Raw genomic sequence first — 56,625 nt, 5'->3', positions numbered from 1 at the left:
CCACCTCGCCACGCTATCACGGGGGCTGCGCGCGGAGGCGGGCGCACCCACGCGGGCTCGTGACGATCGATCGTGTGGCGCCGCGCTCGGTCGCGAGATCTGGCATGCTGGGGGTCCTGGAGGCGCGATCATGCGACGGCTCATGCTTGGTTGTCTGGTGTTCGGTGGCTGCCTGGTGAAGGACAACCCGGCGTGGGAGGACAGCGGCGCCGAGGCGAGCGCGGGCTCGACGGGTGTGAGCGGCGGAGCGAGCGGCACCTCGGTGACGCTGCCGACCACGAGCGGGGGTGAGGACAGCGGTGGAGCGACGGCTTCGCAGGGTGAGTCGACGACCGCGGCCGGGACCACGACCACGGCGGGCGGCGAGGCGACGGGGACCGGCGCGACGGACAGCGGTGGCAGCACGGGGCAGCTAGCGATGCAGTGTACGAAATCGGAGCGCCTGGCGGTCAAGCTGGACGCGGAGGCGTTCGAGGACGCGGGGGTGGTGCCGAGCTCGATGGGCTCGCCGTGTGCGGGCTGGGGCGCCGGGACGGCGCCGGACTGCGGGGCGCTCAACTTCGGGGCGACCGGCTTCTTTCGCCTGGTCAACGACACGGAGAAGGGCAAGAACGCGGCGCTGCTGCGCTTCAACGGCGAGAAGGTCGCGGCGTTCGTGCAGGACGCCGGCGTCGACGCGGCCGATCTGCTCGCGGCGCGGCTCGAGCTGGTGGTGTACGAGCCGCTGACCGAGCCGGCGCAGGACAGCACGCTGGAGATCGGGATGCTGCTGGGGGATGACGCGACCTGGGACGTGGGGATGAAGGACGGGCAGCTCGCGACGGAGCAGGAGTCGAACGCGCTGTGTCGGACGATCGAGGGCGGTCAGTGCGTGGCCTGGTCGCAGGGCGACGCGGTGAGCGGGAGCTCGTCGGTCGGCATCATGCTGGTCACCAAGGCGGCGGTGGCGATGACCGATCTCGACGGCAAGGAGGGTCAGTACCACGCGCAGCTGGTGAGCGAGCCGCTGGCCAAGGAGCTGGCGCAGGCCTTCGCGGAGGGGCTGGGGCCGAGCCTCGTGGTGTCGCTGAGCACGACGCGGGGGCTGGCCGAGGGGGTGATCGGGATCAAGCTCGAGGAGTCGGAGTATCCCGACGCGGCGCTCTACTTCGAGGTGTGCACCGAGTGGTCGAGCTGAGCGGGGCGGGGCTGCAGGCTGCGTGGCGCGAGGTGTGCGAGGTGTGCACCGAGTGGTCGAGCTGAGCCGCGCTGCGCTGCGGCGCCGCGTATGAGGTGGGCGCTCAGGCGCGGCGGCGGCGGATTGTGAGCAGGAGGAGGGCGGCGAGGGCGAGGGGCGGGCGCGGCTGCGGGTCGTTGCGGCAGCCGCAGCCGTCGTCGTCGAGGGCGTTGGCGCTGTCGTTGCTGCTGTCGACGCCGCCGTCATCGGCGTCGAGGGTGACGCTGTTGTTCGCGCCGCTGTCGGTCGGGAGGGGGGTGGTGTCGCTGTCGTCGCTGGTGGCGGTGGTGGCGGCGGTGGTGGTGCTCGCGGCGCTGTCACCGGTCTCGGCGCACAGGGGCCTGGTCGACCTGCCAGACGGGAACGGGGTGTTGTCGACGCCGGTGAGGCGGATGTTGTCGATGTCCCAGCCGTGGGCGCCGGCGGCGGCGTCGGTGCCGACGCGGAAGCGCAGCACGATGGATTCGCCGGCGAGGTTCATGCCGAGGTTCAGCGACTCCGGGCTGGCGCTTGGGGAAGCCGGGGTCTCGCCGACGTAGGCGGAGCGGCCGTTCAGCGGGTTGGCCTCGCTGACGATGACGCCCTTGTAGTCGGTGACGGCGGCGAGTGTGGAGATATCGACCCACCTTGGAATCGCCGCGGCGAACCTCGATGACGCCGCCGTCCCAGTAGGTGCCCATGCTGGTCTCGAAGCTGTAGGCGGTGGTCGAAGGCGATGATCAGGGGCTCGTCGGCGGAGACCTGGATGGTGGGGGAGAGGAGGGGGTGTCGGTGGGGCGGCCGACGTCGTCGGCGTGCCAGAAGAAGCCGCCCTCGGGGCCGGAGCTGCGGCGCCACACGGCCTCGGCGTTGCCGCCGTCGGTGGTCCAGACGCTCGGCGTGACCTCGAGATCGTCGTCGCGGGAGGCCATGGGTTTGAGGTCAGCGTGGATGAATGTGTCGAGCGGAACGTCGAGGAACTCGACGCAGCCGCCGGGGGTGACGAGGCGCAGGGTGAGGGTGAGGGGGCGATACTCCTGGATCGCGGCGATGCTGATCGGCAGCTCGAGGACGGTGGAGCTCAGGGCCTCGAGCGCCGGGGCGACCAGCGAGGGGCCGTCGGGGAACACCAGCGCGGGGTCGGGCTGGTGGACCTCGACGATCGCGCCGGCGGGCAGGAGCTCGGCGCCGGCGTTGTAGAGCGTCAGCTCGACGCGGCCGAGCTCGCCGCCGTCGATGATGCCGTCGTCGTCGCAGGAGGCGAGGCTGTCGTCGACCTTGGCCGCGAGGATGACGCCATTGGCGCGGACCTGGAAGTCCTCCTTGACGCCGACGAGGTCGACGGAATTCTTGGGCGGGGAGACGGCGCAGCTGCCGGCGCCGCGGCGGGCGAAGGCCTGGGCGACGGTGTTGAAGTCGGCGGGGTCGATCGCGCGGGCGGCCATCAGCAGGGCGTCGCGCTGCTCGAGGTAGGTGGGGCTCGGGGCGCGAGCATCATGCCGGGGACGATGATGTCGGCCATGCGGCGGCGGACGCCGGCGAAGTCGAGGTCGCCCTGCTCGGCGTGGGCCTTGTGGAGGGCGATGTAAACCTCCCACATCATCGTGGCCCAGATCTCACCGGCGTTGTGGACCTCGCTGTTGGAGGCGCCGGAGGGCTCGATCGGCGGGCCCATCGGCAGCTCCTCGCCGTCGGCGATGTGGCGGAAGGTGAGCGGGTTCCTGGCGAAGTCGACGGTGTGGGGGAGGCGGCGGATGCCGAAGTAGCCGGTGGGGTCGAATGCGGCGTAGAGGCTGGCGGCGTAGGTGGCGTCGAGGTCGTCGCCGTCGCGCAGGGTGGTGAAGAGGGCGTTGAAGTCGCCCCAGCCCTCGCTCTCGGCGCCGCAGGCGGTGCTGCCGCAGTCGACGAGGCGATGGTGGAGATAATGCCCCCACTCATGGGCGACGATCATATTGTCGATGGTGCCGTCGCGCTCGACGCTGGATTCGCCGACCATATGTGCGGTCTGCGGGTTCTTCTTGAGGGCGGCCTTGAGGGCGACGCCGGAGGCCATGGCGGTGCCGAAGCTGGGGATCGTGGGGTCCTCGGTGTCGGCGTCGTTGCCGGGGTTCAGGACATTCTCGGCCTCGACGTTATCGGCGATGACGGCCCCGACGGCGCCGGCGGCCTGGGCGAAGTTCACCTTGGTCTCGAAGGTGCAGTTGCCGCGATCGATGAGGGCGATCTTGCCGACGAGGTTGTTGGTGGGGGCCTCGCAGCCGTCGCTCGGGCTCTTGCCGCCGCCGTCGTCGAGCAGGACCATCGCGGCGCTGACGTCGAAGTCGGGCGGGCCGAACTGGGCGATCGCCACCTCGAAGTCCTTGCCGAGGGGCTCGAGCTCGAGGAGGGCGACCTTGGTGACGCCGCTCCACAGGTACATCTGCATGGTCGGCGGGGCGCCGTCCATCGGGGTCGACATGTTGGCGTTGTTGCGGGCGCCAGCGAGGGCGGCGTCCTGGGCCTCGGCGCGGAGCGAGTCGCCCTCGACGCCGCCGCGGCCGAAGTTGCTGTCCTGGGCGACGCCGGTGGCCTCGTTGAAGCCGGAGTCGTACCAGAAGTCGTGTTGCCAATTGTTGACGTAGAAGAGCTGCGTGATCGCGGCCATCGACTGGGCCTTGGAGTCGAGCGGCGGGAGGGGGAGGTCGTAGACGCGGTCGAACACGCCGGGGGCGGTGACGCTGGGGCGGAAGTCGAGGTCGGCGAGGCCGTTGGGGGCGTCGTGATCGACGTAGGCGTCGACGTTGTTGCCGTGGGTCACCTTGGCGCCGGGCGGGAGCCAGGGGTCGGCGAGGCCGTCGGGGTTGGTGTTGAAGCCCTCGACGGTGATCAGGCGGGGGACGGTCGCGTCGATGGGGCCCTGGTCGGGCTTGCCGGTGGGGTGCGGGTTCCAGTCGGCGAGCGGGCCGTCGCTGGGCCGGAGGTCGCCGGTCTCGTCGGCCCACACGCGGTACTTGAAGGCGTCGCTGGCGGTGGCGCTGCGGCGCATGAGCTGGCGGCGCGGCGTCGGCGGCGACGACGTATTGCGGGACCTCGAGCTGGCCGCGGGTGTCGAGCTGGAGCTCGATGAGGTGGGCGGGGACGAGGGCGTCGCCGACCGGGAAGTAGACCGGCTTGCTGCGGGCGGGCGTGGCCTGGCCGGGGAGGGTGAAGCGCGACCAGCCGCGCAGGTCGGCGAGGCGGGGCGTGGCGCCGGCGATGTCGTGGCCGGGGAGCAGGGTGTGCAGCGCGGTGGCGGCGTCGAGGATGAATGGCCTCGCCGAGTCGGCGTGGGCGGCGGGGTGCGGGGTGCCGGAGATGGCGAGGGGTCGGCGCTGGCGGTCGAGCAAGATCTTCACGTCGGCGTGGAGGAGCTCGACCTCGCCGACGCGCGGACGCAGGGCGACGACGATGCCGCCGCGGCCGAGGTCGTGGGTGAAGAGGTGGCGGGCGCCGGCCACGACGGCGCGCGAGATGCCGTAGGCGTCGCGGTGACGCTCGAGGTGCAGGCGGGCGATGGCCTCGCTCGAGAGGAAGGTGGGCGGGGTCGCGGTGGTCGGGGACCACAGCAGCGAGGGAGCGCCGCGGCCGGGGTCGTGGGCGGCGACGATCACGGGGCCTCGGGTGGGGCGTGGGGTCGCCGCGGTGGCGAGCCAGGCGTCGTGCGGGGTGCGCTGGCCGGCGAGCTGCGGCGCCTGGGGTGCCTGGGGTGCCTGGGGTGCCTGGGGTGGGAGTTGCGGGTGTTGGCGGGCCTGGACGGCGCTGGTCGGGGCGACCCAGAGGAGGCCGAGGAGAGCGAGGAGGGACGACGCGGCGAGGCGGGGGCGCAGGCGGACCACGCGTCATCGTAGGCGGCGACGCGCGCGGAAGTCCATCCGTCGCCGACGTGTGCCAGCGCGGAGGCGCGGGAACGTGCTGAGGAGGTCAGCGCAGGTAGTCGGGGGTGTCGCGGGGGACGCCGAGCTCGCGGCTGAGGCCGGCGAGCTCGGCGAGCTCGCCGAGGTCCTCGAGCAGGCGCATCTCGTTGTGGTAGCGGCGGTCGGGGTCCTTCTGGTGGAGGCGGGCGACGACGTCGTGGAGCAGCAGGGGGGCGTCGACGCCGAGGGCCTCGAGCGAGGTGGGCTGGTCCGAGAGGATGTGGTGGACGCCGGCGTAGAAGTTGGTGAAGTCGAAGGCGGGGTGGCCGGCGAGCATCTCGTAGAGGACGCTGCCGAGCGAGAACTGGTCGGCGCGGTAGTCGATGCGGGCGCCGCGGAAGCTCTCGGGGGCGAGGTAGCGGGGCGAGCCGACGAAGGTGCCGGGGACGGTGAGCTCGGAGTTGGCGAGCTTGGCGATGCCGAAGTCGAGGATCTTGGCGATGTCGCCGGGGAGGACGAGCACGTTGCCGGGCTTCACGTCGCGGTGGATGACCTGATTGCGGTGGGCGAACTCGAGGGCGTCGGCGAGCTGGAAGGCGATGCCGACGCTGCGCTGCCAGGGCATGCGGCCCGCGGCGATGATCGTGCCGAGCGGGGTCCCGGCGAGGTACTCCATGGCGAGGTAGACGGGGGCGTCGGCGGCGGCGGAGTAGTCGAAGACGGTGACGATGTTGGGGTGGTGGAGCATGCCGGCGGCCTGGGCCTCGCAGGCGAAGCGGCGCAGCAGCTCGTCGCGGCCGGCGGGGTCGGCCTCGTTGGCGACGACCTTGACGGCGACGGTGCGGCGCAGCGAGGGGTCGAAGCACTTGTAGATCGTGCCCATGCCGCCGGCCCCGAGCTTGCCGAGGACCTCGTAGCGGCCGATCGTGGTCGGCAGGCTCTCGTCCACGCGGGCGGGCTGGGCCTCGCTCGCGGCCTCGCGCGGTGGCCTGCTGTGGTGGCCGAGCACCGCGGTCGTCTCGCCGGCGTGGGTCTCGGCGGCGCGGTCGCGTCGGGCCTGCATGACGGCGCGCAGCTCGGCGAGCAGGACCTCGAGGTCGGGCGGCTTGATGAGGTAGTTGAGGGCGCCGAGGCGCATGGCCTCGACGGCGCGCGCGACCTGGCCGTCGGCCGAGAGCATGAGGACGTCGGGCGTGAGCTGCTCGCTTCGGATCGCGGCGATCAGCTCGAGGCCGCTGAGGCGGGGCATGTTGAGGTCGGTGAGGACGAGGTCGAAGGGGCGCGCCCGCAGCAGGACCAGGGCCTCGGCGCCGTCGGCCGCGGTGTCGACGTGAAAGCCGAACCCGACGAGGAAGTCGCGCAGCATCACGCGCGTGTCCTCGTGGTCGTCGACGATGAGGATCACGCCGGTGTCTCGTCCACGCTCGACCATCGGTCCATTCATCGCAGCTCGCGGCCGGGGCGGGGTGATTCGCCGGATCGTGGGCGCGGGGGGGCGGCGTGGCGGGGGGCGGCGGCTCGTCCAGGGTTGTTGCGCAACCTACGCCAGTCGCGGGGCCATTCGAGGGCCATTCGAGGACTAGTCGAGGACGCCGCGGCCGACCTCGATCGGGACCGGCGGGGTGAGCTCGTAGCGGAAGCCGCGTTCGTCGCGGCGGATGGTCCAGCGCCGACCGTGACGGCGGACGCGGCGGATGTAGTGCTCCTCGGCGGCGCCGTGGACGACGTAGCTGTGGTTGCGCAGGAGGAAGTTGGCGAGGCGCAGGACGTGGTGGTTGTAGAGGCGGTGGCAGCCGTGACTGTCGCCGACGAGGATCGATCGGTAGCTGACCGAGCCGTGGGTGCGGATGCCGTGGTCGAGCATGTGGGTGCCGTCGCGGAGGATCACGGGCTGGTGGTGGATCAGCATCACGAGGCCGTAGGCGGAGCGATAGCCGGGGCCGATCAGGTCCTCCTTCACCGCCCAGTGGCCGTCGCGGCGGCCGACGAGGTCGTCGTCGGGGGTGCCGTCGGGGGCGAACCACACCGGCGCGACGACGAGGTCACGCCACACGCGGGGGCCGGTGTCCGACGGCTTGTGCTTTTTTACGACGCGGCCGTTGGCGAGCTTCTCGGCCTTCCATCCGCCGACGGTGGTCGGCCAGCGGACCAGCGCGAGCTCGCCGTCGCCGGCCTGCGCGTAGAGGGTGAGGGTCGCGCGATCGTCGGCGCCGTGGCGATCGATGACGGCCCGCAGGGGCAGCGTGCGGCTGTGGTAGGCGGGCGGCGGCGGCAGGGCGACGGCGACGGTGTGGGCGTCGGCGGCGAGGATGCTGCGCAGGCCGTCGCGGGTGGTGGCGAAGTCCAGCCATCCGAGGGCACGCGCGGCGGCTTCGGTGGCGGGTGAGATCGAGTCGGGGGCGCCGTTGCTGAGCGGGGGATCGTCGCCCTGGTAGCGCAGGTCGGCGGGGTCGAGCTGACGACCGAGGACGGTACCCCAGGCGTTGCGGGCCGAGCCGTCCTCGATCAGGCCGGCCGCGTCGGCGACGCGCTGACGCAGGAGCCGGAGCGCGAGGCGGAAGTCGAGCTCGCGGCTGCCGGCGATCAGGGCGTCGCGGGTGTCGGCGTCGAGCTCTCCGTGGGCGACGATCCAGTGGCGACGCTGATAGGCGGCGAGCGCCTGGCGGGTCGCGCCGTCGACGATGCCGCTGGCGCGCTGCAGGAGGCCGTCGCAGACGAGGTGGGCCTGCAGCGCGGCGATCGCCCCGAGGCGGATCGCGTCGCGCTCGGCGTCGGCGACCAGGCGCGCGTAGGCGGGGCTCTGCGCGGCGAGCTCGGCGGGGTCGGCGAGGCCGCGCCTGGCGATCACCGCCGCGATGTAGGCCAGGCGGCGCGCCTGCGTCTTGCGGCGCGCCTGCGCCTCGCTCGGGTCCTCGCGTCGCAGCGGCACGCGGACGGCACGCAGCGGGTCGTCGTCGATCGCGTCGTGGCAGCTGTGGCGTGTCGTGCCGTCCATCGCCGCGAGGACGACGCGCGGGCTCGGGGTGATGCCGTAGAGCTCGAGGTCGTGGTCGCTCGCGGCGAGGGTGTCGTCGCCGAAGCGCTGGTCGGCGAGCGCGATGAAGGTGTCGCGGTAGCTCGGCGGGGCCACGCCGGCCGCGATCGCGGCGCCGTCGAAGGAGTAGGGGGCCCAGCTGTCGCCGAGGTCGAGCGTCGTCATGTGGGCGGCGCGGAGCTCGTCGGGGCAGCGCTCGCCGATCGTTCGTCCGCCGCGATAGACGGGGGCCTTGTGCTCACAGGTCGGCGCCGCGACGGTGGTCGGCGGTGCCAGGGCGAGCAGCAGGGTGGCGATCGACGCGAACACGGGGGGGGCGGAGCAAGCGGTGTGCCGCGAGGAATGCTAGCGGAGTTCGGCGGGCGGCGTGGGCCAGCGTGCAGCCGCTGCGGGGCGGCGCAAACCCGGCGCGTGGGCCCACGTCGAGGTACTAGCGCGATCGGGCGGGGGCGAGAAAGGTGGTGGCGAGGGCGAGCAGGGCGGGCAGGGCCTGCACGACGAGGATCGAGGGCTTGGCCGTGAGCCCGCCGAACACGCCGGCGACGACCACGCAGGCGAGGAAGAAGCGGGCGCTGGCGCGGCCGTGCGCGGCGTCGCCGAGCATCAGCGACCACAGCAGGCCGGCGCTGAGGAAGCCGTTGTAGAGGCCCTGATTCATCGCCAGCACCGCGGACTGGGCCGCGAAGGCGGGGGTGGTGCCGAAGCGGGCCATGACCGGCTCGCTCTGCCACAGGAACATCTCGAGCACGAGGAAGACGAGGTGCAGGAGGGCGACGAGGACGATGAGGGCCTTGCTGAGCTTGGACATGGGGGAGGATGACGGTGTCAGAGGGCGGTCGGCGTGTCCATGTTCGCAGGGGTCGCGGTCCGGAAGGTTCGCAGCGTCCGCGGGTTCGCGGTGTGGCTCAGCGCGGCTCGAGGAACAGCTCGGCGAGCATGCAGCGGGCGCTGCCGCCTCCGACGGCCTCGATCGTGGGGATGGCGACGGGCAGGAGGGTGGTGTGGCGCTCGAGCTGCTGCACCTGGGTCGGAGCGAGGGCGGCGAGGGCGGTCTGCGAGAGCACGCAGACGGGGGCGCCGCGGTGGTCGATGAGCTGCAACATGTTGCCGGCGAAGCGATCGATCTGCGGTGGGGTCAGCTCGATGAGCTCGCCGCCGGCCTCGAGCTGCGCGCGCAGGTCGGCACGAGCGGGGGCGGCGACGAGATCGAGGCCGCAGGCGGCGAAGCCGTGGCCGACGCAGAGCACGACGTTGGTGTGATAGATCGGCTGGCCGGCGGCGTCGTGGGCGGCGAACAGGACCGGCGTGTAGCCCTCGCGCGTGGCCCAGGCGCGCAGCAGATCGGGGTCTGTGCGCGAGGACTCGCAGGCGTAGGCGAGGCGGCGGCGGGCGTCGAGGACGAGGCTGCCGGTGCCCTCGAGGTAGCGGCCGTGCGCGGCGTGGTGGGTCCAGTCGACGATCTCGGTGACGCGGTGGCGGCGGGCGAGCTCGTCGACGAGCGCCGGGTCGACCTCGGCGCGGCGGCTGGCGGCGGCCATCGGGTAGAGGTGCACGCGGCCGCCGGGGTGGGTGGAGATCCAGTTGTTGGGGAACACGGCGTCGGGCCGGGGCGGGCCGGGGCGCTCGTCCCAGACCCACGGCGAGAGGCCGGCGCGGACCAGGACCTCGACCATGGCGTCGAACTCGCGGCGGGCGGCGGCGGCGAGCTCCTCTCGATGGCCGCCGACGGCCCGGGCGAAGCCGTTGCTGGCGGCGGTCTCGGGGTTCCAGCCGAAGGCCGCGGGTCGGATCATGAGCACGCGATCGGTGAATGCGGTGGCGAGGTCGGCGGGCACGCGGGGGCCGAGATACCACTGTTCTCGTGGCGCGATGACCCGCGGATCGCAGGCATCGTCGCCGGCATTTCGCGGCGATCGTGGCGCTATCCGGGGACCTTCGGGGGAAACCGCGCGCGAGATTGGAGGATTCACCGCTTTACAACGGGTGGGGCAGGTCGGTTACAGTCGCGGTCCGCGAGGGGCACACGTTCATGGCAACCAGACGGATCGTTGCATCGCCACCAGCAGCACCCGCAAGGCCCGCAGCGGCCGCGCCATCCGCAGCGCCTGCGAAGTCCGCGGCGCCCGCAGCGGCTTCGACCGCGACTCCGACTACGACCGCGACTCCGACTGCGGCCGGGGCCGCGCCGAAGAAGGTCAGCCTGTCGTCGCTGTTCAGCGAGCTCGACAAGGTCACCGGCGACGGGCGGATGGACAAGGTCAAGGTGATGCTGCGGGCGGAGCGGTTCCAGCTGTTTAGCGAGGTCAATGACGAGCGCGTGACCGGGGTCGTGAAGAGCCAGAATAACCCGTCGCTGTTCTATGCGTGCAGCATGGACGCGAAGGGGCGGTATATGTGCTGCACGCAGAACCTGTTCCCCTGCGGTGGGCTGCGGGGCAAGCCGTGCAAGCACCTGCTGGTGCTGCTGGTCGGGCTCGCCCAGGGGGCCCAGCTGGACCCTGCCACGGCGCTGCAGTGGGCGCGGGCGACCCGCGGCAAGAAGGCCGCGCTCGACAAGGATTCGATGAGCGCCACCTTCATCCGCTACAAGGGCGCCGAGGCCGGTGAGGTCGACTGGCGCCCGACCGAGACGATCCCCGAGGATTACTACGCGATCTAGTTTTGGGGGCAGGGTTGGCCGAGGTCGAAGAGATCGCCAGCACCCTCGAGAACCTCCGCGGCCGGATGGTCGAGCTGGTCGTGCGCGGGCTCGCCTCGGTCGCGCCGGGCGACCTCTCGCCGCTGGAGCTGCTCACCGACAGCTATGAGCGGCAGGGGCTGGTGCACATCACGTCGCGGCTGCGGGCGATGCTACGGGCGATCACGAGTGACACCCGCGGCGCCCCGGTGGCCCTGCTCTCGGCCTACACGAGCCTGCACGTGTTCGAGCGGGTGCTCAGCCTCGAGGCGGCCGCGAGCGCGTGGGCGCAGGCGATCGCGGCCGGGGACGAGGATGAGGACGAGGCCGAGGCCGTCGCCGCGAGCCCGGGGGCGGTGAACACGGAGCTCACAAGTTTGCCGGCGCCGGAGCAGAAGAAGCTGGCGGCGCTGCTCGAGGAGCTCGCGCGGGCGATCGAGGATCTCGTGCGCACCGGGCTGACCAGCGCGACCGAGGCGACGCGGCAGAAGCTCGACGTCTCGTTCAAGGAGGCCTCGCGCATGAAGCTGCTGCGGCTCGGGGCGACGCTGCGCTACGTCAACGAGGAGGTGGGCCGCTTCCTCGCGCACAGCGAGGCGTTCTCGGCGAAGCGCTTCGTGTTCTTCACGCACCGGGCGTGGCTGCTGGCGCGCGGGCTCGCGGAGGCGCTGGCGGCGAAGAACGATCGCGTGCTCGCCCGGCTGTCGGGCACCGGCGCCCGCGATCCGCTGCCGGTCCGGTCGATCGATGTGGTCACGCTGGGTGTGTTCGCGCGGACCGTGCAAAATACCTGCACTTTTGAGTTTCGTCTGCGCGTGGTCAAGGCCGAGGATCCCGCGCTGGTCGGCCGATCTCTGGTGTTTGGCCTGGTGTTCGGGCGAAAGTCCGCGGATATCACGGCCGAGGCGTTTCTCCACCTGCCGCAGCCGCAGAAGTATCACCCGAAGATCTTCAGCGAGCGGATGGTGCTGACGGTGACGGGCGCCGCGATCGCTCTGGATGAGCGCGGCGGGGGTCGGCTGCTGCTCGGGCCCAAGGGGACGGTGACGCAGCAGGGCAAGCTGGCGGGCGGCTGGGAGCCGTACCTCGAGTGGCAGATGGGACCGGCGCTGGCGCGCGCGCGGGCCCTGGTGCCATCCCCCCTCGACCTGCCCAACGAGCTGCAGGAGGAGGTCGTGCTGGCCGACTGGAGCTGCAAGGAGGACAAGGCGCGGGCGACCCCGGAGCGCCGGATCTTCGCGGTAACAGCGGCCGGGCTCGAGCTCGACGCGGTGGTCTCGACCGGCGCCGACGGCAAGACCCTGGCGGGTCACCTCGAGGCCCACGCGAAGCGCAAGCCGAGCGCCGCGAAGCCGCCAGCGCCGCTCTACGGGCTCGTCCACTACGAGCTCGGTCGCCTGGTGTTGACGCCGCTGGCGACGCTCGGGCCGGACGGCCCGCTCCACCTGATGCTATCGAACGAGAAGATCAACCTGTCCGCGCTCCTCGGCAGCCTCCAACTCTAGCGAATCGAACCCCGCCATGGCCAAAGCGAAGACCCCCAGCGCCGCCGACCCGAGCAGCGCGCCGAACGTAGCCCCGGTCCCCGCGCCGGCATCACCGTCGGAGTCGGAGCTCCTGCGCGAGCCGGCCGAGCTCAAGTATCGCCGCGAGCTCGAGGCGCTGCGCCAGAACGAGGCCGACCAGGCGCCGGCGGCGTGGCAGCTGTCGCCGCGCTCGGTGCTCACTTACATCACGGGGGCCAAGAAGCCGCTCAAGGCGAAGATCGACGGCAAGGAGGTCGAGGTCGCGATCACGCGCAAGTTCTTCGGCGACGACTCGATCGTCGAGCGATCGATCGTGACCCTCGCGAGCGAGCGGGCGCTGCTGCTGGTCGGCGACCCGGGGACGGGCAAGAGCTGGCTGTCCGAGCACCTCGCGGCGGCGATCTCGGGGACCTCGCTGCTGACGATCCAGGGCACGGCGGGCACCACGGAGGAGCAGATCAAATACTCGTGGAACATCGCCCGGATCATCGCCGAGGGGCCGAAGCCGGAGAACATGATCCAGAGCCCGTGCATGCTGGCGATGCGGGCGGGCAAGATCTTCCGCTTCGAGGAGATCACGCGCTGCGTCGGCGACGTGCAGGACGCCCTGGTCTCGATCTGCTCGGACAAGACGATCGCGGTGCCCGAGCTGCCCGACGACCCGATGGTGTTCGCGCGGCCCGGCTTCAATATCATCGCCACCGCCAACGCGCGCGACCAGGGCGTCAATGAGCTGTCGGCGGCGCTCAAGCGCCGCTTCAACTACATCCATATCCCGGTGGTCTCGGACCAGAAGACCGAGGTGGAGATCGTCCGCACCCGCTCGGCCGAGCTGCTCGAGCGCTACAAGATCCCCGGGCGCATCGAGGAGCCGGTGCTCAAGCTGTTGACGACGGTGTTCCGCGAGATGCGCCAGGGCGCCACGGGGGAGGGCCTGAGCGTGCAGAAGCCGACGACGACGCTGTCGACGGCGGAGGCGATCGGCGTGGCCCTCGACGCGGCGATCCACAGCCGCTACTTCGGGACCGGCACCGTCGGCCCCGAGGACATCGCCCGCAATCTCATCGGCTCGATCGTCAAGGAGGACCTCGCGGACCTCAAGGTGCTCAAGGAGTATATGAGCCTGGTCGCCAAGAAGCGGGCCGCCAGCGACCCCGCCTGGAAGCTGTTCCACGACGCCGCAGTCAAGGTCCTGTCCGCCTGAGCGAGCCGATGCAGGACATTCTCGCCGACCGTCCGGGCCTCGACGCGAACGCGGTGGAGCAGCGCGCCCGCGCGGTGCTCGCGGAGCCGCTGTACTGGTTCCCGGTCCGCCACCACTCGCCGAGCGCGGCCCGCTTCCTCGCCGAGGCGCTGCGTGCCCGTCGGCCGCGGGTGATCTTCATCGAGGGCCCGGCCGAGGCGACGGAGATGGTGCAGCACATCGCTGACGCGAAGACCAAGCCGCCGATCGCGATCTATTCGTCGTATCGTGATGACGACAATGTGCTGGGCCTCGCCGGGATCGCCAGCTCGGCGCCGGACGTGCCGGCGAAGTGGGGCGTGTGGTATCCGCTGCTGCCGTACTCGCCCGAATATGTGGCGATCCGGGTCGCGAAAGAGATCGGCGCGCAAGTGGTGTTCATCGACCTGCCGCATCACGGGCTGATCGCGCCGCACGTGGCGGGCGAGGAGGAGGCGGAGGAGGAAGAAGAGGAAGGTGAGGAGGACGACGAGGTGGCGCCGGCGGAGCAGGCGAGCTGGGAGAACCTCGCGGTCGAGAGCGACTTTTACCGGAGCCTGGCCGAGACGGCGGGCTACCGCTCGTGGGCCGAGTGCTGGGACGCGCTGTTCGAGGTCGGTGGACGGCACGCGGACGCCGAGGAGTTTCGCCGCGACCTGACCTACTTCTGCGCCGCGGTGCGGGCGACGACCAGCGACGAGCGCATGCTGCGGGACGGGACCTTCGCGCGCGAGGACCACATGTGGCGGGCGATCGCCACCACGCTGGCGGAGCAGAAGCTGCGGCCCGAGGACGCGGTGGTGGTGTGCGGCGGGTTTCACCTGTTCATGCGCCGGGAGCTGGTGCCGGCGCAGGTGCTGCCAAAGGGCACGGTGTACGCGACGGTCGCGCCGTACTCGTATTATCGGACCAGCGAGCGCTCGGGCTACGGCGCCGGCAACCGCGCGCCGAAGTACTATGAATCGATTTATCAGCACACGCAGGGGCCGGTGGCGGTCGTCGCCGACGCGCCGATCCGGGCGATGGTCGATCATGTGGTGGCCGTGCTGGCGCGCGGCCGGCGGGCGGGCGAGCTGCTGTCGTCGGCGGACGCGATCAGCATCACCCAGCACGCGCGCATGCTGGCCAGCCTGCGCGGGCACAAGGCGCCGACCCTCGACGACGTGCGCGACGGGATCGTGTCGTGCTGCTGCAAGGGCCGGCCCGAGGAGGAGGGGCGCTACCTGCTAGCGGCGATGAGCGAGGTGGAGATCGGCAGCGCGGTCGGGCGGGTGACGCCGGCGCTCGGGCGGCTGCCGCTGGTGTTCGACTTCTACCGAACGATCGACGAGCTCGACCTCGGCGAGACGATGGGCAAGGAGAAGAAGACGAAGATCGCGCTCGACCTGCGCCAGGAGGCGGACGAGCGGCGCTCGGTGTTCTTCCACCGGCTCGCGGAGCTCGGGGTGTCGTTCGCGGCGATCGTCGAGGGCGGGGCGACGAACACGCTGTTTCGCGAGGTGTGGAAGGTCGAGTGGTCGCCGAAGGTCGAGACCCAGCTGATCGAGAACAATCTCTATGGCGATACCATGGAGGCCGCGGCGACCGCGAAGATCGACGAGGAGCTGGCGCGCGAGCAGGACGACGCGGCCAGCGTGTGCGAGCGGCTGCTGCGGGCGACCAACATGGATCTGCCGGGGCTGGTGCTGCGGATCGAGGAGACGGCCGGGCACGCGATCGACGCTGACGCGCGCCTGGTCTCGCTGGCGCGGGCGCTGACCCACCTGACGGTCCTGCGGCGTCAGGCGGCGCGCAAGAAGATCCGCGAGGACGTGGTGAAGGATCTGGAGGGCCGCTGCTTCGCGCGGGCGTGCTTTGCGATCCCGGAGGTCGCCAACGTCCCGGTCGAGGATCACGAGGAGGTGCTGGCGGCCCTCAAGAGCGTGGCCGAGGCGCTGCTCGGGGACAGCGGCGTGGGCTTCGACAGCGTGTTGTTTGTCGAGAATGTGCGCTCGGCTTACGCGGAGTCGGCGTCGCCGTATCTGCGCGGGGCGATGTGCGGGCTGTTGACCGAGACGCGGGCGCAGCCGGCGGAGGTGCTGTCGCAGGAGATCCTGAAGTTCGCGCAGTCGCGACCAGAGGTGATGCTGACCTGCGGCGAGTTCCTCGACGGCGTGATGGCGACCAGCCGCACGGCGATCATGCTCGGCGCGCAGTCGCTGGTGGAGGCCTTCGACGTGCTTCTGCGGGCGGCGTCGTGGGAGCAGTTTCTCATCATGTTGCCGCGCACGCGCAAGGCCTTCGAGCGCCTGCACGACCGCTCGCGGGTCGCCTTCGCGGACCGGGTCGCCGAGCTGTACGGGCTGCAGGAGGGCGAGGGCGACAAGCTGGCGCAGCTCGACACCTCGGCGGGGGCGGCCGCGTGGATGGCCCGCATCGACGCGCGTGTCGCCGAGCTGATGAAGGAGTGGGACTTTTGACGAACGCGAACAAGACGACGCTGGCGGGGCTCGATCCGGCGGCGCAGTCGCTGGTCGGGCGCTGGCGCCTGGTGCTCGGCAAGGACGCCGAGGCGGCGGGCGTGTGCCTCGCGGGCGGTGCCGGCGGGGAGGACCAGCAGGGGGCGGAGCAGACCCTCGAGTTCGTGTACGGCGAGGCCCGCGGCGCCGGCTCGGCGGGCTCGGCGTTGTCGGTGCCGAAGTGGATCGACCGGGTCAACGAGCTGTTCCCGAAGCAGGCCCGCGAGGTGCTCGAGCGCGAGATGATCCAGCGGCGGGGCATCTCCGAGATCCTCGATCAGCCGGACCTGCTCGACCGCATCGAGCCGAACGTCGAGCTGGTCAAGACCCTGCTGACCCACAAGGACCTGCTGACGCCGAAGACGCGGGTGCTCGCGCGCAAGGTGATCGACAAGGTCGTGGAGGAGCTGCGCAAGAAGCTGGAGATCCGGGTCCAGCAGGCGATCACGGGCGCGCTGCGCAAGGACCGGCACTCGCCGCGCCGGGTGTTCCGCAACCTCGACCTGCGCACGACGCTGCGGCGAAACCTGCGCAACTGGAACGACGAGCGGCGCAAGCTGTTCGTCGACCGGATCTTCTTCTACGCGGCCGAGAAGAACAAGCGACCGTGGCACGTGATCGTGTGCGTCGATCAATCCGGGTCGATGCTCGAGTCGGCGATCTTCTCGGCGGTGATGGCCTCGATCTTCGCCGAGCTCCCGGGCGTGAAGACCTCGCTGGTGCTGTTCGATACGCAGGTCGTCGACCTCACGGACAGGGTCGGCGCGCCGGTCGACGTGCTGCTGAGCGTGCAGCTCGGCGGCGGCACCGATATCACCCGCGCGCTCGAGTACTGCTCGGGCCTGGTCCGCGAGCCGGCGCGCACGATCGTGGTGCTCATCACGGATTTCTATGAGGGGCGCCCGGAGGCCGACCTGGTCCGCGTCGTCGCCCGCCTCGCCGGCGCCGACGTGCGGATGATCGGCCTCGGCGCGCTCGGCTACGACGCGCAGCCGCAGTACAACCGCCAGACCGCGAAGAAGCTGCGAAAGGTCGGCATGGACATCCTGTCGTGCACGCCGGAGAAGCTGGCCGAGTGCATGGGGCAGATCATCCGCGGCTGAGCGGCGTGCGCAATTGCCCTGGATCGCGGCTTGACAGGCGGTGCCGGTGGCGGTGCGCTAGCGGGGTGCCCGTGACTCCCCAGCGCATCTCGTTCATGGCGGCGATCGTCGCGGTCGCGGCCTGCTTCGTCGACGCCGGGAGCAGCGGGTCCGGGCCGACCAGCGCGAGCGGTGAGACGGGCACGAGCGGCGCGAGCACGGGGGCCGACGCGACGACGGGCACGAGCACGGGCGAGGCGCCGACGACGGGCGGCGCGGGGACCAGCAGCACGGGTGGGCCGGCGACGACGGGCAGCGTCGACCCGACGACCGGCGTCGCTGGGTGCATGGACGACGGGGGGTGCGGGGACGCGGAGTCGTGCGTGATGGGCAGCTGCGTGCCGCTGCCCACGTCGTGCAAGCAGATCCACGCCCAGGAGCCCGAGGCGAAGAGCGGCGGCTACAAGGTGGACCTCGATGGGCCCGGCGGGCTCGCGCCGGTCAAGGCGTTCTGCGACATGCTCGCCGACGGCGGCGGCTGGACGATCTTCTACGCGGCGACGGGCGGCGACGGCGAGGAGCCGATGGTCAGCGATATCGCCGTGGCCGGTGATCCACTCGTGTTCGCGGCGTACAACCTGGACCGGGCGAGCAAGGTCGCGCTGGCGGCGGCGGCGAGCGAGACCCTGTTCGTGCGCACGGGCGGGATCTGGCTCAAGGCAGACGCGCCGGCCTTCGACGCGACGCTGACCGCGCCGGCGAGCTTCGCCAAGGTCGCGGTGCAGCTGACCAGCAGCGACGGCGAGACGACCCCCGCGTTCCTCGGCTGGGCCAACTACAACCATTCGCAGGGCGGCGACTTCGGGCTGTCGGGGGCGCCCGACGGCCCGTCGTGCGACAGCAGCGTCATTGACATGGGCTTCTCCATGATCAAGAGCGACTACTGGATGCTCAACTGCGATTGCTACTGGCAATATCTGTACAGTTATTCGAGCAACGCCGCCGACGGCGACGCGGGCTATGATGTGAATCACGCGCTGGGCGCGTGGTCGCAGACGCAGCTCTGCGACAAGGCCGAGGGCGGGAAGCTGGTGTTCTACGCGGCGATGCGCTGACGAGGCGTGAGCTCAGGGCTCGCGCGCGAGGGCCAAGGCGGTGCGCAGCGCTGGAGGGCGTCGGGTTTGGGGGCCGGCCGGCTAGTTGCTGCACACGTCGTTGTACACCACGGCGGCGTCGACGCAGTCGCCAGGCTCGCCCTGGAAGATGGCGTTGGAGATCGCGGGGCACTCGAGCGTGACGACGCAGTCGAGGTAGTCGATCGCGGCCTCTCGGCAGGCGCCCATATCCTCCGCGAAGTTGTTGATGCAGCTTTGCGTACAGAGGTCGACGCTGTCGAGGGGCCAGGGGATGTCGCACTCGCCGAGGGCCTTCACGCACAGCGTATGACACGCCTCCGGGAGGGTGGCGCTGCCGCCGGTGGTCGCGTCTGTCGTGCTCGTCGTGTCGGCGGAGGTCGTCCCGGTGGCGTCCGTCGTGGTGGCGTCCGGGGCGGTCGTGCTGCCGCTGGTCGTCTCGGTCGTCTCCGCCTGGGGGTCGTCGGCGGTCGTCGAGTTCGAGTCGTCGGTCGAGGGCGTCGAGGTGGCGGCGGTGGTGGTCGGCGCAGTGGAGTCTTCGGTCGAGGTGTCGGTCGCGTCCTCCGATGTCGTCGGCGCGTCCTCGTCCGCGGGGCACGCGAGCAGGAGGGCCGCGGTCAAGAGCCAGGGGGCGCGCACTCGTCGGACGTCCTGATTCAAGACGCCCGGCCGCAATTTCTCGAGGTTCGGCATGGTAGTTCTCCGGGGAAGACGCACCCAAAGGCCGTCGTTGCTGTAGTCAGGAGGCCGGAGATTTCAATTCACCGGCGGCGACGAATTCTTCGAACGCGTGCGGAGGGGCATCGGGCGGCTGGGGTGCTACGTTCGCACCGAGAACGCCGCCGTGAAGTTCAACCGGGTCGACTCGTACGTGTGGCGTCGTCTCAGGAGCTTCACGGGGTCTTGGTCCACAGATCCCCGTAGCTGAGCGTCGTCCAGCGATTCTCGATCACCGCGTCGCTGCTACAGCGCGGGATCACCTGACCGTTCGCACACACATGATCGACGATCAGCAGCGCCCCCGTATCCCGCATCTTCCGCAGACACTTCGCCCGCCCCCCGACCTGCCACACCGCCTCGGTCGTGAAGATCACGGGCGCGGCGTCGAAGTCGTTGATAGCCCAGCGATCCCGCATCGTCACCGGATTGCCGACGTTGGTGTGCGGCACCCCGTCGGCGCAGTAATCGGCGCGCACCATCCGCGTCGCCGTCGTGAACGCTGGCAGCGGCACGCTCGCCTCCGACGGGCTGTCCGGCGCATATCCCCACAGCGCGGCCTTGCCGACCGCCCCAGAGATGCACCCGAAATACACCGTGTTTGGCCGCGCGCTGATGTTCCCGAGTTTGTGGTCGACCACGATATCTCCGTAGATCACCGTCCGCGCCCCACCCACCGCGTCCTCCTCGCAGGTCGTGTGCCACACGTCGCCGTCGAACCACTCAAAGGTGTAGACCAGCCGCTCCGGGTCGAGCTTGCGCAGCTCGTTGATCGAGCCCGGGTCCCACAGCCCGGCCACGTCCGAGGTCACGACCGTCGTCAGCCGCGCCGTCACGCTGTCCCCCTCGACGTCGAAGGTCCACTGCGAGCCGATGAAGGCGCCGCCCTCGACGAGGCTCCCGCCCACCAGCGCCATCAGCGTGCCGTGATCGACGTCGAGGCTGCCCGCGTCGATCGAGGTGTATTGCCCGCCACCCTCATCGATCTGGACGTCCACCAGCACGACCCCGGCGAGGGCCTGCCCCTGGGTGTCGACCGCCGCGACCTCCGAGGTGAAGATCTTGGGCGTGTTGAAGACCGGGCCGCCCTGGCCCGCGCTGTCGCGAAATTCCAGCTCCCCGGGATCGTCCGGGATGGACCCGTCGCAGGCGGCAGTGAGGGCGGCAGTGAGGGCGAGGGTGATCGTGGCGGGGCGAAATCGGCAAGGCATGGTCGGCATCTCCGTCGAGGGTCTCGCAACTTCCCGTAGAACGACCCGCCGCTTCAATTCACCAGGCCCGCTTTTTTTTTCGCCGCCCGGATCTGCGCGACCGACGATGTCCAGGCGGACCCCACACCGCTACCATGGCCCCGTGGACGGCGACCACGACCTCCTCCGCGCCTGGCAGGCCGGCGACGACCGGGCGGGTGAGCAGCTGTTTCGCCGCCACTACCAGCTGATCCTCCGCTTCTTCCACAACAAGGCCGGCACGAGCGCCCACGACCTGGTCCAGCGCACCTTCCTCGCCTGCCTCGAGGCCCGCGACCGCATCCGCGGCGACGCCTCGTTCCGGGCGTTCCTCTGCGGCGTCGCCCGCAACGTCCTCTTCGACCACTACCGCCTCGCCCGTCGCGACCGCGACCACCTCGACTTCGGCTCGGTCTCCGTCGAGGACCTGCGCCCGACCCCGGGCACGCTCCTCGCCCACGCCCGCGAGGTCGATCTCCTGCTCCGCGCCCTCCGCACGCTCCCCCTCGAGGGCCAGATCATCCTCGAGATGTACTACTGGGAGGGCATGCGCGCGCACGAGATCGGCGACGCGCTCGAGATGCCCGAGCCCACCGTCCGCACCAAGATCCGCCGCGCACGCCTGCGCCTCGAGCAGATCATCCAGGCCAGCACGGCCCCGCCCGCGATCCGCGAGAGCACGATCGAGGGCCTCGCGACCTGGGCCCAGAGGATCCGCGATGGGATCGGCACCTGAACCCGGTGCCCCGGCGCCCCCCGACGTGGCGGATGAATTGATCACCCCGCCCGCTCTACCTGTGCAGGGCGAGGACACGACCATGGCCAGACCCAACAACGGCGCCGCGCGGCCGATCGCCGCGTCGCTCGAGCTCGGCAGCGCCGGCACGCTCCCGGGCGACGACGCCGACACCCAGCGCGACACCCTCCTGCGCGCCGACCAGGACCCCCCGCTCGCCTTCCCCGACCTCGACGACGAGCACGAACGCCGCATGGAGGACCTGCTCGCCGCGCGCCTGTTCCCCGGCCAGGCCGCAGCGACGCGGATCGGCCGCTACACGCTCCTCGACCGCATCGGCCAGGGCGGCATGGGCATCGTCTACGCCGCCTACGACCCCGAACTCGACCGCCGGGTCGCGATCAAGCTGCTCACCGCCTCCCCCGGCCAGGCCGAGGCCCGCCTGCTCCGCGAGGCCCAGGCGATGGCCCGGGTCGCCCACGCCAACGTCGTCGCCGTCATCGAGGTCGGCCAGCATCGCGGCCAGACCTTCGTCGTCATGGAGCACATCCGCGGCATCAGCCTCGAGCGCTGGCCCGAACGCCGACCCCACTGGCGCGCGACCCTCCGCATCTACATCGAGGCCGGCCGCGGCCTCGCCGCGGCCCACCGCGCCGGCGTCATCCACCGCGACTTCAAACCCCACAACGTCATGCTCGTCGAGGGCGGCGTCGACGACGGCCGCGTCAAGGTCCTCGACTTCGGCCTCGCCCGCGCCGCCCTCCCGGACCCGCACCGCGCCACCATCGCCAACACCCCGACCGGCGCCCTCGCCCAGCCCCTGACTCGCACCGGCGCCCTCATGGGCACGCCCGCGTACATGGCCCCCGAGCAGCTGGCCGGCGAACCCGTCGACGAGCGCAGCGATCAATTCAGCTTCGCCGTGTCGCTCTACGAGGCCCTCCACGGCCAGCTCCCCTTCGCCGGCGACTCCCTGCCCGCGCTCGCCGACGCCGTGCTCGCCGGCATCGTCCGCCCGCCGCCATCGGCTTCCGACGTGCCCGCCTGGGTGCAGCGCCTGGTCCTCCGCGGCCTCGCCCGCCAACCCAGCGACCGCTTCGCGTCCATGACCGACCTGTGCGACGCCCTCGAGCGCGACCCCGCCGCCCGTCGCCGCAACCTCGGCCTCGCCGCGGCCCTCAGCGCCGTCGTCGGCGGCGGCACCTGGGCCCTCGCGCAGCACAGCGGAGCCTCCCCGTGCAGCGGCCCCGCCTTCGCCCTGACCGACGTGTGGAACGACGCCCGCGCCGCCGCCGTCACCACCGCCTTCGCCACCACCGGCCTCCCCTACGCCGCCGACACCGCCCGCCGCCTGACCCCGCTCCTCGGCGACTACGCCGGCGCCTGGTCGACGATGCGACGCGACACCTGCGAGGCCCACCGCAGCGGCGAACAGTCCGCGGCGCTGCTCGACCTGCGCATGGCCTGCCTCGATCGCCGACGCGCCAGCTTCGTCGCCCTCACCGAGCTCCTCGTTCACCCCGACGCCGGCATCATCGAGCGCGCCGTCGAGGCCGCCCTCACCCTGCCTTCCCTCACCGGCTGCAGCGACGTCGCCACCTTCACCGCCGAGACCCCGCCCCCCGACGACCCCTCGACCGCGACCGCCGTCGCGACCCTGCGGACCACCCTCGCCGAGATCGCCACCCTCGCCAGCACCGGCCGCCTCGGCCCCGCCGCCTCGGCCGCGCAGCAGACCCTCGCCCGCGCCGAGACCCTCGGCTTTCATCCGCTGATCGCCGAGTCCGCGCTCGCCCGCGGAACCATCGCCCTCGAGCAGGGCCGCGGCGAGGAGGCCGACGCCGCCCTCTCCCTCGCCGTGCGCAGCGGCATCGCGGGCCGTGCCGACCGCACTGCCGCCGAGGCCCTGATCCGCCGCCACTTCGTCCGCGGCGCCCTCCTCGGCCAGCTTGAGCGCAGCGCCGCCGAGGACGACCTCATCGCCGCCCACGCGGCTCGCTTCCCCCGCGACGGCGCGCTGCGCTGGCTCGCCGCCATCAACCGCGGCGCCGTCGCCTACCGCGGCCACGACTTCGATCGCGCCCGCAACTTCTACCGCGACGCCCTCGCCGTCACCGCGGGCCCGACCCGCGACGCCCTCACCGTCACCCCGGATCCGACCGCGGGCCCGACCCCCCGCGACCTCGCCGTCACCACGGGCCCGACCCCCCTCGACCTCGCCCGCACCCGCATCAACCTCGGCCTGCTCGAGTACGACGCCCGCGACTTCGAGGCCGCCCTCGCCTCGTACCGCGCCGCGATCGCCCAGGCCAGCGCCGCCCTCGGCGACGCGCACCCGCTCGTGCTCGAGCTCGCCACCTACGAGGCCGCCGCCCTGTACGCCCTCGGCCGCAAGCAGGCCGCCCGCGAGCGCCTCGCCGCCTTCCTCGACCAGGACTTCACCAGCGCCGACGCCTCCCAGCGCAGCGTCTGGCCCGCGATCCGCCTGTCCCGCCTCGACAGCTACTTCCGCCGCTTCACCAGCGCCCGCGCCCTCGCCGAGCGAGCCCTCGCCGCCACCGCCACCGACGATGCACTCACTCGCATCAACGCCGAGACCACCCTCGCCGACGCCCTGACCGACCCCCGCGAGGCCCAGGCGCGCTACGCCCACATCGTCGCCGACTGCCAGGCCGGCTTCGGCGAACACCACCGAATCACCGCCTCCTTCCTGCAACGCGCCGGCGCCGGCCTGCTCCGCCTCGATCTCCCCGCCGAGGCCCGCACGCAGCTCCGTCGCGCCCTCGCCATCAGCGAGGCCCTCCCCGACCCCGACCCAGCGATCACCGCCGAGACCCGCCGCCTGCTCGCCGAAGCCGCCCTCGCCCTCGCCGATCCCGACGCCGCCCTCACCACAGCCGACGCCGCCGTCACCACGCTCGCCGCCCTCCCCGGCGACCACGCCCTCGACCTCGCCCTCGCCCGCCGCAGCCTCGCCCGCGCCCACCTCGCCCGCGGCGACGCCGACGCCGCGATCGACCTCCTGCGCCCCGCCCTCACCCTCGTCGCGGCCCGCCTCGATCCCGACGACCCCGACCTCGCCGCGACAGCGCACGACCTGGCACGAGCCCTCCTCGCCGCCGACCCGGCACAGACCGATGAAGCCCGCGCCCTGCTCACCCGCGCCCGCGATATCTACACAGTCCTCGGCGAGCCCTTCACGCCCGAACGCACCCGCGTCCAGCACCAGCTCGGCGAAATCTCATCACCATGAATTTCGCCGGGACTCGCCTGCAGCGTCGCAGCGCGTGCTGGTGGGGTCAACAAGACCCGGGCGAAGACCTTGTCAGGGCAGGTGCTGGTCGCGGCGCGGGGACCCGTGAGGCAACGCGCGGCCCATGGCCAGGTGCATGCACTTGGCGATTGGGGAAATCCCCGGGAGTCGGTAGCCTCGGGACCATGGAAAATCTTCGCTTCAGGGCCTTGGGTCGGGGTGTCGCGGTTGTGCTGGGGCTCGGGCTCACGGGCTGCGGTGACAGCGGTGATGGCACGGGCACGGCGGGGTCGACGAGCGCGGGGACGGTCAGCGCGAGCACCGGGACCAGCGCGACGACCGAGCCGACGACGACGGTGCCGACCAGCGGCAACTCGGTGTCGGGGACGACCAGCGACTCGGGCACGGTGAGCGAGTCGGCGGGGATGACGACCACCGGCGTGAGCACGGGGCCCGACACCACGGCGAGCACGGGGCAGGCGAGCGCGACGACGGGCGGCGTGACGGTGGGCGACACGAGCACGGGCGGGGACGCGAGCACGGGCGGGAGCACCGGCGTGATGCCGCCGTGCGAGCCCGGCGACACGATGGGGATGGGCGACGTGGAGAAGAGCTACCTGTGGGTGGCGAACACCGACCAGGGCAGCGTCTCGAAGGTGAACACGATGACGCTGATCGAGGAGGCCCGCTACCGGACGGGGCCGCAGGGCGGGACGGAGAGCCCGAGCCGCACGGCGGTCAGCCTCGACGGGCGCTTCGTGATCGTCAACAACCGCGGCACCGGCAGCTCGGCCGTGATCGCGGCCAACCTCGACGATTGCAAGGACAAGAACAACAACGGGATGATCGAGACCTCGAAGAACAAGAACGACCTGATGGCCTGGCAGGCGGACGAGTGCCTGATGTGGTCGGTGCAGCACCCGTTCAAGGGCGACATCGGCTCCGGCCCGCGCGGCGTGACCTGGACGCCCGGCACCTTCGACAAGGACGCGTGCGTGTTCAAGGACCCGAAGATCTGGGTCGGCTTCCTGCCGGTCGCCAACGCCACGGCGCACATGGTCCGCCTCGACGGCATGACCGGCGCGGTCGAGGAGACGGTGGTGATCAACAATTGGGTGCAGGGCGACACCTTCTGGGGGCCCTACGGGGCGGCGCTCGACAAGGACAAGAACGTGTGGTTCACGGGGCTGCGCGGCGAGCTGTTCCGCATCAACACGATCAACAACCCGGCGACCTTCGACCGCTGGAGCCCGCCGCCGGCGACGCAGTCGTACGGCATGACGGTCGATCCGGACGGCGACCCGTGGCACGGCGGCTGCTCGGGGCCGGTCACGACCTTCAACCCGATGACGCAGGTCTTCACGGCGATCGCCGGGACCCAGGCCTGCCACCGCGGGCTGGCGGCGGACCACAACGGCAACGTGTGGGTGGCGTCGAACGGGCCCTGCGGGCTGGTCCAGATCGACCACAAGACCAACACGCTGATCAAGTTCCACAACCTCAATCCGTGCAGCATCCCGGTCGGGGTCAGCGTCGACCTCGAGGGCTACGTGTGGCTGGTCGACGAGGCCGGCTGGGCGTGGAAGATCGACCCGCTGAACGTGCCGGCCATGAAGAAGGTCGACATCGTCGGCGATCACTACACCTACTCGGACATGACCGGCGGGCAGCTCAAGAGCGTGATCTTGCCGCAGTGAGGTGATTGGGTGCGCGGATGCGGGCTGTCCTTTGGGACAGCCCGCGGAATCTTGCGCTCAGGCGGCGAGCAGGATGAAGGCGATGCCGATCAGAGCGAGGCCGCGGCCGATCGCGTGGGCGCGCAGGTACGCGGGGTCGAGGCCGAGGGTCCGCAGCTTGCGGTGGACGTAGACCTGGGAGCCCGCGACGAAGATGAGGACGACCGGGAGGTAGATCGTCAGCAAGGTTTGGGTGGTGATGGCGTCGAGGCTGGCCATCGCGAAGTAGAGGGCCGCGATCGCGGCGATCGGGATCAGGGCGACCATGCGGTGGGCGGAGAAGGCCTCGACGAGGCGGCCCTTGGCCTCGGTGTTGAGCTTCGCCAGGGCCCGCTCCTGGATGATGCGGCCGACGATCATCGCGGTGAAGAAGACGCCGAGGGCGAGCGGGGCGGGGATGATGGCCATGGGCTCGCATCGTAGCGAGTGGGCGGGATCGGCGTCAACGCGGGTGCTTGCGGACGCGCGGGGTCTGGCCTATGCAGGGACATGCAGGACGAGCCCTACGAGCTTTACTACTGGCCGGGTCTGCCGGGGCGCGGCGAGTACATCCGGATGATCCTCGAGGACGCGGGGGCGGCCTACGTCGACGTGGCGCGGCGGCCCGAGGCGGAGGGGGGCGGGACGCCGGCGATCATGCGAGCGCTCCGCGGCGAGCTCGGGGGTCTGGTCCCGCTGGCGCCGCCGATCTTGCGGGCCGGGGGGCTGGTGCTCGCGCAGGTGGCCAACATCTGCCAGTGGCTGGCGCCGCGGCTCGGGCTGGCGCCGGGCGACGAGGCGGGGCGGGTGGCGGCGAATCAGCTGCAGCTGACGATCGCCGATCTCGTCGGCGAGGTGCACGACACGCACCACCCGATCTCGAGCGGCGGCTATTACGAGGAGCAGAAGGTCGCGGCGCGCGAGCGGGCGGGCTTCTTCGTGGCCCAGCGAATGCCGCGCTTCCTCGGCTACTTCGAGCGGGTGCTCGGCCGCAACGGCGACGGGACGCAGCTGGTCGGTTCGGCGATCTCGTACGTCGACCTGTCGCTGTTTCATACGCTCGAGGGGCTGGCCTACGCGTTCCCCAACGCGTTCGCGCGCGGCGAGCCTGCGATCCCGGGGCTGCTGGCGCTGCGCGAGCGGGTGCGGCAGCGGCCGCGTATCGCCGCGTATCTGGCGTCGGAGCGGCGGCTCGCGTTCAACGAGCGCGGCATCTTTCGTCGCTACCCGGAGCTCGACCTCCCGGCGGACGCGCCGTGAGCTCGGCGGGCCTGGTGGTGCTGCGGTCGGCGGAGCACCGGCGTATGCGCTGGAAGAACGGGCTCGGGTGGACGAACGAGCTGGCGCGTGCGCCCGCGGACGAGGCCGAGGCGTTCGCGTGGCGGGTGAGCGTGGCGGAGGTCGACGCGGACTGCGAGTTCTCGGCCTTCCCGGGGATCGATCGCAGCATCGCGGTGTTGACCGGGGCGGGGATGGAGCTGCGCGTGGGCGCGGAGCAGGTGACGTTGCGTGCAGGCGGGCCGGGGTTTGATTTCGCGGGTGAGGCGGGGGTGGTGTGTCGCCTGCTCGCGGGGCCGACGCGGGACTTCAACGTGATGACGCGGCGCGGGGTGTACACGCACACGCTGGAGCGGCTGCGGCTGGACGGGGCGCGGGAGATCGGGCGGGAGGAGGGGACGACGCTGGTGTACCTGGTGGCGGGGGCGGCGGTGGTGGAGGGGTTGCAGCTGGCTGCGGGGGACTGCTTGCGGGCAGAAGCTGTCCCGGGGGACAGGCTCGTGTTGGCGGGCACAGGCGAGCTGGTGGTGGTGCGGCTGGTGTCGGGTTGAGGCTGTGCGAGTATCCTCGGGCCCCGGTATGAGCGACCTGAAGTTTGTCCCGCAGCGTGAGGTGTGGTTCGTGTCGGCGTTCGTGAACGCGGCCGAGGTCGACCCGCACGCGCGGGCGGGCGAGCTGGCGGCGACGCTGGAGGCGGAGATCCGCGGGGTGACGCGCGAGCGGCTGGCGGCGCTGGCGTGGGACCCGGGGCTGCAGGGCGCGTGCGTGGCGATGCTGGGAGCGTGGCGATCCGCGGGAGCTGGTGCACCTTCGTCGACGGCTTCCCGTACCACGACGAGCACAGGGCTGGTCTACGACAAGCTCGGGCACTTCGATTGGTGGAGTACTTGCGGGGACCCGGAACAGGCGGCGCGGCGGCGGGCGATCGAGCCGGTGCTGGTCCAGCAGGCGCCGTTGATCGCGGCCGAGCGGCTGCGCCGGCTGGCCTCGCTGAAGGTGAGCAGCGCGCTGCGCCTCGACACCAACAGCCCGATCTTCGTGATGGTGATCTGCGACGAGGTGCTGCCGGCGGCGCCGGCGTGGACGCGGGAGAACGTGCAGCTGCACCGGCGCGCGCTCGGGGCGTGGACGGAGGTGTACTCGGGGGCGTGGCCTGATTACAGCGACGAGCTGTACGCGCAGCGGGTGGCCGGCAACCTGTCCAACCGGCTGTCGGAGCTGCACCTGCTGCGCAAGAACTCGGGCTTTCTGTACCTCGCGCCCGACAACATGCGCCGCTTCATGGACAGTTACATGCGGCCGTATGTGCTGCTGCCGACGGCGCAGCTGCGGGCGATGCACTTTGCGATGTTCTCGATCAACGAGTCGCTCGACGTGCTGCTGATGCGACAGGCGCGGGACGACTTCTTCGATCTGGTGGCGATCGAGGACAAGCTGCGGGACCTGCGGCAGATCCGCGGCGCGCTGCAGATGAAGATGAGCGAGATCTACAACGAGCTCGACAGCAACCGGCGGCAGCACTACTCGGCGGTGCTGCGCCACTTGCTCGGCGAGTTTAACCTCGAGCGCGGCGGCATCGTGGCCCGCATCGGCGAGAAGTTCGACACCCTGCACGACGGGCTGCAGCACCTGTATCAGCGGCGCAGCGCGGATGACCAGGCGCGGGCCGATCGTCGGCTCGGTACGCTCGGGACCCTGTTTAGCCTGGGCGTGCTGGCCGACTTCGCGTCGCTGCTGCTCGGCACGGCCGACAGCGTGAGCGAGGGGCGGCGGCTGGCGGCGCTGATCAACGGCGGCTTCTCGGCGGTGCTGCTGGTCGTGCTGGTGTGGGCGATCGCGGGGCGGATCCGTCTGCGCATCGAGTCGTCGCCGCCGCGGCCGCTGCAAGCCGCGGCGGCGATCGTGCTGGATGGGCAGGGGCGGGTCCTGGTCATCACCCGCAAGAACCCGCCGTTTCGCGGGCAGCGGGCCTTCCCGGGCACGTTCGTGGCGTCGGGGGCGAGCGCCGCGGCGGCGCTGCTGCGCGAGGTGAAGGACGAGACGGACCTCGATGTGGTGGTCGAGCGCCTGGTGGGCCGCTACGCGCGAGCAGACCGCGACCCCCGCGGGCGGGTGGTCGCCGAGGCGTATCTGTGCCGGGTGACGCGAGACGGGCAGGCGCCGCGCAGCCGCGAGGACGCGGGCGAGGCCCGCTTCGTGGCGATCGCGGAGCTGCGCGGGGAGGACCTGGCCTTCGATCACGAGGACATGCTGGTCGACGCGGAGCGGCTGCTCGCGGGGTAGTACCTTGGCGGCGCGGAGGACGTCGCACGGGCCGGTGCGGTCCGGCGAAGCGCCCGCTGGCGGGGTAGTACCTTGGCGGCGCGGAGGACGTCGCACGGGCCGGTGCGGTCCGGCTGGGCGTCCGCGGATGCTCGAGAAGCCGGAGGACCGAGAGGGGGGTCGCCCTCACACGGCCTGACACACCGTCGCCGGGGTGATTCCCGGGTCTACGCCGGACTCGGTCGACCCCCCTCTCGGCCCCCCGGCACGGCAAGCCTCCGCTCAGGACGGTGCGGTCGGCGTCGCCGAGAAGCCGGACCGCACCGGCCCTGAGGGCGCGACATGGCCCCACGAACATGTCCCTTACGACATAGGGGCCTTGGTCGCTCTGGCTGGCCGTGGGTGTACGATCACCGACGGTTTGGGCGCGATGCGCATAGGCTGGCGGATCTTCGGAGTGTGCCTGGTGGGTCTCGGCGGCTGCGGGGATGCTGCGACGGCGTCGACGGTCGGGCGAGGCGGGCGACGGCCCGGGCCCCGGCGACCCGATCCGCCGCCGACGCGCGGCGGGGGACCCGGTCACCGGCGACAGGCGACGGCGCGCCGATGCCGGGGCTGGGCGGCGGCGGCGGCGGGATGATCCGGTCGACTTCGATGCCCGTGGGCGAGTTCGATGCGACGGCATCCCGCTGGACGGCGCGCTCCGGGGCTGTGCAGCGACACGGGGGGCTGATGAGCGCCCTGGTGATCCGCAACGACGCGCTGGCGCAGCCGCGGAGCTTCGTCCCCGGCAGCGCGCGCTGGCGGGCACGCTGCGCTCGCCTGCGACGTTGCGCGCCGCTGACGGGCATGGCGGGCCGCGTTCCGGTCAGCCAGGCGCAGTGGTCGGCGTGCGGACGGGGTGGTTCGGTGCCTTCGCCCGTTGTTCTTCGAGGTGGGGGGCGCGGGCTGCGTGGCGGAGCGCTTCATGCTGTCGGCGGAGTCGCTGGCGTTCATCGAGCTGGATGCCGCCGACGATCCGCCGCCCGGGCAGCCGCAGGCCGGCCATTTCTGCGGGGTCGGGCCGCTGCCGGGCCTCGACCTGTCACCGGCGGGGGAGTTCACGGCCCAGATCTGCGGGGTCTGATCGGACCTGCCGCTTGCTTCAAGTCCGCGGTCGACGTGTGGTACCCATGGGGCATGCGAACCATGAGGGTGCTGCTCCTCGGAGTCACTTGCGGTCTGCTCACCGCTGCGTCGGCGCGCGCCGCCGAGTTCACCTGTCCGGTCGACCAGGGCCGCTACGCGCACCCGCATGACGGCACGAAGTACATCGAGTGTCTCAAGGGCGTACCGAGCGTGCAGTCGTGTGCGCCGGGCCAGGTGTTCGACGACCTGCGCAAGGGCTGCACGGCGCCGGGCAACGTGCGCAAGGCGCCGCCGCGCAAGCCGAAGGCGAAGCAGAAGAAGCGCTGAGGTGTCCGCGCAGCGCGAGGCGTCCGCGCAGCGCCTCAGCGGGGGCCGAGGAGGAAGTAGGTGGTCATGGGGCCGAGGCCTTTGACCTCGATGCTGCCGCGGGCTTCGAAGCGGTGGCTGTGCTGGAGGGCGAGGAAGGTGGAGTGGTCGACGTGGACGCGGCCGGCGACGCCGTGGGACTCCATGCGGCTGGCGGTGTTGACGGTGTCGCCCCACAGGTCGTAGGCGAACTTGCGGGTGCCGATGATGCCGGCGACGACGGGGCCGCTGTGCATGCCGACGCGGACGGCGAGGCGGGTGCCGAGCTCGAGGTTGACGCGATCGACGGCGGCGAGGATGCCGAGGGCCATCGCGGCGATGGTCTCCTGGTGGTCGGGCCTCGGGGTGGGGACGCCAGCGACGGCCATGTAGGCGTCGCCGATGGTCTTGATCTTCTCGACGCCGAGGCGGTCGCTGAGGGCGTCGAACTCGGTGAAGACGCGGCCGAGTAGGTCGACGATCGCCTCGGGGCTGCGGGCGGCGGCCATGCGGGTGAAGCCGACGATGTCGGCGAACAGGACGGTGACGGCGTCGAAGTGCTCGGCGATGCGCTCCTCGCCGGCCTGGAGGCGGCGGGCGATCGGGCCGGGGAGGGTGTTGCGGAGCAGGCGATCGCTGCGGTCGCGCTCGGCGGAGAGGGCCCGCGTGCGCTCGGCGATGCGGGCCTCGAGCTCGCCGTGGGCCTCGCGCAGGCGCTCGTCGAGGAGGGCGCGGCTGACCCGCGAGGCGGTCATCGAGGCGATGATGGTGAGGAGCTCGCGGTGGACGGCGGTGAAGAAGCCGGCCTGGCTGTGCTCCGAGTCGATCACCCCGATCACGCGGCCGTCGTGCAAGATCGGGACGGCGAGCTCGGAGAGGCGGGGCTGGTCGTCGCAGATGTAGCGCGGGTCGGCGCGGGTGTCGGGGATGAGCACGACCTCGCCGCTGCGGGCGACGGCGCCGACGATGCCCTGGCCGACGCGGATCTGGATCGGGGCCAGGATCTCGCGGCCGCGCGGGTTCTTTGGGCCGAAGGCGGCGCGCTGGATCAGGTGCTCGCCGCCGGGGTCGAGGAGGTAGATGACGCAGTCCTCGAGGCCGAGGCGGGGGACCGCGTTGTTGGCGACGTCCCACAGGATGTCGTCGAGGTCGGTCTGCGAGGAGAGCAGCGAGGCGGCGAGCTCGTTGATGACGTCGAGCTGGTGGCAGCGCTCGCGCAGGACGGCGTTCTCACGCTCGAGCGCCCGCAGGCGTGCTTCCCAGTCCTCGCCCACCCGGCCTCCGGGCGGAGCTTAGCGCAGCGGGCGAGGGCGCGGGTGGGGCCCTGGCGCGGCGGGCGAGGGCGCCGGTGAGCGTCGGCGACGGCTTGCTCAGCCCTCGTGCATGCCGAGGCTGCGGGCGAGGGCGCGGACGCACGCGAGGGGGCGGCCCTTGAACACGCGGACGTAGGGGACGCCGCCGGCCCGCGCGGCGCGGGCGAGGATGCCGTCGATCGTGTGCGCCTGGAAGCCGGTGGCGATCAGCACGAGGTCGTAGCTGCGGCGGGCGATGCTCTCGCACTGGGCCTGGACCTTGCGCGGGTTGCCGTCGCACCAGCTGATGTCGAGGCCGAGCTGGTCCTCGAGCTTGGCCTTGAGATCGGGGTCGTCGCGGTTGCTGACGAACAGGGCCGACTTGCCGCGGACGCGGGCGCGGACGAGGGCGGCGAGGGAGTCGTCGTCGGCCTCGTTCGGGGTGACGCTGGTGAGGTCGATCTTGATGCTGTCGTAGTCCTGCTCGAGCTCGGGCTCGTCGCCCTCGGGGGCGTTGCGCAGGTGGGACTTGAGGTCGCGGAGGCGGCGACGGAGGCGGCGGTCGGCGTCCGGGAGGGCGTCGTCGTCGAGCTCGAGGATGACGGGGCGGAGGTCGCCGACGAGGGCGGCGACGTCGGGGGTGTTGAAGGCGTCGAAGGCGCGGAGCAGCCAGGCGCCGAGCTGGGTCGTCTGGGTGGCGCTCAGCTGTTCGCGCTCGCTGCGGACGGCGAGCTGGCGCTGGCGCAGCTGCTCGCTCTGGGCGGCGGCGGCGCGCGAGGTGTCGACGGGCGGGCGAAACTCGGGGTCGAGCCACTTGCGGAGGGCGGGGGCGCGGTCGCCGAGGCGACCGGAGAGCCAGCGCAGGCGGCCCATGACGCAGCCCCACAGCTCGGGCTGGAGGCTGTGGATGCGGATCGCCCGCAGCTGCTGGACGTGCTTGACGAGGGCGTCGATCGAGTCCTGGCCGAGCTCCTCGGGCGGGGTGCTGAGGTGGCGGGGCGGGGGCTCCTGGGCGGCGCCGGCGAGGGTCTCGACGGTGAGCTGGGCGTCGCGGAGGATCTGCCGCGGGTCGCCGGTCTGCGGGCGGCGCAGGTCGTCGGCCCAGCCGTAGTCGTCGAGCGGGACATCCGAGTGCATGGCGCGCTCGCGGTGGGTCTGGACGTACTCGCTGGCGTCGTTCCAGGTGCGCACGAGGCTGGCTGTCTTGACGCCGAGCTCGCCGACCACGCAGTCGGGGCGGGCGTTCATCTGCAGCGCCTGCACCGAGCCGGGCCACATGATCTTGCTGATATTGGTGAGCTCGTGGGCGACGCGGCGGACGAGGATTGCGACCTTGTGCTCGCCGGTGAATTGCTCGTCGAGGCCGCGGGCGCGACAGATCCAGCCGAGCATGTGGATCTTCTGCAGGCGCGGGGCCATGAGCGCGAAGTCGGGGCGGGCGTCGGCGATCTCTTTGAGGATATCCTCGAGGGTCTCGCGGGCCTCGGCGATCGCGGCGGCGGGGTAGGTGGGGAGCGAGAGGATCAGGCGTTCGCCGACGCGAGGGGGCTCGAACGGGCGACGCTCGGGCTCCGCTGCGACCGGCGCTGGCTCGGGCCGGGCGGCGGTCGGGAGCGGGTCCGTGGTGGTGGTGACGGGGAATGTGAGCGGGGTGCTGGCCGCGATCGGAGCCGTCGGCGGCTCGGTCGCTTCCGGGGTCGCCTCGGGGGTTGTGACAGTGGCCCAGCGATCGTAGAGCGCGCGGGCGGCGAGCGACGGGAACATCTGCGCGAGGAGGTGCTCGAGCGCCGCGTGGGCGTCGACGCCGTGGCCGAGCCAGCGCTCCTCGCCGCGCCAGACCAGGCACTCATACCAGCCATGTTGACGTATCTGGCCGCGGTAGCCCTGCTCCCGCAGGAGCTCGGGGAGCCACCGATCGTCGTCGTCCGTCACAGGCGACAACGCTAGTCGTTTCTCTCAGCCGCCGCAACGCGGGCGAGGAACAACGTACCCGCGCTGCCCCGCGCCCCGCCCCGGAGCGATGCTGCGCAGCGACGCCGAAGTTGCACGGCAGCTTGTGCATGTACAGGGGCATCGACGGGTCGTCAGGGGCAGAGGACGATCAGGTGCCGGTGACGCTGCCGCCGTCGACGCTGAGCACGGCGCCGGTGATGAAGCTCGAGCGCTCGTCGGCGAGGAAGAGGTAGGCGCGGGCGATGTCCTCGGGCTGGCCGACGCGGCCGACCGGGGTGTGCTCGATCATGTGCTGCATCACCTTCTCCGGGATCGACTTGACCATCTCGGTGGCGATGAAGCCGGGGGCGACGGCGTTGGCGGTGATGTTGTACTTGCCGAGCTCGCGGGCCCAGACCTTCGTCATGCCGATGACGCCGGCCTTGGCGGCGACGTAGTTGGTCTGGCCGAAGTTGCCGTAGAGGCCGACCACCGAGGAGGTGCTGACGATGCGACCGTAGCGCTGCTCGATCATCGTGGGGACGACCGACTGGGTGCAGTTGAACACGCCCTTGAGGTTGACGTTGACGACGGCGTCGAACTGCTCCTCGCTCATCTGGGCGACGACCTTGCCGTCCCGGACCTTGACCAGCTGGGCGTCGCGGACGATGCCGGCGTTGTTGATCAGGACGTCGACGCGGCCGAACTGGGCGCGCACGCCGGCCGCGGCCTCGACGGTGGAGGAGGCCTGGCTCACGTCGACGCGGTGAAACACGGCGACGCCGCCGGCGGCGGTGATCGCCTGCAGGGTGTCGTGGCCGGCCTGCTCCGCCATGTCCCAGATGGCGACGGCGTAGCCGCTCTCGGCGAAGAGGAGGGCGGTGGCGCGGCCGATGCCGCTGCCGCCGCCGGTGACCACGGCGACGCGGGGGGTGCTGGCTGTTGTCATGGGCCCGGGAGCGTAGACCTGGGGCTGGCTGGAGGAAAGTGACCGAAATTGCGCATTGCGCGGGCAAATGCCGCCTGGCGGCTTGCCGAAGCCGGAGGGCTGCCCTTAGGATGCGCCTCCGATGTCGACCGCCGCCGCCCCGCCCGCACCCCTGGTCCGCGAGATCAAGGAGCTCATCATCGAGGCGCTCATGCTGCAGGACATGAGCCCCGACGACATCGACCCCGAGGCGCCGTTGCTGGTCGAGGGGCTCGGGCTCGACTCGATCGACGTGCTCGAGCTGGCGATGGCGATCAACAAGAAGTACGGCGTGAAGACCAAGGCCGACGACGCCCAGAACCGGCACATCTTCGCGTCGGTGAACAACCTGGCGACCTTCATCCACGAGCAGCAGGCGGCCTGATCGCTTGCGCGTCGTGCTCGCAGTGGTCCGCGCGCTCATCGTGATCGGCTACCCGGCGGCGCTGTACTTCGGGGTCTCGCGGCTGGATCCGCGATCGCTGGGGCTGGTGATGCTGGGGCTGTTGTTGCCGAACCTGGCGCTGCGCGTGTGGGCGGCGCCGGCGGAGCAGCGCAGGGCGGTGGTCCGCCTGCCGCTGGCGCTGGCGGGGCTCGTGGGGCTCGGGGCGGCGCTGGCCGAGCCGCGGTTTTATCTGGCGCTGCCGGTGCTGGTGAACCTGACCCTGCTGGCCAACTTCGCGGCGTCGCTGCGCGGGCCGGTGTCGCTGGTGGAGCGCTATGCGCGGCTCCAGGAGCCCGAATTACCGGAGGGCGGACCGGCGTATTGTCGCAAGGTCACGGCCTGGTGGTGCTGGTTCTTCGCCGCCAACGCGGCCGCGTGCGCGGGGCTGGCCGCGGCGGCGCCGGTGTCGTGGTGGGCGCTGTACACCGGAATTTTGGCGTATATCCTGGTCGGGTTCGGCTTCACGCTCGAGTTCCTGGTCCGCAAGCGGGTGTTCCAGCAATTTGGGGACTCGCTGCCGGACCGCCTGCTGGCCCGCTTCCTCCGCCGCGCATGAACGACGTCGCAAACGGACCCTCGCTGTTTCGTCCGGTGGCCCACGCCGCGGGGGATCTGGTGGCGCTCGGGGCCGACGGGGTCCGTCGCGGGAGCGATCTGCTGCGCGATGTGTTGGCGGTGGCGCGGCGCCTGCCGCCGCCGGGGCCGGGGAGCGAGGTGCTGGTGGTGTGCGGCGATCGCTACCACGTGGCGGTCGCGGTCCTGGCGGCGTGGGAGCGCGGGCACGCGGTGGCGCTGCCGCCGAACGCGGCGCCGGAGACGGTCCGGGCGCTGCGGCGGCGACCGGGGGTGGTCGCGCTGCTGCACGACACGGACACGCCCGATGAGTTCGACCTGCGGCCGTGGCTGGGTGATGAGCTGTCCCCCGGGACAGGTCCGTCGGGGCCAGTCGGCGGGGCGGATGAGCTGTCCCCGGGGACAGCTTCGGCGAACGCAGTCGGGGTCGGGGAGGAGCTGTCCCCGGGGACAGGTCCGGCGGGGCTCGCGGGGATCGACGGGGCGCGGGTGATCGCCACCGTGTACACCTCGGGCAGCACGGGGGCGCACCAGGCCTGCCCGAAGACGGCGGCGCAATTGCTGGGCGAGGCGGCCACGCTGGCGCGCTGCTTCGCGGTGACGCCGGCGCGGCGGGTGGTGGCGACGGTGCCGCCGCATCACCTCTACGGGCTGCTGTTCAGCGTGTTGATGCCGCTGGCGGCGGGGGCGAGCTTCGTGCGCGAGACGCCGCTGCACGCCGAGACGGTGGCGGCGACGGCGAGGCGGCACGCGGCTGATTTGCTGGTCAGTGTGCCGATCCATTTGCGCAGCCTGACGGTGCTGGACGCGGGCGAGCTGCCGAGCTTCGCGGGGGTGTTCTCGTCGGGCGCGGCGCTGCCGAGCGAGACGGCGGCGGCGCTCGGCGGGCTCGGGCTGGCGGTGACGGAGATCTACGGGGCCTCGGAGACCGGCGGGATCGCGTGGCGGCGGCACCTGCCGGGGGCGCTCGAGGCGACCTGGGCGGCGCTGCCGGGGGTGGAGATCGTGGCCGACGCGAGCGGGCGGCTGCTGCTGCGCTCGCCCTTCTTGCCGCCCGATGCCGCGATCCCCTTCGCCTGCGAGGACGTGATCGAGGTGGTCGAGGGCGGCCGCTTCCGTCTGCTCGGGCGGCGCGACGGGGTGCTGAAGATCGGCGGCAAGCGGGTGGCGCTGGCGGAGGTCGAGCAGCGCCTGCTGGCCCAGGCGTGGCTGGCCGACGCGGCGGTCGCCGCGAGCGCGGTGGAGGGGCCGCGCGGGCAGGAGATCGTGGCGGCGGTGGTCGCCCGGACGCCGGGGCCGGACGCCGAGCTGGTGGCGCGGGTGCGGCAGGGGCTGTTGCAGTGGTTCGACCCGGTGGTGGTGCCGCGCAAGATCAAGGTCGTGCCGCGGCTGCCACGGGAGGCCAGCGGCAAGCTGACGCGGGCGAGCCTGCTGGCGCTGTTCGAGCGCCCGGCGGCGAAGGAGGGGCCGCCGCGCACGGAGTTCGTGATCCGGGAGCAGCGTGAGGTCGCCGGTGGGCACCGCTTCGCGGTCCAGGTGCCGCGCGACCTGGCGTTCTTCCGCGGGCACTTCGTCGGCCTGCCGGTGCTGCCCGGGGTGGCGCAGCTGGTGGCGCTGGTGCTGGCGCGGGCGCGGGCGCTGTACCCCGAGCTCGGCGAGCCGCGGCGGATCGCCCGGCTCAAGTTTCGCCGGGCGATCGCGCCGGGCGACGAGCTCGAGCTGCAGCTGCGCCTCGACGCGCCGCGGCGGCAGCTGAGCTTCACGTTGGCCCGCGCGGGGGAGCAGTGCAGCGCGGGCGTGCTCGACTTCTCGGGCGAGTTTGCGAGTGGCCTTGAGGACATGTCCGGAGGGACAGGTGGCTGAGTTCCGGGTGTGCGCGCTGATCCCCACCTTCGACAACCCGCTGACGGTGCGGGCGGTGGTGGAGCGGGTGCGGGCGCAGATGGCCGACGTGGTGGTGGTCGACGACGGCAGCGCGGCGGCGGGGCGCGAGGCGGTGGCGGAGCTCGGGCGCGAGGGGCTGGCGCACACGACCCGGCGGGCGGTCAACGGCGGCAAGGGGGCGGCGGTCAAGACGGGCTTCGCGTACGCGCGCGAGCTCGGCTACACGCACGCGCTGCAGGTGGACGCCGACGGGCAGCACCAGCTGGAGGACATCCCGCGCTTCCTGGCGGCGGCGCAGGCCCGGCCGGAGGCGCTGGTGTTGGGTGCGCCCGAGTACGACGCGACGGCGCCGCTGGGGCGGCTGATCGGCCGCAAGATCACGCTATTTTGGACGGCGGTGGAGGTCGGCCGCGGGGTGATCACGGACCCGATGTGCGGGTTTCGGGTGTATCCGCTGGCGGCGGCGCTGGCGGTGCCACGCACCGGCGACCGCATGGACTTCGACATCGAGATCGCGGTGCGCATGGCCTGGATGGGGGTGCCGATCGTCAACCTGCCGACGCAGGTCCGCTACCTCGGGCGCGACGAGGGCGGGGTGTCGCACTTTCACATGCTGCGGGACAATCTCCGGATCGCGGGGATGCACACGCGGCTGGCGATGACGGCGTTGCTGTGGCGGCCGCTGCTGCGGCTGCTCGGGCGCGGGCCGCGGAGTCTGCCGGCGGCGCGGTGAGCGAGATGGCGGAGACCGCTGACGACCGGGCGTGGATGGTGCGCCGCGAGAAGGGCACGGTGCTCGGCGTGCGAGCGGTGCTCGTGGTGTGTCGCGTGTTCGGTCGCCGCGGGGCGGGGCTCTTGCTGCGGGTGATCGTGTTTTATTACGCGATCTTCGCCGGGCCGGCGCGGCGGGCGGCGCAGGACTTCTTGCGCCGGGTCGGGCGCCCGGCGGGCTTCTGGGGGGCTTACCGCAATATCTACAACTTCGCGGTGTGCGCCCTCGATCGCGTGTTCCTGGTCCGCGGCGAGACGCGGCGCTTCGAGCTGCACGCGCACGGGCAGGAGCACCTCGAGCGCCTGCGGGCGGACGGACGCGGGGCGATCCTGCTGGGGGCGCACCTCGGGTCCTTCGAGGTGATGCGGGCGCTCAGCAAGGACCGCGAGTTCGTGGTCAACATCCTCGCGTACTTTCACAACGCGCGGATGATCAACAGCTTCCTGGCGACGGTGGGCGCCGACTTTCGCGGGCGGGTCATCGAGATCGATCCGAAGGACACGAGCTACATCTTCGCGGTGCAGGCGGCGATCGAGCGCGGCGAGCTGGTGGCGATCCTCGGGGACAGGGTCGGGGTCAACGACAAGACGGCGACGGCCGAGTTCCTCGGGGCGAGGGCCCGGTTCCCGACCGGACCGTACACGCTCGCGGCGCTGCTGCGCTGCCCGGTTTTCCTCACCTTCGGCCTGTACCGGGCCCCGAACCGCTACGATCTGTATTGCGAGCCGCTGGGGGAGCATCTAGAACTGCCGCGGGGCGCCCGCGAGGCGGCCCTCGCCGCCCATGTCCAGCGCTACGCCGATCGCCTCGAGCACTACTGCCGGCTGGCGCCCGACAATTGGTTCAACTTCTATGATTTCTGGCGGGCACCCGAGGAGCCGCGGTGACTGACGTGGTGTTGATCGACGGGCGGCGGCGGACGATCGCGGAGATCGTGGCGATCGCGGAGGGGCGCGCCCAGCCGCGCCTCGATCCGGACCCGGGCTTTCGCGCCCGCCTGTCTGCCGGCGCCGAGCAGCTCGCGCGGCGGCTGGGCGCGGGCGAGGTGGTGTACGGGGTCAACACGGGCTTCGGCGACTCGTGCGTGACGGCGGTGGCGCCCGAGCACGTGGCCCAGATGCCGATCAACCTGATGCGCTTCCACGGCTGCGGGACCGGGCGCCTGCTCGACGAGGTCGAGGCCGCGGCGGTGGTGGCGGTGCGCCTGACGGCGCTGGCGGGCGGGTGGTCGGGGGTGCGGCCGGTGGTGCTCGAGCACCTGTGCGCGCTGCTCGAGCGCCGGGTCCTGCCGTGCATCCCGGCGGAGGGTTCGGTGGGGGCGAGCGGGGACCTCACGCCGCTGTCGTACGTGGTCGCGGCGCTGGTCGGCGAGCGCGAGTGCTGGTCGAAGGGACAGGTGGTCGCGGCCGCGGCGGCGCTGCAGGCCGCGGGGCTGCCGGCGCTGACGCTGGCGCCGAAGGAGAGCCTGGCGCTGATGAACGGGACCAGCGTGATGGTCGGGCTCGGCTGCCTCGGCTACGCGCGCGCGCAGCGGCTGGGCCGGCTGTGCGCGGCGATCACGGCGATGGCGTCGGACGTGCTGGGCGGCAACCCGGGGCACTTCGACGACCGCATCTTCGCGGCCAAGCCGCACCCGGGGCAGCGGGCGTGTGCGCGGTGGATCCGCGAGGATCTCGGCGGGGCTGGAGCGGACGATCCGCGGCGCGGACCGAGCCAGGAGCGCATCCAGGACCGCTACTCGGTGCGCTGCGCCCCGCACGTGATCGGGGTGCTGCTGGACGCGCTGCCGTGGATCCGCGAGTCGCTCGAGATCGAGGCGAACGGGGCCAACGACAACCCGCTGATCGACCCCGACACCGGCGAGGTGCTGCACGGCGGGAATTTTTACGGCGGGCACGCCTGCTTCGCGCTCGACGGGCTCAAGACGGCGGTGGCCAACCTCGCCGACCTCGTCGACCGCCAGATCGCCCAGGTCTGCAACCCGGACATGAACCACGGGCTGCCGGCGAACCTGGTCGGAAGGACAGGTCCAGATCGGGCGGCGCACCACGGCTTCAAGGCGATGCAGATCGCGAGCTCGGCGCTGGCCGCCGAGGCGCTCAAGCTGACGATGCCGGCGAGCGTCTTCTCGCGCTCGACCGAGTGCCACAACCAGGACAAGGTCAGCATGGGGACGATCGCGGCCCGCGACTGCCTGCGCATCGTCGAGCTGACCGAGACGGTGGCGGCGATCGCGGTGCTGACGATGGCGCAGGCGGTCGACCTGCGCGGCGGGCTGCGCTGCGGGCCGCGCACGCTGGCGATGCACGCGGCCGTGCGCGCGCGGGTGGCGATGGTCGACGCCGATCGGCGGATGGACCACGACATCGCGGCGGTGCTGGCGATGCTGCGGGGTGACTCGTTGGGGGGCTCGCTGACTGGCTCGCTGCCGATGGGGGAGGTCGACTTCCCGTGAGTGAGAGTTCACTGGCAGCGCGTGGCCGCTTGCACGAGGTCCACGTCGATCTCGAGGTGCCGTTTCACGACGTCGATGTGCTGCAGATCGTGTGGCACGGGCACTATTACAAGTACATGGAGCTCGGGCGTACGGCGCTGCTGCGCGCGCGTTCGCTCGATGTCCCGCAGATCCGCGAGCTCGGCTACCGCCTGCTGCTGGTCGACAGCCACTGCCGCCACACCTTCCCGTTGGCCTACGGCGAGCGGGCGCGGGTCAGCGCGTGGTTCGTCAGCGTGGCGCCGCGGCTGGTGATCGCGTACAGGATCCGCAACCTCAGTCAGGACCGCTGCTCGGCGCGCGGTCAGACCATCCTCATCACGACCGACGCCGACGGCCGCATGCTCCCGGAGACCCCCGATGACCTGCTCCAGCGCCTTTAGCCCCAAGTGTTGCGCGTGGCTGCTCGTGGCCATGATCGGGCTGCCCGGGGTGCTGGCGGGGGCGCCGGCGGGAGCGCAGGCGCCGGTGACCGTGGTCGCGGCGAGCAGCACGCCGGAGCTCGAGCAGCTGCTGGCTCGCTTCGCGGCGATGTCGGGGCTGTCGGCCAAGTTTCGCGAGGAGAAGCGGATGGCGCTGCTGGCGGCGCCGCTGGTCAACGAGGGCATGCTGTACTTCGCGCCGAAGGGTCGGCTGGTCCGCCACATCACGGCGCCGGCGCCGGCGACGGTGCTGATCGACGAGGGCTCGCTGCGCTTCGCCGACGCGGGCGGGAGCGAGACGCTGTCGCTGACGCAGAACCCGGTGCTGCGCCTGTTCGTCGACAGCTTCGTCAAGATCTTCGCGGGCGATCGGGCCGCGCTGGAGCGCATGTACACGATGGAGCTGCAGGCGCTGCCGGTGGGCGCGGACGGGGTGGCCCGGTGGTCGCTGCGCCTGCGCCCGCGGGTGGCCCCGATGACGCAGATCATCGAGCGCCTCGAGCTCGTCGGGCACGAGGTGGCGCTCGAGAGCATGCGGGTGGTCGAGGTCGGTGGCGACGAGACGATCACGACCTTCAGCGAGGTCGACACCGGTCGCCGCTTCACCGCGGAAGAGCTGACCGCGCTGTTCCGGTTGCCGGGTCAGCGCTAGAGGCGAGGGGCCCACGGTGGAGGTGGCGAGAGGTCGCGTCGCGCGGGCGCTGCTCGGCTGGCTGTTGCTGGCCGGGCTGGCGGCGCTGTGCTGGTCGCGGATGGCGGTGACGACCGACATCACGCACTTCATGGCCGACGAGAGCGACGCGCGCCTGGCCGGCATCTCGCGCCAGCTGGCGCAGTCGGAGCTGACGCGGACGATCGTGCTGAGCGTGCAGGCCGAGGGCGACGATCCGGCGCCCGCGCTGGCGGCGGCGCGGCGGCTGGGCGAGGCGCTGGCGGGGGACCCGGAGGTCGCGTGGCTGCGCACGGGGCCGGGGCCGATCGACGGCGAGGCGATCCATCAGCTCTACTTCCCGCGCCGGAATTTCTTGCTGGATGACCCGAAGGACAGGTTGTCCGACGCGGGACTGCGGGCGGCCGCGGTGGCGCTGAAGCAGGAGCTCGGGCGGCCGACCGGGCAGATCGTCAAGCGCGTGGCGCCGGCGGATCCGCTGTTGTTGTATCCGCAGCAGCTGCGGCGCCTCGAGGCGGCGCGGGCGGGCGGACTCGAGGTGGTGGAAGGGCAGTTTCTCGCCGAGGGTCGGCACGCGCTGGTGTTGCTGGCCACGCGGCACTCGCCCTTCGACGCGGCCGCGCAGGCGCCCCTGCAGGCGGCGATCACGGCCGCCGCGAGTGGTCTCGGCGAGGGCGTGACGCTCGAGCAGAGCGGCGTGGCCCGCTTCGCGCTGGCCGCGGAGCACAGCATGCGGGCCGACATCCAGCGCATCTCGACGGTGTCGCTGCTCGGGCTGGTGCTGCTGTTCGCGCTGATGTTCGGCTCGGTGCGGTTAATCGTGCTGGCGTTGCTGCCGCTGCTGGCGGGCGTGCTGGCGGCGCTGGCGGCCTGTCTGCTGCTGTTCGGGACGGTGCACGGGTTGACCCTGGCGTTCGGGGCGACGCTCATCGGGGTGTGCATCGATTACTCGGTGCACCTGTTCAACCACTATTTACTGGCGCCGGCGCCAGCAGGGCCCGAGGCGAGCGCGCGCAAGATGTCGGCGGGGCTGTGGCTCGGGGCGCTGACGACGATCGCGGGCTTCGCCGGGCTGGCGTGGACCAGCTTCCCGGGGCTGCGCGAGGTCGCGGTGTTCGCCAGCGTCGGGGTGCTGACGGCGGTGGTGGCGACACGGTATTGGTTGCCGAGCATGTTGCCGGCTGGGGCCCGGCCGGGGCGTCTGGCGGTGCTGGCGGCGGCGGGGCTCGGGCGCATGGTCGTGCGGCTGCGGCGGGCGCGGGGGCTGTTGCTGGCGTTGCCGATCGCGGCCGTGATCGCGGCGGCGATCGGGGTGCCGAGGATCTCGTTCAGTGATGACATCAAGCTGCTGACCAGCACCGACCCGGTGATGTTGGCGGAGGACGAGCGCGTGCGCGGCCGGGTCGCGCGGATGGACAGCGGCCGCTTCGTGGTGGCGATCGGCAGCGGGCCGGACCTCGCGGCGGCCGAGGAGGCGGCGCTGGTGAGCAACGACGCGGTGTTCGCGGTGTTGACGGCCGCGCGGGCGGCCGGCGAGGTGGCGGAGTTTCGCAGCCTGCACAGCTTCGTGCGCTCGGCGGCGGCGCAGCGGGCGAGCCTGGCGGCGTTGCAGGAGCCGGGGCTGCCGGCGCGGCTCGACGCGGCCTTCGTGGCGGAGGGCTTTCGTGCCGGCAGCTTCGCGGGCTTCTTCGCGGACATGTCCTCGGGGCCAGGTCCGCTGCGGCCCGCGGAGCTGGCCGGGACGCCGCTCGCCGAGCTGGTGCGGTCGTTTCGCGTCGAGCTCGCGGGGGCCGAGCCGACGGTGGCGGTGCTGAGCCTGCTGCGCGGGGTGAGCGACGGGGCGGCGCTGCGCGGGCGCCTGGCGGCGGTGCCGGGCAGCCACTACTTCGACCAGGCTGAGGCGATGGCGACGGCCTTCGCGGGTTACCGGGCGCGCACGCTCGAGCTGGTGCTGTTCGGGCTGCTCGGGGTGTTCGCGCTGGTGCTGCTGCGCTATCGCCGGCTCGGGGTGGCGATGGCCGCGTTCGCGCCGGCGGTGCTGGCCGCGGGGGCCACGCTCGGGGTGCTGGCGATGTGCGGGGTGGGTATTGGCCTGTTGCACGTGGTGGCGCTGCTGCTCGTGCTCAGCATGGGGGTCGACTACGGGGTGTTCCTCGCCGAGAGCCGGGGCGACCCGGAGGGCTTCACGGCGACGCTGCTGAGCGTGGTGATCGCGTGTCTGTCGACGGTGCTGGCCTTCGGCCTCCTGGGGATGTCGGACAGCCCGGCCTTGCGGGCGATCGGTGTGACGGTGGGGCTCGGCGTGCTGCTGAGCCTGGTGCTGGCGCCGGTGGCGATGCTGCTCGGGGAGCGAGGCGAGCGATGAAGTCGATGCGGTCGCGGTGGCTGCGATCGCTGGTGCTGCTCGGGCTGTGTGGCTGCGCGCCTAAGGTTGTCGACCCGTCGCAGCTGCGCTATCCGGGCGAGCTGGTGCCGGTCGCTCAGCTGGCCGGGCGCGGGGACTTCCTCGCTCGCCAGACGCTGGTCGGTCGGCTGGGCGAGCGCGAGATCCACGGCCAGGTGGTGCTGCAGAAGCGCGGGTCGGAGCTGACGCTTATCGGGCTGACGCCCTTCGGCAGCAAGGCCTTCGTGATCCAGCAGGGGCCGGAGGGGGTGCGCTCGCAGACGATCATGGCCGGTGCGCTGCCGTTCCCGCCGGAGTTCATGCTGCTCGACGTCCACCGCGCGCTGTTCATGGGCCTGTCCGGAGGGACAGGTGCGGACGGCGAGCGCCGGGGCGAGCGCGAGGGTGAGGCGATCCGCGAGACCTGGGCGGACGGACGGCTGCTGCGCCGCAGCTTTCGTCGCCTCGATCGCCGGCCGAAGGGGACGATCACGATCGAGTACGTCGGCGGGATGGCGGGCGAGCAGGCGCCAGCGAAGATCATCGTCGACAACGGGTGGTTCGGCTACCGGGTCGAGATCTCGACGATCAGCTGGCAGCCGATCTGAGGCGAACGCCTGCCACGTCCGGCTTCTTCGCGGAGTTCGACACGCGAGTTCTTCCCGGCGCGGAGGCCGGCCGCCGGCCCCCCCCCCCCCCCCCCGTCGCCCGCGCCCCCCCCCCCGCCCCCCCCCCCCCCCCCCCGCGCGCGATCAGTTGGCCGTGGCGGTGAAGGTGTAGCTGTACTCGCAGGGCAGGGTGTAGCCGAGGAAGGTGGCGACGAGCCCACAGGAGGCGCCGGTGCACTTCAGGTTGACGGTCTGGGTGCCGTTGACTTCGGTGGGGGAGAGGAGGTCGCCCTCGATGTCCAGGTGCGACTCGACGGTGGCGTCGATGTTGGGGTCCTTGTAGGTGGTGACGATGCGGTCGGGGCAGCTGTACGAGTCGCCGCTGTAGGTGCACTCGAAGGCGTCGTCGAAGTCGCCGTCGTTGACGGTGAACTTGCCGGGGCTGGTGACGGTGATGGTGAAGTTGCCGGCGGGGTCGGTCGGCGGGTCGTCGCCGCAGGAGTTGCTGACGATCATGCTGCCGCCGTAGGTCCAGGTGCCGGACTTGGGCTCGATGTCAGTGCCGCCGCCGCAGGCGACGAGGAGGGCGAGGGAGAGGGGGAGGAGGCGCTTCATGGCGGGCCCAGTCCATCAGGCCCGGGGCCCAAACGCAATGGCACGCGATGGGGCGAGCCGGAGCCAGCGCCACAGCGGGAGGCCCTCGACCGCGAACAGGGGCGCGAACGCGAGGCCGAGCAGGGGATAGGGGAAGAAGATGGCCATCACGGCGAGCACGCCGAGGTGGAAGGCGAAGGCGCCGAGGGCCCAGACGCGGGCGAGGCGGGGGCCCAGGAGGGCGACGGGGGCGAGCAGCTCGAGCACGAGGCTGAGGCCGGCGAGCGGCGGGAACAGCCAGGCCTTGCCGACCAGAGCGGCGCCGAGTGGCGAGTGGGTGTCGCCGAGCTCGAGCTTGCGGAGGTTGTCGTAGGCGATGTAGTTGCGCAGGAGATCGGAGCTGACCCACTCGAGGCCGCTGAGGCGCAGCTTGGCGATCCCGGCGAGCAGGTAGGTGGCGACGGTGACGAGGGCGAGCAGGCGCACCGGCCAGCCGTGGGCGTGGGGGCGGTCCACGGCGGGCGCGCGGCGGGCGTCGAGCGACCAGGCGTCGGCGCTGCGGGCGAGGCCGAGGATGATGACGTGGGCCACCATCAGGTTCTCGGTGTGGAAGATCATGCCCCAGCTGTTGCGATAGCTGAGGACCCACAGCAGCAGCGCGGCGAAGCCCGGGCCGGTGACGGCGAAGCGCCAGCCGAGGGTGAAGGCGAGGCCGAGCGGCAGGGCGAGCAGGACCGGGCCGATGACGAGGGCGGGCGGGAGCGGGGCGGCGAGCAGGCTGACGACGCCGACCGGGGCGAAGCTGTCGGGGGCGAAGTCGACGAAGCTGATCAGGTGGACCACGCGGATCGCGAGGTAGACCGTGGCGAAGCCGCCGATCAGGCAGCGCAGGGCGGCGAGGCGGGTCGGCGGCAGCTCGGCGCGGAACCAGCGGTCGACGGCTCGCAGCGGGCGCCATGGGCCGGATGTCCCGGGGGACAGGTGGTCGTGGACGCTCACGGCGACCTCGCGGCGGGGGATGTCCCGGGGGACAGGTTGTTGGTGGGTGTCCCGGGGGACAGGTTGTTGGTGGGTGTCCCGGGGGACAGGTTGGGGGCGGGCGGCTTCCGGGTGCGCCGCTTCTTCTTCTTCTTCTTCTTCTTGGGCTGCTGCTGGGCGTCGGCTGGCTCGACGACGCCGGGTGGCGTGCAGCGGGCGCGCAGGCGGCCGGGGCGGATCGGGGCGGTGTCACCTTCGAAGTAGGTGATCGCGTCGTAGCGCTCGCTTCGCAGCTCGACGCGGACGATGTCGGCCCAGGCGGGGTCGTCGGCGAGGCGAGCGGCGACCTGGCGGCACAGCTCGAGGCTGGTCTGCTTGCCGCCGCGGGCGGCGCCGTGGAGGGTCGCCTCGGCCTGCAGGACCTCGTCGTTGGCGACCAGAGCGGGTGGCACGACGCGGCGGCCGCCAGCGGCGTCGAAGGCGATCATGTGGTGGACGGTGGTGTGGGCGCTGGCGAGGCCGCGGCCGAACATCGGGTAGCTCGACCACGGGAAGGAGTCGGCGCCGGGGGGGCGGCACAGCGGCGAGAGCACCATCAGCAGCAGGGCGCCGCTGACCAGCCAGGCGTAGGCAGGGCCGCCGCGGTCAAGCGCCACCGCGCGGCTCCACCGAGGTCGGCGCGGTGAGTGGCGCCACCGAGGTCGGCGCGGCGATCGGCGCCACCGAGGTCGGCGCGGCGAGTGGCGCCACCGAGGTCGGCGCGGCGGTCGGCGCCGGCGTTGCGCGCAGGAGGCCGATCGCGCGGCCGCCGTGGCCGATCGCGGACCATACGTGCTGGGTGTAGTCGATGCGCATGTCCGGCGAGCCGATCGACTCGGAGTAGCCGCCGGGCACGACCTCGTCGGGCGTGCAGGCGAAGCAGTTGGCCTCGGTCCACTGCTGCTCGACGAGGAAGGCGAGGACCTCGCGCATGAGCGCGGCGTCCTCGGGCCGGGCCTCGCCGTCGGCGGCGCGGATCGCCATGGCCGCGGCGAGGGTCTCGCCGAAGCCGCCGGTGGGCGTGTTGTGCGGCGGCAGCACGTTGCCGAAGCCGTAGGCGCCGACGAGGTCGCTGCGCACGGCGCCGGCGTCGAGGATGAGGCGGCGCTTGAACTCGACGTAGTCGAGGCAGAAGCGCTCGTAGCCGGGGTGGCGGTGGATCGGGAGGGCGGCGCGGGCGGCCAGGCAGTGCCAGTTCTCCTCGAGGAAGAAGAAGCTGTAGTAGGCGTGGTCCCAGTAGTCGTCGGCGAAGTAGCTCATGGCCCGATCGAGCGCGGCGTGCAGCTCGGCCGGCGCGGGCATGCCAGCCATGACAGGCAGGTTGGGCTCGTCGGCGAGCAGCTGCTCGAGGAGGGTCAGGGCGAACACCACCTGGCCGGCGGCGTACATCGGATCGGGGCCGGGGATCGGGGCGACGGTGTCGAGGTTGAAGCGCGGGTGGAAGCCGCCGTCGGGGCGCTGCATGGCCAGCAGGAAGCCGGCGAGGCGGGCGATGAGGGCGTCGTGTTCGGGGCCGGTGCGCGGGCGACAGCTGAGGAAGGCGATCAGCGGCAGGGCGGTGTCGCCGAGGCTGGCCCAGCGCCGCGGTGGGCGATTGGGCTCGTCGTGGACCAGGCCGGAGACCGCGCCCGCGGGGCGCTCGAGGCTCGCCATCATGGCCAGCGAGCGACGAGCCGCGCGGGTGACGGCGCCGGTGGGCGAGCCGAGCTCGCAGAGGGTCAGGGTGGTGCCGGCCTGGCGCGGCACGGCGAAGCCCCGCCAGGTGACCTTGCCGGTGAAGGGCTGGAGGATGTAACGGAAGCGGCCGTCCTCGTGCTGGGCGGCGAGCACGTGGCGCTCGGCGGCCACGCTGGCGCGGCTGAGGTCGGTAGGCTCGAGCTGGTCGCGAGGCTCGCGCATCGTCGGGGCGTGGACGACCTGGCCCTGGTGGTCGACGATGAAGCTGTCGGTGGTGATGCGGGTGAGGCCGTCGAGGGTGAGGGCGGGCTCGTCGTCGCCGCGGCGGGCGAGCACGCGGCGGAGCGCGGCGGGGTCGCTGCCGAAGCGCAGGTCCTCGATGAAGGGCAGGGGCGTGAAGGTGTTGAACTGGCCGAGGGCGACCAGCTGCCAGGGCATGAGGCAGCGCTGGCCGTCGCACACGCCGTCGAGGCCGGGGCGCAGGAGCAGGCTCAGCGGGCCGGGCGAGTCCGAGGCGAGCGGCTGGGTCGCGGTCAGGACGTCGATCTTCATCGGCCCGGGCGCGGCGGCGTCGGCGATGGTGGCGGCGAGCGCGGGCAGGAGGTCCTCGGCGCGCTCGGCCTGGACGCAGCGGGTCATGGCGCGCAGGCGCGGGGTCTTGTCGCGGGTCTTCTTGTTGCTGCGGGGCTTCTGGGCGTCGCGGACCGGGTAGGTGACGATCAGGGTCGGGCGGTCGATCGCGGCGTCGCACTGGATCGGGCTGCGGGTCCACAGGTGGACCTTGGGCCTGGCCTTTGGGACAGGTAATTCCAGCTTGCTCAGGGTGGTCTGCAGATCGCTGGCGAGGGCCCTGGGGTCGTCGCCCGGGTGCGGCAGCGGGTCGGCGGCGGCGGCCCCGGCGGCGCGCCACAGGCCCGCGCTGAACACGACGAGCAGCGCGCCGGCGACCCCGAGGCCGCGACGCGGGCGCAGGCCGCCGGTGGCGGCGATGCCCCACAGCGCGAGCGGGACGGTGAACAGCACGAGCACGCACCACAGCGCCCCGAGCCCGCCGGCGACGCCGCGGCCGAGGCCGCCGTAGAGCACCGCGATGTACACGCCGGCGCGCAGGGCCGTGAAGGTGTGGACCGCGAGGTAGGCGAGCGCGTAGAGCGAGGTGACGCGCCACGCGAGGCGGCGGGGGCGGGGGCCCGCGAGCGCGAGCGTGGCGGTCACGAGGTGGAGGGCCGCGAGCACCGCCGTGGTGACCGCGAACAGGGTCCAGCGCTGCCACGGGAGCACGCTGGCGGCCCACGCGAACACCAGGCCGTGGACCAGCGAGAGCGCGACCAGCGACCAGCGCGGGTCCGTGGCGGCGACTGGCCCCATGCCAGCGGCGGGCCCCATGGGCTTGGTCGTGCCGGGCGAGGTGCGGGGCCTCGGACATGCGGCAAGGCATATCATAGGCGGTGCGCCCCGGTCCGAACGATGGTATGGCCGGCGACGAGCATGTCGCACGCACGCACGCACGCAGCGCGAGCGCGGGTCCTCGGGGCGGCGCTGTTGGGGCTGTGGGTCGGGCTCGCGGGCGGGCCCGCAGCGGCCACGGTCAGGCTTGCGGGGCCTGGCGGGGCGGACGCGGGGCGGCCCGCGCCGTCCGTGCGGATCACGCCGGCGCCGCTGCGTTCGCTGTCTCTGCCGTCGGCGTCGACGATCGTCGCGCTGTCGCCGACGTTCGCCGCGCAGCGCGTCGAGGCCGCGCCGGTGGCCCCGGGTGCGCGGGCGTCCTTGCCGTGGTCGGCCGAGTCGCGGTCGGGGCTCGGACTCGGGCTCGGGCTCGGGGTCGCCGCTGCGGTCTCGCTGGGACTCGGCGTCGGGCTGTTGGTGCAGCACCGCGAGGGTTACGCGCAGTTCGAGGCGGCGCCGGACAACGCCGGCTTCGTCGCCGCTCTGGGCGCGAGCTCGGCGGGGGCAGGCCTGGTCGGCGCGGGTCTCGGGCTCGGTGCTGTCGGGCTCACGAGTGGTCTCTGGTGGGGGCGCTCGCCTGGCCGCGCGAATGGTCGCGCGAATGGTCGCGCGAATGGTCGATCACCGGGTCGCTCGAATGCTGGCAAGGATGCCCGCGATCGCGTGTTGTGGGCCGAATTGGCGGTCGGCGGCGGGCTGGCTTTGATCGGCAGCGCGTGGTATGCGAAGGAGTGGCAGCACGTACAGAAGGATCTGTATGACGGCAGGAAGGATCCCGAGATGGACGGCACGCCGAGCGGACACGATCCGAAGGCGCAGCACCGGGAGACGGCGGCGAGCTCGATCATCGGCGCCGGCGCGGGGCTCATGGTCGGGGCCGGTGTGGCCCTGTTGACGCATACGGTGGTCGGCCGGCGCGCCCGCCGGGAGCGCAGGGCCGCGCGGTGGGGCCTCGCGGGCGGCCCCGGGCAGGCCGGGCTCGGGGTCCGGGGCCGCTTCTGATCGAAGTGGCTCCGATGAAAGTGGCACCGATGGGCAGCGATTGAACTGGCACCGATTGAACTGGCACCGATTGAACTGGCACCGATTGAACTGGCAGCGATTCGATTGGCATCGATTGGCAGCGATTGAACTGGCCCGCGTGAACTGCGAACATTGAGTGTCCCCATGGCGCGCCCTCTCTGGCTCATCTCCACCTGCATCGCCGCGATCCCGCTGCTTGGTTGTCACGTCGCTGGTTGTCGCGAGGGCGACCTCGCCTGCGGTGGGCTCAGCGCGAGCACCAGCGCGGGCACGGCTGACGTGCTCACGAGCAGCTCGGACGCGACGATGTCGGCCAGCGATTCGGCCACGGGCGGGAGCACCGGCGCGAGCAGCACGGGTGAGCCCACGGGCGGGCCGACGACCGGCGTGCCGGCGGTGTGCGGCGACGCTGTGGTCGCGGGCGCCGAGGAATGCGACGACGGCAACGACGCCGAGGACGACGCCTGTCTGTCCAACTGTCAGCTCGCGCGCTGCGGCGACGGCCAGACGCAGGTCGGCGTGGAGGAGTGCGACGACGGCGACGCCGACCCGGGCGACGAGTGCACGGGGATCTGCACGCTCCCGCGCTGCGGTGACGGCATCCTGCATCCGGCCACCGAGGTTTGTGACGACGGCGCCGCCAACAGCGACAATCTCTATGATGGTTGCAGCACTGTGTGCCAGCCGGGGCCGCGCTGCGGCGACGGCAAGATCAACGGCCCCGAGGACTGTGACGACAAGAACGACGATCTGACGGACGGCTGCCTGCCGGGCTGCGTCGAGGCGACCAGCTGCCTGACCATCCTCATGAAGAACCCGGGCGCGCTCTCGGGGAAGTACCGCGTATGGCCGACGGCGCTCGGCGGCAACGTCGACCTGCAGGTCCAGTGCGACATGGAGGCCGACGGCGGCGGCTACACCTTCCTGAAGGTCGACACCGAGGTGCCAAATGCCAGCGACAAGGGGGCCAAGGCGGCCGAGCTCATCTGCAAGAGCTTCGGCATGCACCTGTTCGTGCCGCGCAGCAAGGCGCACCTCAAGTCGTCATTCACCTTCGCCACCACCGACAACCTCGTGCCGGTGGGCGGCGGGAAGATCGGCAAGGGCGCCGAGTATCTGTCGATCCTGGCCATCTTCCCGGGAATGCCGATGGCCACCTGCGGCGGCAAGGGCCTCAACTCCGGCGACTGCCCGCTGTGGCGCGCGTGGGACGACCACTCGTTCTGGGTCACCGACAAGGCGGTCCCCGGCGAGCCCAGCAACGATCACTGCGCCGGCTGTTCGATGCTCTATAAGTGGAATCTCGACGGCACGCTCAAGAGCTACACGACCTTCCCTTCGGGCGAGGGCGCCGGCAGCTATCGCTTCGTCTGCGATATCGCGGACAAATTCTGAGCCGTATTCGCGCGCACGGTCGCGGCGGCCGCGTTCCTGGTACACTCGCGGGTATGGATCGATATTTCCCGTACCCCGGGCCGCTATGCGCCCTCTCCCTCGTCTGCCTTTCTCTCGCCGCCTGTAACGACGGCGATAGTACAGCCACCGAGGGCTCGACCGGTGCGCAGACCAGCACTGGCGCGGCGAGCACGGGTGGTCCAGGCGACACCGAGCAGGTGCCCACGACCAGCCCTGACACCGGCAGCGAGGGCAGCGGTTCGGTATCAGGCAGCACGACCGACGCCAGCGCCAGCACCGGCGGCACGACCGGCGAGGTCAGCGTATCGTCCAGCGACCCGAGCACCAGCGACACCGGCAGCACCGGCGTCGACACCGAGACCGCCAGCAGCAGCGGGGGCGAGCAATGCCTGACCGAGCTATGCGGCGACCCGCAGGTCTGCTGCGAGGTCGGCGAGATGTGCATCAACGCGGCCTGCGTGGCCACCTGCGGCGATTTTGCCGCCCTCGATGTCGCGCCCTTGTGGTCGTGGACGGCCAATGAGGTCACGTGCACGCCGCTGGTCGCCGACCTGCAGGGCGACGCCAAGCCGGAGCTGGTGGTCAACGCGATGCGCATCGACGGTGTCACCTTTGAGCTCGGCGAGATCGTCGTGCTCGACGGGGCTGGGGCCGAGCTGCTGCGTATCAAGGAGGACCCGCCGAACCAGAAGTTCGGGTCGAACGGCCTCGCTACCCCCGTGCTCGCGGACGTGAGCGGCGACGGCAAGCCCGATATCATCTACTCGGGGCGCCAGGACGGGCAGAAGCTGGCCCTGGTCCACGCGGTCGACGGCGCCGGCAAGCTGCTGTGGAGCAGTCACACCGCCAACAATATGCCGGCCAAGATCCGCTGGGATCGCGGCGCGGCGGCGGCCGTCAACCTCGACGACGACCCCGAGGCCGAGATCGCGGTCGGCGGCGCCCTGTTCGACGACGACGGCCTGTTGGTGTGGAACGAGCAGGGCAAGAGCGGGCTGCTCGGCACGCCGACCGACAACATGATGGTGCCGAAGCTGCTCTACATCGGCGGCCTGCCGACCTTCGCCGACCTCACGGGTGACGGCAAGCCGGAGCTCATCACCGGGCGCGAGGCGTGGACGATCGACTGGGCCCCGGGCAATCCCCCGGTCGTGTCGATGACGCAGCTGTGGAAGAACACCAGCGGCAAGGGCAACGACGGCTGGCCCGCGGTCGCCGACATCGATCAGAACGGCACGCCCGAGGTGATCCTGGTGGCCTGGCCCGACATCAAGGTGCTCGACGGCAAGACCGGCAAGCTGTGGTGCGGCGTCGATCCGACCGGCGTGATGTGCGAGAACAACGACGGCCTGCGTACCCCGCCGATCGCGATCAAGGGCAGCAACCTCGGCGGACCGGCGACGATCGCCGACTTCGACGGCGACGGTCGGCCCGAGGCGGCGATCGCTGGCGGCGTGGCGATCGCGGTCTACGACTTCAACCGCGCGGGCGAGACCATCGTCAAGCCGATGGCCGACCCGATGCCGGCCGTGGGGGCGATGTTCGCGCGCTGGTTCAAGACCACCCAGGACAACAGCTCGGGCAGCACGGGCTCGTCCGCCTTCGACTTCCACGGCGACGGCGCGGCCGAGCTGACCTATCTCGACGAGTGCCGGCTGTACGCCTACGACGGCAAGACCGGCGCGACGATGCTCGACCTGGCCAACTCGAGCAACACGGTGCACGAGTACCCGCTCGTCGTCGACCTCGACGGGGACGGCAGCGCCGAGCTGCTCGCGGTCGCCAACATCCTCACGGCGCAACCGCTCGACGGCTGCAAGCAGAAGGACCCGGGCTTCGTGCCGCGCAAGGGCGTGTTCGCCTACGCCAGCGCCGACCCGTGGGCCGCGACCAGCGGGCCGTGGACGCAGCACAGCCATCACATCAGCAACGTCGGGCCCGGCGGCAACGTGCCGCTGATGGAGCAGGACAACTGGACCACGCCGGGGCTCAACAACTACCGCCAGAGCCTGCAGGGCGGGTGCAACTAGGCCGGTGAGGGTTCGACGCACGCCTTGCGGTGGGTCGCAGAGCGTGCACGGGGCGGGCTGGCCCGTCGACGCGCTCGCGCTGGCGATCCTGGCTGGCACGTCCCTTGCTGATTCGCCAGGCGACCGAAGCGCCGTTCGCGGCCGAGTCGGGAGTCCGTGTATCCTCGACCTCCAGATCGTTGTGACCCCATGATGGCGATTCAATCCGTACGCAATTTCACGCTGGCCACGCTCCTGGCCTTCGGTGGCGCCTGCATCATCCACAGCGCCCCGTCCGGGGCTCCGCCCGCGCACCAGACGGGCAAGCCGGCGAAGCAGTCCGGCAAGCGGCCGAAGCCGGCAAAGCATGAGCCGGCGAAGCCCGCGGCGAAGCCGAAGCCGGGCAAGCCGGCGAAGCCGAAGCCCGAGCCGAAGCCGAAGCCCGAGCCGAAGCCCGAGCCGAAGCCCGAGCCGAAGCCCGAGCCGAAGCCCGAGCCGAAGCCCGAGCCGAAGCCGGACCTGCCGCCGGCGGAGGCGCCGAAGGGCACGCACATGGTCGTGCCGGTGCGGGTGGCGTTCGCGGAGGCGGTGGCCAAGGTCGACGAGCTGGTCGTTCGCACCGCGAAGCATGACTGGCAGACGGTCAGCGCCCCGGGCGCGATGACCAAGGTCGAGGTCAAGTATCAGGTGTGGCGCGACCCGATCGCGGCCAGCTTTGATGACCAGACCTTGAAGGTCCGGGTCAAGGTGCACTACGCGGCCAACGTCCGCGCCTCGGCGAAGAACCCGCTGGGCGGGAGGATCTGGATCACGAAGGGGGAGACCTGGGGCACCAAGGCGGAGCCGCAGGAGATCACCGCGAACTTCCACGCCCGCTTCGCCATCAAGGACGACTTCAGCGTCCACGCGAAGGCCGAGCTCGATGACATCGATCACGGCAAGGCGCCGAGCGGGCAGGTGTGCGTGAAGGCGCTGGTCAGCCTGTGCATCACCAAGGAGGCGATCGCCCCGATGGTGCACAAGAACATCGAGCGCAGCCTGGTGCCGCAGATCGAGAAGGCGCTGAACGACGCCGACCGGCAGTTCGAGAAGGCGCTGCGCCTGAAGCCGCAGGCGCAGAAGCTGTGGACGGCGCTGCAGCAGCCGCAGTCGCTGCAGAAGCTCGGGCAGGCCAACTGCCCCAGCGAGGCCGGCGCGCTGTGCACGACGCCCGCGTGGCTGGTCGCGCGGCCCACCTCGCTCGGCATCTCGCAGCCGCACATGGACGGTAAGGACCTGCGCGTCGATCTGGCCATCGGTGGCCAGCTCGCGGTGCAGCTCGGCGACAAGCCGAAGGCGAAGCCGACCGCGCTGCCGAAGCTCGGGCCGGTCCATGAGCCCCCGGGCTTCGCCGTGCGCGCGCGCCTGCGGGTCCCGCTGGCCGCCCTCGCCGCCGAGCTGCGCGAGCGTCTCAAGGGCCAGAAGCTCGGCGACGCGCGCACGCCCGAGCTGGTCGTGACCGAGGTGCGGCTGATCGAGGACCTCGACGCCCGCCATCCGCAGCGCCTCCACCTCGCGGTCACCGTCCGCGGCGCCCTCGATGCGGAGCTCAACCTCTACGGTGAGCTGGCCTGGAACGCCAAGACCGGCGAGCTGGCGGTCAAGGACTTCGACTTCTCGCTCGCCAGCGACAACGAGGCGCTAAACAAGCTCTCGGCCGCCAACCAGGCCGCGCTGCGCAAGCTGATCGCGGAGCGGGCCCACTGGAAGATCGCGCCGCGGGCTGCCGCGCTCGGCGAGGCCGTCACCGCCGCGCTCGACGGGGTGTGGCGCGGGCACCTCGACGTGAGCGGCGAGCTGCGCCAGGTCCACGTCGAGCACTTCGCGGTCGAGAAGGACGCGCTCGCGGCGGATGTGGTGATCAGCGGCCAGCTCGGCGTCGCGTTCACGCCGTGAGGCTTTGGCTCGGTCCTCGCGGTGGGAGCCGCGAGGACCGAGGACCACCGAGCGCGCCCGCTCATTGCGGCAAGATCACGCTCTTGAGCTGGCCGCCGGTCATATCCGAGTAGGTGTAATGGTCGCCGACGATGTCGATCTTCTTCATCGCGGGGACGTTCTTC

Annotated in this window: 48 protein-coding genes (1 of these 48 only partly in view); 30 read left to right on the top strand and 18 right to left on the bottom strand. The window is 71.9% G+C overall.

The genetic code is table 11. The features are described from left to right. Positions 1-4: the 5' portion of a hypothetical protein gene (locus IPJ59_RS30385; RefSeq protein ID WP_293274476.1), read on the bottom strand. The gene continues 452 nt to the left of window position 1, outside the view; only the first 4 of its 456 coding nucleotides appear in the window; it begins with the start codon at positions 2-4; its stop codon lies off the left edge, out of view. Positions 5-130: 126 nt separating this feature from the next. Between IPJ59_RS30385 and IPJ59_RS30380 the strand changes: the two genes are divergently transcribed. Further along, entirely contained in the window at positions 131-1,177 is a 1,047-nt protein-coding gene (locus IPJ59_RS30380; RefSeq protein ID WP_293250366.1) for a hypothetical protein, read from the top strand. A gap of 103 nt (positions 1,178-1,280) precedes the next feature. Here the strand turns inward: IPJ59_RS30380 and IPJ59_RS30375 are convergent, their stop codons facing one another. From IPJ59_RS30375 to IPJ59_RS30365, 3 genes are all read right to left on the bottom strand, one after another. After that, positions 1,281-1,697: an MYXO-CTERM sorting domain-containing protein gene (locus tag IPJ59_RS30375; protein WP_293274474.1), complete on the bottom strand. Its 417-nt coding sequence runs from the start codon at positions 1,695-1,697 to the stop codon at positions 1,281-1,283. 238 nt (positions 1,698-1,935) lie between these two features. After that, entirely contained in the window at positions 1,936-2,640 is a 705-nt protein-coding gene (locus IPJ59_RS30370; protein WP_293274472.1) for a hypothetical protein, read from the bottom strand. Beyond that, positions 2,640-4,220 (bottom strand): M36 family metallopeptidase, encoded by a 1,581-nt coding sequence (locus IPJ59_RS30365; protein ID WP_293274471.1) that lies wholly within the window; start codon positions 4,218-4,220, stop codon positions 2,640-2,642. Before IPJ59_RS30365 ends, IPJ59_RS30370 begins: the two co-directional genes overlap by 1 nt. Here IPJ59_RS30365 and IPJ59_RS30360 point away from each other — a divergent pair. After that, positions 4,186-5,061 (top strand): hypothetical protein, encoded by an 876-nt coding sequence (locus IPJ59_RS30360; RefSeq protein WP_293274469.1) that lies wholly within the window; start codon positions 4,186-4,188, stop codon positions 5,059-5,061. The genes IPJ59_RS30365 and IPJ59_RS30360 overlap by 35 nt on opposite strands. 73 nt (positions 5,062-5,134) lie before the next feature. Here IPJ59_RS30360 and IPJ59_RS30355 read toward each other — a convergent pair whose 3' ends face one another. The 4 genes from IPJ59_RS30355 to IPJ59_RS30340 form a co-directional block, all read right to left on the bottom strand. Beyond that, on the bottom strand, positions 5,135-6,499 hold the full coding sequence (locus IPJ59_RS30355) for a protein kinase domain-containing protein (RefSeq protein ID WP_293250372.1): 1,365 nt from the start codon (positions 6,497-6,499) through the stop codon (positions 5,135-5,137). 147 nt (positions 6,500-6,646) lie between these two features. Then, positions 6,647-8,410: a peptidoglycan-binding protein gene (locus IPJ59_RS30350; RefSeq protein WP_293274467.1), complete on the bottom strand. Its 1,764-nt coding sequence runs from the start codon at positions 8,408-8,410 to the stop codon at positions 6,647-6,649. A 121-nt stretch (positions 8,411-8,531) separates the two neighbouring features. Then, positions 8,532-8,909, bottom strand: coding sequence for a DUF1304 domain-containing protein (locus tag IPJ59_RS30345; protein WP_293250378.1), 378 nt, complete (start codon positions 8,907-8,909; stop codon positions 8,532-8,534). Between the two features lie 97 nt (positions 8,910-9,006). Then, positions 9,007-9,936: an arginine deiminase-related protein gene (locus tag IPJ59_RS30340; RefSeq protein ID WP_293274465.1), complete on the bottom strand. Its 930-nt coding sequence runs from the start codon at positions 9,934-9,936 to the stop codon at positions 9,007-9,009. Positions 9,937-10,130: 194 nt separating this feature from the next. Here IPJ59_RS30340 and IPJ59_RS30335 point away from each other — a divergent pair, with 194 nt between their 5' ends. From IPJ59_RS30335 to IPJ59_RS30310, 6 genes are all read left to right on the top strand, one after another. Then, positions 10,131-10,760: a hypothetical protein gene (locus IPJ59_RS30335; RefSeq protein WP_293274463.1), complete on the top strand. Its 630-nt coding sequence runs from the start codon at positions 10,131-10,133 to the stop codon at positions 10,758-10,760. A 14-nt stretch (positions 10,761-10,774) separates the two neighbouring features. Continuing rightward, positions 10,775-12,283, top strand: a complete 1,509-nt coding sequence (locus IPJ59_RS30330; protein WP_293274462.1) for a hypothetical protein — start codon at positions 10,775-10,777, stop codon at positions 12,281-12,283. Between the two features lie 16 nt (positions 12,284-12,299). Then, the gene (locus IPJ59_RS30325; RefSeq protein WP_293274461.1) at positions 12,300-13,508 is read left to right on the top strand and encodes an ATP-binding protein; all 1,209 of its coding nucleotides are present in this window, start codon (positions 12,300-12,302) and stop codon (positions 13,506-13,508) included. Positions 13,509-13,516: 8 nt separating this feature from the next. Further along, positions 13,517-15,985, top strand: a complete 2,469-nt coding sequence (locus IPJ59_RS30320) for a DUF5682 family protein (RefSeq protein WP_293274459.1) — start codon at positions 13,517-13,519, stop codon at positions 15,983-15,985. After that, positions 15,982-17,127 carry a VWA domain-containing protein gene (locus tag IPJ59_RS30315; protein ID WP_293274458.1) on the top strand — a complete coding sequence of 382 codons (1,146 nt, stop codon included), beginning with the start codon at positions 15,982-15,984 and terminating at the stop codon, positions 17,125-17,127. Before IPJ59_RS30320 ends, IPJ59_RS30315 begins: the two co-directional genes overlap by 4 nt. 71 nt (positions 17,128-17,198) lie before the next feature. Further along, positions 17,199-18,221: a fibrinogen-like YCDxxxxGGGW domain-containing protein gene (locus tag IPJ59_RS30310; protein ID WP_293274457.1), complete on the top strand. Its 1,023-nt coding sequence runs from the start codon at positions 17,199-17,201 to the stop codon at positions 18,219-18,221. 81 nt (positions 18,222-18,302) lie between these two features. Here the strand turns inward: IPJ59_RS30310 and IPJ59_RS30305 are convergent, their stop codons facing one another. After that, positions 18,303-18,932: a hypothetical protein gene (locus tag IPJ59_RS30305; protein ID WP_293250401.1), complete on the bottom strand. Its 630-nt coding sequence runs from the start codon at positions 18,930-18,932 to the stop codon at positions 18,303-18,305. Positions 18,933-19,132: 200 nt separating this feature from the next. Beyond that, the gene (locus IPJ59_RS30300) at positions 19,133-20,167 is read right to left on the bottom strand and encodes an ADYC domain-containing protein (protein WP_293274455.1); all 1,035 of its coding nucleotides are present in this window, start codon (positions 20,165-20,167) and stop codon (positions 19,133-19,135) included. A gap of 142 nt (positions 20,168-20,309) precedes the next feature. Between IPJ59_RS30300 and IPJ59_RS30295 the strand changes: the two genes are divergently transcribed. The 3 genes from IPJ59_RS30295 (at position 20,310) to IPJ59_RS30285 (ending at position 25,871) form a co-directional block, all read left to right on the top strand. Further along, positions 20,310-20,921 carry an RNA polymerase sigma factor gene (locus tag IPJ59_RS30295; RefSeq protein ID WP_293250407.1) on the top strand — a complete coding sequence of 204 codons (612 nt, stop codon included), beginning with the start codon at positions 20,310-20,312 and terminating at the stop codon, positions 20,919-20,921. Between the two features lie 82 nt (positions 20,922-21,003). Further along, positions 21,004-24,174, top strand: a complete 3,171-nt coding sequence (locus IPJ59_RS30290) for a serine/threonine-protein kinase (RefSeq protein ID WP_293274453.1) — start codon at positions 21,004-21,006, stop codon at positions 24,172-24,174. A gap of 185 nt (positions 24,175-24,359) precedes the next feature. Continuing rightward, positions 24,360-25,871 (top strand): lyase, encoded by a 1,512-nt coding sequence (locus tag IPJ59_RS30285; RefSeq protein ID WP_293274452.1) that lies wholly within the window; start codon positions 24,360-24,362, stop codon positions 25,869-25,871. Positions 25,872-25,928: 57 nt separating this feature from the next. Here the strand turns inward: IPJ59_RS30285 and IPJ59_RS30280 are convergent, their stop codons facing one another. After that, positions 25,929-26,318, bottom strand: a complete 390-nt coding sequence (locus IPJ59_RS30280) for a hypothetical protein (RefSeq protein ID WP_293274450.1) — start codon at positions 26,316-26,318, stop codon at positions 25,929-25,931. An 81-nt stretch (positions 26,319-26,399) separates the two neighbouring features. On the opposite strand from IPJ59_RS30280, the gene IPJ59_RS30275 reads away from it, so the two are divergent. From IPJ59_RS30275 to IPJ59_RS30255, 5 genes are all read left to right on the top strand, one after another. After that, a complete protein-coding gene (locus IPJ59_RS30275; RefSeq protein WP_293274449.1) occupies positions 26,400-27,149 on the top strand; it encodes a glutathione S-transferase in 750 nt (249 codons plus the stop codon). Further along, on the top strand, positions 27,146-27,718 hold the full coding sequence (locus tag IPJ59_RS30270) for a HutD/Ves family protein (protein ID WP_293274448.1): 573 nt from the start codon (positions 27,146-27,148) through the stop codon (positions 27,716-27,718). Before IPJ59_RS30275 ends, IPJ59_RS30270 begins: the two co-directional genes overlap by 4 nt. 28 nt (positions 27,719-27,746) lie before the next feature. Further along, positions 27,747-29,450: an NUDIX hydrolase gene (locus IPJ59_RS30265; protein WP_293274447.1), complete on the top strand. Its 1,704-nt coding sequence runs from the start codon at positions 27,747-27,749 to the stop codon at positions 29,448-29,450. A 901-nt stretch (positions 29,451-30,351) separates the two neighbouring features. Further along, on the top strand, positions 30,352-30,555 hold the full coding sequence (locus tag IPJ59_RS30260) for a hypothetical protein (protein WP_293274446.1): 204 nt from the start codon (positions 30,352-30,354) through the stop codon (positions 30,553-30,555). A gap of 53 nt (positions 30,556-30,608) precedes the next feature. Further along, the gene (locus tag IPJ59_RS30255; RefSeq protein WP_293274444.1) at positions 30,609-30,884 is read left to right on the top strand and encodes a carbohydrate-binding module family 14 protein; all 276 of its coding nucleotides are present in this window, start codon (positions 30,609-30,611) and stop codon (positions 30,882-30,884) included. A gap of 35 nt (positions 30,885-30,919) precedes the next feature. Here IPJ59_RS30255 and IPJ59_RS30250 read toward each other — a convergent pair whose 3' ends face one another. The 3 genes from IPJ59_RS30250 to IPJ59_RS30240 form a co-directional block, all read right to left on the bottom strand. Continuing rightward, complete coding sequence (locus IPJ59_RS30250; protein ID WP_293274443.1) at positions 30,920-32,176, bottom strand: adenylate/guanylate cyclase domain-containing protein; 1,257 nt, start codon at positions 32,174-32,176, stop codon at positions 30,920-30,922. Between the two features lie 96 nt (positions 32,177-32,272). After that, positions 32,273-34,126 carry a hypothetical protein gene (locus IPJ59_RS30245; protein WP_293250430.1) on the bottom strand — a complete coding sequence of 618 codons (1,854 nt, stop codon included), beginning with the start codon at positions 34,124-34,126 and terminating at the stop codon, positions 32,273-32,275. A 169-nt stretch (positions 34,127-34,295) separates the two neighbouring features. Next, positions 34,296-35,075: a beta-ketoacyl-ACP reductase gene (locus tag IPJ59_RS30240; protein ID WP_293274441.1), complete on the bottom strand. Its 780-nt coding sequence runs from the start codon at positions 35,073-35,075 to the stop codon at positions 34,296-34,298. Positions 35,076-35,196: 121 nt separating this feature from the next. On the opposite strand from IPJ59_RS30240, the gene IPJ59_RS30235 reads away from it, so the two are divergent. The 10 genes from IPJ59_RS30235 to IPJ59_RS30190 are packed head-to-tail and all read left to right on the top strand — an operon-like array spanning position 35,197 to position 45,344. After that, positions 35,197-35,478, top strand: coding sequence for a phosphopantetheine-binding protein (locus tag IPJ59_RS30235; RefSeq protein WP_293250436.1), 282 nt, complete (start codon positions 35,197-35,199; stop codon positions 35,476-35,478). A gap of 13 nt (positions 35,479-35,491) precedes the next feature. After that, complete coding sequence (locus tag IPJ59_RS30230) at positions 35,492-36,094, top strand: COG4648 family protein (RefSeq protein WP_293274439.1); 603 nt, start codon at positions 35,492-35,494, stop codon at positions 36,092-36,094. Next, the gene (locus IPJ59_RS30225; protein ID WP_293274437.1) at positions 36,091-37,974 is read left to right on the top strand and encodes an AMP-binding protein; all 1,884 of its coding nucleotides are present in this window, start codon (positions 36,091-36,093) and stop codon (positions 37,972-37,974) included. The genes IPJ59_RS30230 and IPJ59_RS30225 overlap by 4 nt, the downstream gene beginning before the upstream one ends. After that, entirely contained in the window at positions 37,967-38,728 is a 762-nt protein-coding gene (locus tag IPJ59_RS30220) for a glycosyltransferase family 2 protein (protein ID WP_293274435.1), read from the top strand. The genes IPJ59_RS30225 and IPJ59_RS30220 overlap by 8 nt, the downstream gene beginning before the upstream one ends. 5 nt (positions 38,729-38,733) lie before the next feature. Continuing rightward, on the top strand, positions 38,734-39,654 hold the full coding sequence (locus tag IPJ59_RS30215) for an LpxL/LpxP family acyltransferase (protein WP_293250452.1): 921 nt from the start codon (positions 38,734-38,736) through the stop codon (positions 39,652-39,654). Continuing rightward, positions 39,651-41,222 carry an HAL/PAL/TAL family ammonia-lyase gene (locus tag IPJ59_RS30210; protein ID WP_293274434.1) on the top strand — a complete coding sequence of 524 codons (1,572 nt, stop codon included), beginning with the start codon at positions 39,651-39,653 and terminating at the stop codon, positions 41,220-41,222. The genes IPJ59_RS30215 and IPJ59_RS30210 overlap by 4 nt, the downstream gene beginning before the upstream one ends. A gap of 29 nt (positions 41,223-41,251) precedes the next feature. Further along, on the top strand, positions 41,252-41,644 hold the full coding sequence (locus IPJ59_RS30205; protein WP_293274433.1) for an acyl-CoA thioesterase: 393 nt from the start codon (positions 41,252-41,254) through the stop codon (positions 41,642-41,644). Then, entirely contained in the window at positions 41,622-42,335 is a 714-nt protein-coding gene (locus IPJ59_RS30200) for an outer membrane lipoprotein carrier protein LolA (protein ID WP_293274431.1), read from the top strand. The genes IPJ59_RS30205 and IPJ59_RS30200 overlap by 23 nt, the downstream gene beginning before the upstream one ends. Before the next feature lie 16 nt (positions 42,336-42,351). Next, complete coding sequence (locus tag IPJ59_RS30195) at positions 42,352-44,718, top strand: MMPL family transporter (RefSeq protein ID WP_293274429.1); 2,367 nt, start codon at positions 42,352-42,354, stop codon at positions 44,716-44,718. Beyond that, positions 44,715-45,344 carry a DUF3261 domain-containing protein gene (locus IPJ59_RS30190; protein ID WP_293274427.1) on the top strand — a complete coding sequence of 210 codons (630 nt, stop codon included), beginning with the start codon at positions 44,715-44,717 and terminating at the stop codon, positions 45,342-45,344. Before IPJ59_RS30195 ends, IPJ59_RS30190 begins: the two co-directional genes overlap by 4 nt. Positions 45,345-45,488: 144 nt before the next feature. On the opposite strand, the gene IPJ59_RS30185 is transcribed toward IPJ59_RS30190, so the two are convergent. Genes IPJ59_RS30185 through IPJ59_RS30170 form a run of 4 tightly spaced genes read right to left on the bottom strand, consistent with a single transcriptional unit; the run spans position 45,489 to position 50,018 of the window. Then, on the bottom strand, positions 45,489-45,959 hold the full coding sequence (locus IPJ59_RS30185; RefSeq protein WP_293250476.1) for a hypothetical protein: 471 nt from the start codon (positions 45,957-45,959) through the stop codon (positions 45,489-45,491). A gap of 15 nt (positions 45,960-45,974) precedes the next feature. Then, the gene (locus IPJ59_RS30180; RefSeq protein ID WP_293274425.1) at positions 45,975-46,937 is read right to left on the bottom strand and encodes an HTTM domain-containing protein; all 963 of its coding nucleotides are present in this window, start codon (positions 46,935-46,937) and stop codon (positions 45,975-45,977) included. Continuing rightward, positions 46,934-47,572 (bottom strand): hypothetical protein, encoded by a 639-nt coding sequence (locus IPJ59_RS30175; RefSeq protein ID WP_293274423.1) that lies wholly within the window; start codon positions 47,570-47,572, stop codon positions 46,934-46,936. The genes IPJ59_RS30180 and IPJ59_RS30175 overlap by 4 nt, the downstream gene beginning before the upstream one ends. After that, complete coding sequence (locus IPJ59_RS30170; protein WP_293274421.1) at positions 47,562-50,018, bottom strand: prenyltransferase/squalene oxidase repeat-containing protein; 2,457 nt, start codon at positions 50,016-50,018, stop codon at positions 47,562-47,564. Before IPJ59_RS30170 ends, IPJ59_RS30175 begins: the two co-directional genes overlap by 11 nt. A 252-nt stretch (positions 50,019-50,270) precedes the next feature. Here IPJ59_RS30170 and IPJ59_RS30165 point away from each other — a divergent pair, with 252 nt between their 5' ends. From IPJ59_RS30165 to IPJ59_RS30150, 4 genes are all read left to right on the top strand, one after another. Beyond that, complete coding sequence (locus IPJ59_RS30165) at positions 50,271-51,080, top strand: hypothetical protein (RefSeq protein ID WP_293274419.1); 810 nt, start codon at positions 50,271-50,273, stop codon at positions 51,078-51,080. 165 nt (positions 51,081-51,245) lie between these two features. Next, positions 51,246-52,496, top strand: a complete 1,251-nt coding sequence (locus IPJ59_RS30160; RefSeq protein WP_293274417.1) for a DUF4215 domain-containing protein — start codon at positions 51,246-51,248, stop codon at positions 52,494-52,496. A gap of 53 nt (positions 52,497-52,549) precedes the next feature. Next, positions 52,550-54,547 (top strand): hypothetical protein, encoded by a 1,998-nt coding sequence (locus IPJ59_RS30155; RefSeq protein ID WP_293274415.1) that lies wholly within the window; start codon positions 52,550-52,552, stop codon positions 54,545-54,547. 189 nt (positions 54,548-54,736) lie between these two features. Then, on the top strand, positions 54,737-56,461 hold the full coding sequence (locus IPJ59_RS30150) for a DUF4403 family protein (protein ID WP_293274413.1): 1,725 nt from the start codon (positions 54,737-54,739) through the stop codon (positions 56,459-56,461). The last annotated feature ends 164 nt before the right edge of the window (positions 56,462-56,625 follow it).

The organism is Nannocystis sp., from assembly GCF_016714285.1.
Taxonomy (GTDB): Bacteria; Myxococcota_A; Polyangia; order Nannocystales; family Nannocystaceae; genus Nannocystis.
The sequence above is the reverse complement of the archived record's forward strand: the minus strand, read 5'-3'. Positions and strand labels throughout refer to the sequence as shown.

What these genes read in the sequence shown, in the direction of transcription:
- IPJ59_RS30380 (WP_293250366.1), top strand. Translation starts at nt 131, where the DNA reads ATGCGACGGCTCATGCTTGGTTGTCTGGTGTTCGGTGGCTGCCTGGTG.
- IPJ59_RS30375 (WP_293274474.1), bottom strand. Translation starts at nt 1,697, where the DNA reads ATGAACCTCGCCGGCGAATCCATCGTGCTGCGCTTCCGCGTCGGCACC.
- IPJ59_RS30370 (WP_293274472.1), bottom strand. Translation starts at nt 2,640, where the DNA reads ATGGCCGCCCGCGCGATCGACCCCGCCGACTTCAACACCGTCGCCCAG.
- IPJ59_RS30365 (WP_293274471.1), bottom strand. Translation starts at nt 4,220, where the DNA reads ATGCGCCGCAGCGCCACCGCCAGCGACGCCTTCAAGTACCGCGTGTGG.
- IPJ59_RS30355 (WP_293250372.1), bottom strand. Translation starts at nt 6,499, where the DNA reads ATGGTCGAGCGTGGACGAGACACCGGCGTGATCCTCATCGTCGACGAC.
- IPJ59_RS30345 (WP_293250378.1), bottom strand. Translation starts at nt 8,909, where the DNA reads ATGTCCAAGCTCAGCAAGGCCCTCATCGTCCTCGTCGCCCTCCTGCAC.
- IPJ59_RS30335 (WP_293274463.1), top strand. Translation starts at nt 10,131, where the DNA reads ATGGCAACCAGACGGATCGTTGCATCGCCACCAGCAGCACCCGCAAGG.
- IPJ59_RS30325 (WP_293274461.1), top strand. Translation starts at nt 12,300, where the DNA reads ATGGCCAAAGCGAAGACCCCCAGCGCCGCCGACCCGAGCAGCGCGCCG.
- IPJ59_RS30320 (WP_293274459.1), top strand. Translation starts at nt 13,517, where the DNA reads ATGCAGGACATTCTCGCCGACCGTCCGGGCCTCGACGCGAACGCGGTG.
- IPJ59_RS30305 (WP_293250401.1), bottom strand. Translation starts at nt 18,932, where the DNA reads ATGCCGAACCTCGAGAAATTGCGGCCGGGCGTCTTGAATCAGGACGTC.
- IPJ59_RS30300 (WP_293274455.1), bottom strand. Translation starts at nt 20,167, where the DNA reads ATGCCTTGCCGATTTCGCCCCGCCACGATCACCCTCGCCCTCACTGCC.
- IPJ59_RS30290 (WP_293274453.1), top strand. Translation starts at nt 21,004, where the DNA reads ATGGCCAGACCCAACAACGGCGCCGCGCGGCCGATCGCCGCGTCGCTC.
- IPJ59_RS30285 (WP_293274452.1), top strand. Translation starts at nt 24,360, where the DNA reads ATGGAAAATCTTCGCTTCAGGGCCTTGGGTCGGGGTGTCGCGGTTGTG.
- IPJ59_RS30280 (WP_293274450.1), bottom strand. Translation starts at nt 26,318, where the DNA reads ATGGCCATCATCCCCGCCCCGCTCGCCCTCGGCGTCTTCTTCACCGCG.
- IPJ59_RS30275 (WP_293274449.1), top strand. Translation starts at nt 26,400, where the DNA reads ATGCAGGACGAGCCCTACGAGCTTTACTACTGGCCGGGTCTGCCGGGG.
- IPJ59_RS30265 (WP_293274447.1), top strand. Translation starts at nt 27,747, where the DNA reads ATGAGCGACCTGAAGTTTGTCCCGCAGCGTGAGGTGTGGTTCGTGTCG.
- IPJ59_RS30255 (WP_293274444.1), top strand. Translation starts at nt 30,609, where the DNA reads ATGCGAACCATGAGGGTGCTGCTCCTCGGAGTCACTTGCGGTCTGCTC.
- IPJ59_RS30240 (WP_293274441.1), bottom strand. Translation starts at nt 35,075, where the DNA reads ATGACAACAGCCAGCACCCCCCGCGTCGCCGTGGTCACCGGCGGCGGC.
- IPJ59_RS30235 (WP_293250436.1), top strand. Translation starts at nt 35,197, where the DNA reads ATGTCGACCGCCGCCGCCCCGCCCGCACCCCTGGTCCGCGAGATCAAG.
- IPJ59_RS30225 (WP_293274437.1), top strand. Translation starts at nt 36,091, where the DNA reads ATGAACGACGTCGCAAACGGACCCTCGCTGTTTCGTCCGGTGGCCCAC.
- IPJ59_RS30215 (WP_293250452.1), top strand. Translation starts at nt 38,734, where the DNA reads ATGGCGGAGACCGCTGACGACCGGGCGTGGATGGTGCGCCGCGAGAAG.
- IPJ59_RS30200 (WP_293274431.1), top strand. Translation starts at nt 41,622, where the DNA reads ATGACCTGCTCCAGCGCCTTTAGCCCCAAGTGTTGCGCGTGGCTGCTC.
- IPJ59_RS30190 (WP_293274427.1), top strand. Translation starts at nt 44,715, where the DNA reads ATGAAGTCGATGCGGTCGCGGTGGCTGCGATCGCTGGTGCTGCTCGGG.
- IPJ59_RS30185 (WP_293250476.1), bottom strand. Translation starts at nt 45,959, where the DNA reads ATGAAGCGCCTCCTCCCCCTCTCCCTCGCCCTCCTCGTCGCCTGCGGC.
- IPJ59_RS30170 (WP_293274421.1), bottom strand. Translation starts at nt 50,018, where the DNA reads ATGGGGCCCGCCGCTGGCATGGGGCCAGTCGCCGCCACGGACCCGCGC.
- IPJ59_RS30160 (WP_293274417.1), top strand. Translation starts at nt 51,246, where the DNA reads ATGGCGCGCCCTCTCTGGCTCATCTCCACCTGCATCGCCGCGATCCCG.
- IPJ59_RS30155 (WP_293274415.1), top strand. Translation starts at nt 52,550, where the DNA reads ATGGATCGATATTTCCCGTACCCCGGGCCGCTATGCGCCCTCTCCCTC.
- IPJ59_RS30150 (WP_293274413.1), top strand. Translation starts at nt 54,737, where the DNA reads ATGATGGCGATTCAATCCGTACGCAATTTCACGCTGGCCACGCTCCTG.